Source organism: Corynebacterium amycolatum SK46 (genome assembly GCF_000173655.1).
GTDB lineage: Bacteria > Actinomycetota > Actinomycetes > Mycobacteriales > Mycobacteriaceae > Corynebacterium > Corynebacterium amycolatum_A.
Genome location: NZ_ABZU01000002.1, coordinates 57,672 through 115,342, shown reverse-complemented (window position 1 = coordinate 115,342; position 57,671 = coordinate 57,672). Strand labels below are relative to the sequence as shown.

Genomic DNA, 57,671 nt, shown 5'->3' with positions numbered 1-57,671 from the left:
CGGGTTTCATTGGTTTCCAACTGCTGCGTCCGACTGCGGGAGAGAGCCGCTACTTCGTCTTTACCGAGTGGGAGAGCGAGGAGGCCTACCAGGGGTGGCGTGAGGGCCGTGCCTTCAAGGCTTCGCATGAGGGCGAAAAGCGCAAGCCAGTGTCGTCGTCGGCTGAGCTGCTCGAGTTCGATGTGGTGCTGGATGTGAAGGCGTAAGTAGTACGAAATGTAGTGCTCGGCTGAACTTTAGAGCGTCGTGCGGTGGTGTGCGGCGCTTTTCTCCACACATTAATATCGAACGTACGTGCTATTTACGGTAGTGTTTAATCCGCTTGTTGGGAAAGAATATTCGAGCAGTGTTAGTGGTGGGCAGGGCAGTGGGGATGGCAGTGAGATGGCAGTGGGATGAGGTGGAACAAGAAGTGACAACGGCGGTCAATATTGCTGCGGGGCAGTCTAAGGAACAGACTATTGCGGCATTGCGGCAGGCGATGGCAGCCCAGTCTGGTGGGACTGCAACTGGTGCAACCTTTGGGCTCGGTGAGGCTCTGCCAGTGCCGGAGGCGTTGGAAAATACGTTGGCGGGAGCAGTGCGAAAAGGGGCTGTCAGCGTCATTGAACAGCCCGGTGTGGTATTGGCAGGCCTAATCGCGGAAGTTACGAAGACAGGTCATGTTGCGCTAGTTGGACTCGCTGAACAGGGGTTGCTCTCCGTGGTGGAGTTGGGCGGGAAGCTATCGAACATCGTCTGTGTGCCAGATCCTGGAATGCAGCCGCTTGAAGTAATTGGGCTGTTGGCGGACGGCGTTGACTTGGTGGTGGCTTCGTTGGCGCGCACTCCGCCGCCGTCGCAGGCGCGTCCGCTGCAGGCACGACTGCGCACGAGTGGTTGTGCTCTGGTTTTTGTCGGGCAGCAGTGGCCGGGCGATGCTGCGGAAATTTCCAGCTCTGTTGCTGGTGTTTCCGGGCTTGGTACTGGTTATGGCCGGATTCGAGCAGTGGATTACCAAGTCAGTGTGTCGGGGACGCGGTTTCCGCGGCGGCAGTGCCGTTGGCGGGTGGGTGAACAGGTGGAACAGAACAATGTGGTCGCCTTTCCCACACAGAGGAGGTCCTAATGGCAGCGGCGGAATCGAATCGTGTGGTGGCGCTCTGGCTTCCTGATTGGCCAGTGCAGGCAGCGCATCTAGCATCTGTGACGTCGCAGGCTAATCCGCTCAGTCCAGTTGCGATCGTGGGTGATAGCGGAGTAGCTGCTTGTTCTCCGAGTGCGCGCCGTGCAGGGGTACGGCGCGGGCAAAGTCGTCGCCATGCGGAGGCGTTGTGCCCGGAGCTGGAGGTTGTCGAGGAAAGTGCGGTGCGCGACGCTGCGGAATTCGAGTCCGTGCTGCAACGGTTGGAGGTGGTGGCAGCTGGGGTCGAAGCTCTACGGCCAGGTTTGGCGGTTGTGGCAGCGCGAGGGGTAATGCGTTATTACGGCGGACAGGATGTGGCCTTGGAAAAGCTGCTTGATGCCGCTGCGGTACCGGGCGTGGACTGCAGCTTGGGGCTCGCGGACGATATTGTGACAGCTATTTTGGCAGCGCGCAGGGGAGTGCTGGTAGCTCCCGGGGAAGATGAAGGCAAAAGATTTCGGCAGGGAATCTCTCTGGTGGAGCTGAGGGCGGAAAGTGCACTGGAGATGCCCGCAGAGCTTGCGAAGTCGTGGCAGGAACTCGGCCTGCGCACATTGGGCGATGTCGCTGCGTTGCCGAAGCGGGATATAGCCAACAGGTTTGGGGCGCAGGGGGCTAGATGGCACGATTTGGCCTGCCGTGGGGAAGTGCGGTTGGTGGCGCCGCGATCTTTGCCGCCCGGACTGGCGGTGAGCTACCAGTCCTGGGAGAGTCCACTCCGGAGAGTGGATGAGGCCTCATTCGTGGCGCGCTTTCTAGCTGGGCAACTGCATGAACAACTTTTTAACCATGGGTATTCGTGTTACCGCTTAGCGGTGGTGGCGCAATTTAGTGACGGCTCAGAGGTGCGCAGAGTATGGCGCTGCACTGAGCCACTGGCAGAACAGACTACGGCTGACAGAGTTAGGTGGCAGCTCGATGGCTGGCTGAATAACAGGAATCGGCAGCAGCCACGAGGGGACAGTGGCGCTGTTGCTGGAACTGTTGATGACGCTGAGGAAAATGATGGAGATGACAGCCGCGGAATCGTAGAGCTGCAGTTAGAGCCACTGGATGTGGTCACTGCCGGGGCCGTAAAGCAGGATCTGTGGCACGGTAGTGATGATGCGCGAGCCAAAGCGCGCCGAGCTGCCGAGCGTGTGCAGGGGTTACTGGGGTCAGAGGCAGTACAGCAACCAATCATGCAAGGCGGGCGTGGCCCAGGTGAAAGAGTGGGGTTTGTCGCTTTCGGAGAAAAACCCAAAAACACAAAAACCTCGGAAATTGATCAGCCGTGGCCGGGAGCTGTTCTTTCCCCCAATCCGGCAATTATTCCCGCGACTGCTAATGCAGAGGTGGAAGTGCTCGACGCCAATGGGCAGACTGTGGGCGTAACTGGGCGAGCGACCATGACGGCGGAACCATCTCTGGTGCGGCATGGAGTAACAACGTACCGCGTGTCATCGTGGGCTGGGCCTTGGCCGATTGATGAGCGCTGGTGGGTACCCGATGAGGCTCGCCGAGCGGCAAGAATACAAATCCGTGCGGTAGCGAATGACGGTACCATCGCCGCCTGGTTGCTCATAGGGCATGCCGGCGCATGGAGAATCGAGGGTGCTTACGCGTAGAGGCGCCGGGGTGGGCAACCCGATTACTTCGATTGGAAGTCAATAACCAGACGGTTCGGATTGCTCAACGAGAAAACCTTGAATGGGGTCTTATCTCCCTTGAGCCCGACGACATACTGAGTCTGTCCTTCGAAGGTGCCGGCACCAACGACTTCCTTAATAACGGAAGTCGATGTCGGTTTTACCGGGTCAGAGGGGAAGTCCTCCATCTGGAAATCAAAGGGGTAGCCCATGCCCCGCAAGTCGATTACCAGCTTGGCTGTGCCGTCGACCGAAATCGGTTTGCCGGAACCCTGTTGGGTCGGCACATCCTCGTAACGGACGAAGTATCCCGGAGTGCCCTCGCCCGTGAGTTCAAAGACAATGCGGTCGTAACCGTCGTGGGAACCGACACGGACATCTTCAATACCCAAGTAAGCGCCATCGGAAGGGGCAGCTTCGGCGGAGGAACTATTGAAATCGCCCTCCGGAGCAGCATCATCGTCCATAGTGGTCTGCGCCGCCGCAGACGAGCTAGTGGAGCTGCTAGAGCTGCTCGACAGATCGGAGGTGCCAGCGGTTGAGTCAGTCTTCATAGACATTGCAGCAGCCGAGTCTGAGGATGAGTCAGAGGAGCAAGCGCCGAGAGCCAGGCCCAATGTGAGGCACAGGGATGCCGCGATACGGGTACGGGTGCGCGAAGCATCCAGCGATTTCGTATTCATACGTCTGACGGTATGTGCGCATGTGCGGAATTTCAACAAGCTGAACTACAAAAACCGAGGTCAAAAGTATTTGTTGTCAAAGTGTTGCACAATAGTAATAAAACAGGGGTGAACGCTGCGACCTAAGACCCAAGCGCAGGGGCGCTCAATTACGCTTAGGCGTATGAGCCAGGCCAAATTTGATACCACCTGTTCCGCTCAGATGACTGAGCCGCTTCCCGGTACCGCGAAGACCGGAAAGCTCTTTATCGCGTTGGAGCACCAGCTCGGTTGGTCGCACGATATTTTTGACGGCGGGGTATGGGGAGCAGAGATCACCGGTCAGGTAGAGGCATGGTTGTCTGAACGCGGTGGCGCGTTGCAGCTGATTCGAAAGCCAGGCCGAATCGGCCAGCAGCCGTGTGACGGTGTCAACGTCTATATCGCGCATTGTGAGTCAGTGGATGGCTCTGAGGTTTTTCTCGAGCACCGCATGGTTGTCGATGTCGAAGACCTGATGACTCTGGATATCCGTCTTGGCCAACCCACCGAGGGAGCCACTCGTCTGGACCATCCACTGTTTCTCATCTGTACGCACGGTAAGCGCGATCGTTGCTGTGCGATTAAAGGCCGCCCGCTCGCTGCTGCGATGCACAATCTCTACCCAGAGGTCGTGTGGGAAACCTCGCACTCTAAGGGGCACCGCTTTGCGCCGGCCAGCGTGCTGTTGCCATGGAATTACAGCTTTGGACGTCTGAGTGCGGTGGATGCCAAGGGGGTCATCGAAGACGCTCAACAGGGCACCGTGCATGCGGAGGGCTGCCGCGGCCGTGGTATCTACACTCCGCAGGGGCAAGCGGCCGAGTTGGCTGTCCGTCGTCAAGCAGATGCGTGGGGGGTAGACGACGTCGCACGCGTTGACGTCGACGGCACGACTGCAGTCGTCGCGCTTTACGACGGCCCCAGCGACCGCGACAAGGTCGTGGAATATGAAGTGGCCCTGGAGAAAATCACCACGGAAGGCGTTGTGTCCTCCTGCGGTGATGCTCCAGGGTCAAAGAAGGGCTGGGCTGCAGTCGAAGTAGCTCGCCGCTAGCTAGTGACTAGCTAATGTGCGTGGCTACCTGCGCATAATCTTCTTGGAGAGCCAGTTGCCGAAGATCTGCGCCAACTGGACGATGAAGATGATGACCAGGGTCGTCACCAGGGTGACGTTCCAGTCGAATGCCTGGTAGCCGTAGGTGATTGCGAAGTTGCCCAGTCCGCCGCCGCCGATGTAGCCGGCCATAGCCGACATATCGACCACGGCGATGAATGCGAAGGTGTAGCCCAGTACCAGCGGGCCCAGTGCCTCCGGCACGACGACCGTGCGGATGATGCGCCACGGACTTGCGCCCATCGCACGGGCGGCCTCAATCACGCCGGGGTCGATGGACATCAAGTTCTGCTCCACCAGGCGCGCGATGGCGAAGGTGGCGGCAATCGACATGACGAACACTGCGGCTTCGGTGCCGATCGTGGTGCCGACCACGTTCTTTGTCAGTGGGCCGATGGCTGTAACCAAGATGATGAACGGGATTGGGCGGACAAAGTTAATCAGGACATTGAGGACCTGGTAGACAAACTTGTTGCGCAGTACGCCACCATCGCGGGTGGTGTAGAGCAGCACGCCGATTGCCAGACCTGCGACACCGCCAATCAGCATGGCGACACAGACCATGTAGAGCGTCTGGCCGAATGCCTCGCCCAGCATCGGGCCGAGGCTATCCCAGTCGGTGTCCTTGCCACTCACCGATGGCAGAGAGTTTAAGAGACCGATCATGATGCAAGCTCCTCTACCTGTGTCAGTTCGGAAATAGCAGCAATGGCGGCATCGAAATCAGAGGAATCCGAGGCGGAATCACCTGTCAGCGGAGTCAACCGCAAAGTAAGGCGACCGTAGGACTTCGCCTGCACATTGGCGACTGCGCCGTGTGCCACCGAGGCGGCGACACCGTGGGCACTAGTGGCCTGTGCCAGGGCACCGAGGTCAACACCGTCATTGATAGTGATGGTGACCAGGCGAGCCGCTGCGCTCTCGGCAGACTGATTCACCGAATCGCGTTCACGGCCAATGGGAACATCGCGCAGTGCGGTGGTGGCGAAGCGGCGGCCAACCTCAGTCTTGGGATTGGCAAAGACCTGGTGGACCGTACCGGTTTCGACGATTCGGCCCTGCTCCATGATGGCCATGCGGTCAGCGATACCGCGTACAACCGACATGTCGTGTGTAATCAGCACGATAGTGACACCCATTTCGCGATTGATGCGGCGCAGCAGGTCCAGGACGCCGGAAGTAGTTTCCGGGTCGAGCGCCGAGGTGGCTTCGTCGGCAAGCAAGAGCGTCGGTTCGGTGGCGAGCGCACGGGCGATGCCGACACGCTGCTTCTGTCCACCCGAGAGCTGCTCGGGGAAGGACTCTGCCTTGTCGCCGAGACCGACGAACTCCAGCAGCTCCTGGGCGCGAGCGCGGCGCTTGGCCTTCGGCATGCCGGCCAGTTCCAGCGGGTATTCAACGTTGCGAATCGCGTTGCGCGAATGGAAGAGGTTGAAGTGCTGGAAAATCATGCCGATATTGCGGCGCAGACCCCGTAGCTGGCGCTCGGAGATGCCGACGATGTCGGTGTCATCCAGCAAAACCTGGCCGGAGGTTGGCTTTTCCAGGCCGTTAATCATACGGATGAGCGTTGATTTACCAGCGCCGGAATAACCGATGACGCCGAGGATTTCGCCGGGTTCAACGGTTAGGTTGATGTCGGCGAGCGCGGTGACGTCGCCGAATTGCTTGTTCAGCTCGCGGAATTCGAGCTTCGTTCCCTTATTGGTCACGAGTGAATCAGTGCCCCTTGGTCTGTGTTCCCTGGTGTTGGGCGGTGCTTAGGTGGCAGTGGCGTTAGTTCTGCTCGCGCTGCTGCTTTTCGACGCGAGCCAGAATATCCTGCAGCTCCTTCGCCGGACGGTCGACCGGAACGGAAGTACCCTTGGAGTCCTCCGCGACTGCGTCCTGGACCTCCTTGGAGTGCCAGATCTTGGAGAGCTCCGCGTACTTCGGGTCATCGGCGTTTTCAGCCTTGGTGACAAAGACGTTGATGTACGGCTCTGCCTCCGTGGAGTTCGGGTCATCCTGGAAGATGGCGGTATTCGGGTCGATGCCAGCGCGGTCCAGGAAGGAGTTATTGATAATGGCGGGCTTGCCCTCGCCGTAGGCGGCCGGAGTCTGAGCGGCATCCACCGGCAGAACCTTGACCGTGGAGGCGGCCTCGTCGATGTCGGCCGGAGACGGAGTCAGCAGGTCATCCTGCTTCAGCTTCAGCAGACCAGCTTGAACCAGCACGTTAATCGCGCGTCCCTGGTTGGATGGGTCGTTCGGGATAGCGACCTCGGCGCCCTTCTTCAGCTCATCAACCGACTTGTGGTCCTTCCAGAACAGAGCCAGCGGGACAATCTCGGTCGAACCAATCGGAGTCAGGTCCGACTTCGCGCCGACGTTGTACTCAGCCAGGAACTTGATGTGCTGGAAGAGGTTGACATCGAGCTGGCCCTCATCGAGGGCGCGGTTCGGAGTCTGGTAATCCGAGAAGGGCTGAACATTCAGCTCAATGCCCTGTTCAGAGGCCTTCTGCTCGAAAACGGTCCAGGCCTTTTTGCCGGCATCCGTGGTGCCGATGCGAATGGCATCATCCGAGCTGCCGCAGGCAGTAAGGCCGGTTGCGGCGAACGCAACGGTAAGCACACCGGCGGAAAAACGCTTGAGGTTCATTGAGGGGTCTCCTTAATTTAATGGGATTTGTTAGCTGAAGTTTTAAGACAGAACTAGACCAAGCTGTCTTTAATTCTGGGGTTAAGGCTAGCACTTGCCCAGGTAGTGCCGAAAATTAAACTTCAGCCTAAACGGTCGGCCGTGGCTGAGGTGTGACTTACGGATGCGTCTCGGGGGTGGTTTCCAATGTAGATGCTAATCGAAAATACGTTTGAATGAAGTCCGGAGGGTAGGTTAATGTTCGTGGCATGGAAAACATCTCGGACGGACAGTCGGAGCAGTCCGGCCGGCCACTGAGCTGGTCGCGGATTGAGCGTATTCTATCGGGTAAATTTTCAGGAAAACTACAGCCTAATGGCAGCTTTAATGGCTGGCGGGGGCGGCTGTCAGATTCCATCGTTGGGGCTTTTGGGGCTCCGGAAAGCGGTGCTGGTGGCAGGGGTAGTGTGTCGTTTTCGCCTGCGCACATTAAGGCGGAATTGCACTGTCGTTCGAGCTATTCGTTCCTGCATGGCGCATCAGATCCGGAAGAATTGGTGTCCGAGGCTGCGCGTTTGGGGTTAAACGTGTTGGGGCTGGCAGATCGCGATGGTTTCTATGGAATCGCTCGTTTTGCCGAGGCTGCAGCGGAGGCTGGTATCGCCACCATCATCGGCGCGGAGTTGGGGCTTCCGCAGCGGCCCCTCACAGTGCTGGGGCGGGGGCCCGAGGGCTATCGGCGCCTGAGTCACACGCTGTGTGATGCGCATATGTCGGCAGGGGAGAAGTCCGTCGTCCGCTATCCCTCGCTGCCAGAGTTGGGGGAGGCTGCAGGCGGTTTCTGGCAGGTGCTTGCCGACGTCAGCTGGGTCGGCGACTTGGAAATGCTCATTGCGGCCTTCGGTGCGGAGAACGTGGCGCTCGAGCACCGCGTGAGCCCCACCGCACAGGCGGCCGATGATGCGGAGGAGATTTCGACCGCAGCTGTGAAGTATGGCCTGCGGGAGGTGGTTTCCTCTGCTGCGACGGCGGCCTCGCCTGCGGCAAGCCGGTTGGCCGGGGCGAAGCAGGCCCTTGCTGTGCGGGAGGACCTAGACGGGTTTGAGTCACGGTTGGAGCCCGCAGGCGGAGCTTGGTTGCGGTCGTGGGAGGAGCTATCGGCGGCAACACGGTATCTGGGGGCACAGGTGGTGCAGACAACACAGGACATTGCAGGTGAGTGTGCTTTTACACTTGATCTCATTGCGCCTGAGCTGCCTCGCTGGGAGGTTCCTGCGGGCCACGATGAGGACTCATGGCTGCGGGAAATTGCTCGTGCAGGGGCGCGGCGGAGGTATGGTCCGGTAGATGGAGCGGGGGACGGCTCCGTGCAAGCGCGGGCATGGGCGCAGTTAGAGAATGAGCTGACTGTGATTCGAGAGCTGGGTTTTCCGGGCTACTTCCTCATCGTGCACGACATCTGTGAATTCTGCCGTCGGACGGGAATTCTGGCGCAGGGGCGCGGTTCGGCCGCTAACTCGGTGGTGTGTTTTGCGCTGGGGATCACCAATGTTGACCCCATTAGTGCCGGGCTATTGTTCGAGAGGTTTTTGTCGCCAGAACGGGATGGGCCGCCGGATATCGATGTAGATATTGAATCCGGCCGTAGGGAAGAGGTCATTCAGTACGTCTATGAAAAATATGGTCGTGACAACGCCGCGCAGGTAGCCAACGTTATTACCTACCGGCGGCGCGGCGCATTGCGCGATGCGGCGCGGGTGTTGGGGTACTCGCCGGGCGTTATTGATGCGTGGGTCAGAGACCGGGAAGCGTGTCCGACAGAGCCGGTGCGGCAACTGGCGGAGCAGCTCCGTGGGCAGCCTCGTCATTTAGGCATTCACTCTGGCGGAATGGTGATTTGTGATCGGCCGATTGCGGATGTCGTGCCAGTGGAATGGGCACGCATGGAAGGTCGCTCAGTAGTGCAGTGGGATAAGGATGACTGTGCGGCTGCGGGGCTGGTGAAGTTCGATCTGCTTGGCCTCGGAATGCTGGAGGCCATCCACCATTGCATTGACTTGGTCTATGAACAGCATGGGCGCCGAGTGAACCTGTGGGAGATTGATGTCGCTGAACCGGAGGTTTACGAGATGTTGGCACGCGCGGACGCGGTGGGCGTGTTTCAGGTGGAATCGCGCGCGCAGCTGGCCACCTTGCCCCGACTGAAGCCGAGGGAGTTCTTTGATTTGGTGGTGGAGGTGGCGCTCATTCGCCCAGGCCCCATTCAAGGCGGTAGCGTGCACCCCTACATTCGCCGCCGAAATGGACTTGAACCGGTGACCTATGAGCATCCGGTGTTGGAGAAGTCCCTCGGGAAGACACTGGGCATTCCGCTATTTCAAGAGCAGCTGATGCAAATGGCCGTCGATGCGGCGGGTTTCAGTGGGGCGGAAGCGGACTCGCTGCGCCGCGCTATGGGGTCGAAACGCTCAGTGGCCAAAATGGAAGCGCTCCATGCCCGTTTTCTGGCTGGGCTAGAGCGCACCAGTGGCATTGATGAGGATGTTGGGGAACAACTGTGGAACAAGATAGTGGCCTTTGCCGCCTACGGTTTCCCGGAATCACACGCGCAGTCGTTTGCCTCCTTGGTGTATTTCTCGGCCTGGTTTAAGTACCACTATCCGGCGGAGTTCTGTGTCGCGTTGCTCCGTGCCCAGCCCATGGGGTTTTACTCTCCGCAGTCGTTGATTGCCGATGCCCGCCGGCACGGTATCGGCTGCGATGGTCCGGATATCGCACTTTCGGGCGTGGAAGCCAGCGTCATCGATGGGCGTATTCGTTTGGGGCTCGGCGCCATTGCCGGTGTGGGCAATGACGTGGCGGAACGTATCGTGGCAGCACGGCCATTTGTCAACGCAGCAGATGTCGCCCGCAGAGCTCGGCTGGGTGTTGGGCACATGGAAGCACTGGCGCGCGCAGGAGCACTTGGGTCGCTGGGGATTGACCGTCGTCAAGCACTGTGGGCGGCGGGCGTGGCGGCGACGGAAAGTGAGGGCATGCTGCCGGGGCTCACGCTTGCCGACGCACCTGCGTTGCCCGGCATGACGGAGTTTGAGCTGGCAGCTGCCGATTTGATGGCAACGGGAGTGACCCCGGGGCAGTACCCGGTGGCCGCGTTGCGAGAAGACCTGCAGGAACGTGGAGTGGTGCCTGCGGCGGAACTGAAAGCAGTGCCCGACGGAACACGAGTAGAAGTGGCGGGAGTCGTGACGCATAGGCAACGTCCGGGGACCGCTGGCGGAGTGACATTTTTGGGAATGGAGGACGAAACTGGGCTGGTGAATGTGCTGTGTACACCGGGGCTGTGGAATCGATTTCGGCCGGTAGCGGTGAATTCGCGGGCGATGGTGGTGCGCGGTATCGCGCAGACAGCCTCTGGTGCGGTGACAATCGTGGCCGATCGTCTGGTGGATATGTCCGAGGCTCTGGGGCGGCCGGTGGTGGCAGGTCGAAGTAGAGATTTTCGCTGACTACTAGAATGGATTGTCATGCGCCAGACCTATGAATCCTCGTTAGCACCGGATGGGAGTGCAATCGCCTTTATTGTCCGCGATAGCGGCTACCCGCGTGCGGTACAGCAGGAGATTACTCCGGAGGGGCTAGGGGCGGAGCGCCCCGTGAAACTGCCGGTGGAAGGCCCGGTTACCAGGGTGCTGCACTCCCCGGATGGAAAGTGGATCGCCTGCGAGGTCTCTCCGTACGGTACGGAGCGACTGCAGACCTGGCTGGTATCCACCGATCCGGAGGTCGGCGGTGCCCGCCCCCTGCGTATGGATGCGGATATGCGCGCCACACTGGTGGAATGGGATAATGATCTCCTAGCGATGAACGCGGTCGATGCCCAGGGCATTAACTATGCGCGTTTGGTCAATCCGACGAACTCAAAGTATGAGGTCATTGATAAACGCACCGACAGCCAGCTGGTAGCGGCTGAAGGTGGGTTTGGCCTCGTGCGGGTGGGACCGCGAGGCCACCGTGAGCTACTGCTGGTCGGGCCGGGGCAGCAGTGGCAGCCGTTGTTGCCATCAGACCCCGGCTCCACCACGGATGCCGGTGTCTTATTGGCGCATCCGGGGCAGGAGAAGCTGACCGCATTCGTACTCTCAGATCATGGCGCGGAACAGCGTCGAATCCTGCGTCTGGGTATTACTCCCGATAGCGGTATCAGCACTACTGAGCCGCGCACAGCGGAATCGACCGCAGCGGAGATTTTGGATATGAAGATCGGCATCGAAGTTGATGTCGAGGAGTTCATTGGCAATCCGGATCAAGACGTCGAAGAATTCGTCATTAGTGAGGATTCCTCCACTGCGGCTGTGCTGTGGAATAGCGGTGGGGTCAGCACGCTTGAGGTGCTTACCCTTGGTCTTCACCCGCAGACTGACGACATGCGGGTGATGGTGCGCCGGAATGTCGAATTGCCAGGCATGGTTGCGCGCGAGCTGTCAATCTCCGGTGATGGTGAGCTGATCTCCCTGACAGTAGAAGGACCAGGCCTTGCGCCAACGGTGGAGATTCTGCGCAATATCGGTGGTGTCATTGAGCCATTGGATATGGAACGCACCGAACGGATTTTGGCTCTGGAAGAGAAGAATCTGGAGACCATGCCGGCCCCAGAGCTGGTCTACTTTGTCTCCCGCGATGGGTTGGAACTGTCTGGTTGGCTCTACCTTCCAGAGTCGGTGCGCAATAGTTCTAATGACGTTTTCGGAAACGCACTACCGCCGGCTTTCATCCACATCCACGGCGGACCAGAACTGCAGGCGAAACCCATCCACCACGATGTTCTAGCCAGCATTGTGGAGGCGGGCTTCGTGGTGTTCACCCCTAATGTGCGCGGTTCCTCGGGGTCCGGTAGGTCATTCGAGCACGCGGGCGACCGCTATGGACGCTTTGCCGCTATTGCGGATATCTCAGCGGCGCGTGCCTTCCTAGTCGATGCCGGGTTGGCGGACCCAGAACGCATTGCGCTGGGCGGGCGATCCTACGGTGGCTTTATGTCGCTGTTGGCCTCGGCGTGGTACCCGGATCAGTTTGCGGCCATCGTCGATGCCTGCGGAATGACAAGTTTTGAAACCTACTACCAATCCACCGAGCCCTGGTTGGCGCAGGCCGCGTTCCCCCGATACGGCTACCCGTACCAGGATGCTGAGCTCCTGCGCGATATCTCGCCGCTGCACCGTGCGGAGGAAATGAAGGTTCCAACCCTATTCATCCACGGCGAGTGGGATACCAACGTGCCTCCGCGAGAGTCCGGTCAGATGCGCAACGCCATGGACGCATACGGTGTGCCCACCGATTTTCTGGTGGTCGAGGGAGAGGGCCATAAGTTCTCGAAGCCGAGGAGCCGAGCGCTCATCGGTGAGACCATCATCGCGTTTTTCACCGAGCACGGTGTGTGCGACGCGGTGCCCGCCACGACAGCGGCAGTAGAAACCAACAACGAGCAGTAATAGAAGCAGCGGAAAAGAACTGACGGAAGAAATGAATAGCGTCACGACCGAGCCAACGAACGCCGAGCCAACCAATTCCACAGACTGGATTAAGAGCCACACCTGCCACGTGCTTTTTGACCGGCCTGTCATCCCACCGAACACCGGAAACGCTATCCGCATGTGTGCGGGCTCTGGAGCTATGCTGCATCTGGCCAAGCCACTGGGGTTCAACTTCGATGACAAGAATCTGCGTCGCGCCGGGCTGGATTACCATGACCTGGCCGATGTGCGTATTCACGATTCCATCGATCAAGCGTTGGAGACCTTTGCCAGCCAAGGGTGCCGCATCTTTGCCTTTACCGCTCACGCTGACACTTGGCACACGGATATTGAGTACACGAACACCGATGTACTGCTCTTTGGCCCGGAGCCAACCGGGCTGGAACAGTCAGTGCTCGATGATCCGCGAATTACACAATTAATCCGAATTCCGATGCTGCCAGCTCGTCGCAGCATGAACCTTTCCAACGCCGCAGCAGTGGCTGCTTATGAAGTCTGGCGTCAGCAGGGCTTTATGGGCGGTAAATAGAGTCAAGGCGAGGGCGGTTACGGGGCGTTTCTGGGCATTATTCGCTCCTGTGCCTAAGATAAATGCCATGGCAGCGACAAAGCTTGATGGCAAACTCTACCGAGACGAAATCTTTGAAGACCTGGAAAAGCGCGTTGAGCGTTTGAAGGAAGCCGGCTACACCCCGGGGCTGGCCACCGTGTTGGTTGGTGATGATCCAGGCAGCCACTCTTACGTCAAGATGAAGCATCGCGACTGTGAGCAGATTGGTATCGCCTCTATCCGCCGTGACCTTCCGGCTGACACCACGCAGGAAGAACTCGAGGCAGTAATCACCGAGCTGAACGAAAGCCCGGAGTGCACTGGCTACATTGTTCAGTTGCCACTGCCGAAGCACCTGGATGAAAACCGTATTCTGGGGCTCATCGATCCGGAGAAGGACGCCGATGGCCTTCACCCGGTAAACCTGGGCAAGCTGGTCCTCAACGAGCCAGCACCACTGCCGTGTACCCCAAACGGCTGTATCCACCTGCTGCGACGCTTCGGCGTCGAGCTCAACGGTGCCAAGGTTGTTGTTATCGGCCGCGGTGTTACCGTTGGTCGCCCAATCGGCCTGATGCTCACTCGCCGCAGTGAGAACTCCACCGTGACGCTGTGCCACACTGGCACCAAGGACTTGGCCGCTGAAACTCGTCAGGCTGATGTCATCATCGCAGCCGCTGGTGTCGCTCATATGCTTACTGCAGACATGGTCAAGCCTGGCGCTGCTGTACTCGATGTGGGAGTTTCGCGTGTCGACGGCAAGCTGGCCGGTGACGTTGCTGATGACGTCTGGGACATTGCCGGTTACGTATCCCCGAACCCAGGTGGTGTCGGCCCACTGACTCGCGCTTTCCTCGTACGCAATGTCGTCGAGCGCGCTGAAAAACTCGCTGGCCTGGCCTAGTCAGCCAGGAGGAACAACTCGTGTCGAAAAGGGAAATTGCGCAGCGTGCCCGGCGGGAAGATCTGCCGGATCCAATGCTGAACCCGCACAGCCCGAAGACCCCACCGCCGGGGGCATCGTGGCCAATGTGGGTGCAATATACGATTTACGGCGCGCTCTTTTTCGGCATGTCCGCCTTCGTTGTGTTCTTGGGGCTGGAGCGGTGGCGACGCGCCACATTCATGCTGGGAAGCACAATGATGCTGCTCGGTGTGGCTAGGCAGTACCTGCCGGACAGCATTCTAGGTGTGTTCTCTGTACGATCCCGAGCCTTTGACCTATGGTTTTGCTCCATAATCGGGATGGGAATCGTATTCCTCGCAGTCAGCGTGGATGCGCTGGGAAGCTAGCTGACCTAGCTGACATCGCGAGCGAGGAAACTACGCACAATCGAATCCACTCGCTCGAACTCCGTCAAGAATCCGTCGTGCCCCACGGCGGATTCAATCTTTTCTAGCCCCATGCAGTTGCCCAGATTGCGGGCGAGGTGCTCCTGCTGGTGGAAGGGGTAGAGAATGTCCGTGTCCACACCGGCAACCATGGTCGGAACGGTTGACGAGTGCAGCGCCTCGTTGAGGCCACCGCGATCACGGCCAATATTGTGCCGATTCAAGGTATCGGTGAGCACGACATACGACCCGGCATCGAAACGCTGAGCCAGCTTCTTCGCCTGATGATCCAAGTAGCTTTCTACCTGGAAGCGGTCTTCCGTGCGCATCGAGCCCAGCGGATTCTCACCGGGCTGCGCTGCCGCGCCAAAGCGATCATCCATCTCCAGCTCGCCACGGTACGTCAAATGCGCGACCCTGCGTGCAAACCCCAAACCTCGGGTCGGGGTCACGCCGCGGTCGTAGTAGTCGCCGCCATGCCAATCGGGATCGGACTCAATGAATTGAATCTGCGCAGACTGAATACCAATCTGCCAAGCAGACGCACGTGCACCGACACACATCACCAATGCCTTGCCGACGAAATCCGGGTGCATCAGTGACCACTCAAGCGCGCGGGCCCCACCCAACGAGCCGCCAATGACAGCTTGGAGGCGGGAAATTCCCAGTTCTTGCAGCGCAAGGTGCTCCACTGTCACCGTGTCGCGTACGGAGATAGCGGGGAAGCGAGAGCCCCAGGGCTTGCCGTCGTCCGGATGTGGACTGGAAGGGCCGGTTGTACCGCGACAGCCACCGATGACGTTGGTGCAGATAATGCAGTACTCGTCGGTATCCAGTGCGCGGGCAGAGCCAATCATCCCGTTCCACCAACCCGCAGTCGGGTGGTACTCATCCGAGGGACCAGAAGCGTGGGCGTCGCCGGTTAGAGCGTGCTCGAGGAGGATGACATTCGAGCAGTCGTCGTTAAGCCGGCCCCAGCGTTCGAACTCGACGGTGACGTCGGGGATGACCGCGCCAGCCTCGGTGGTGACATCGCCGATAAAGACACGCCCCGGCTCGCCCTCGGGTGGGAGGGCGGCCGGGGTAGATGGGGAAAAGCTCATGCCTTATAGACTACTTAGTCCGTTCTGTGTCTGTGTACAAACGGTCTACGCGAGTGCTGCGAAGCCGCTCTCGAGATCGGCGATGATGTCATCGATGTTCTCGATACCGACGGAGAGACGCACGGTGGCCTGGGAAATGCCGGCGCGGGTCAGACCCTCCTCATCGGACTGGGAGTGAGTGGTGGTGGCCGGGTGGACAACCAGCGAGCGGACGTCACCGATGTTGGCGACGTTGGAGTGCAGCTTCAGAGCGTCAATGAACTTCCAAGCCTTGGCGGTGTCGGCGTCCTTCAGGTCGAAGGAGAGCACGCCGCTGGCGCCGGAAAGGCCCAGCTTGTTCAGGGTCTCGTACCACGGGGAGCTCGGCAGGCCGGCGTAGTTGACCTTGGCGACCAGCGGGTGGTTCTCGAGGAACTCAGCGACAGCCTTGGCGTTTTCATTGTGGCGCTCGATGCGCAGAGCCAGGGTGTCGAGGCCCTGCGCCAGAACCCAGGCGTTGAACGGAGCCGGGGCGGCGCCGGTGTCGCGGAGAATGCCAGCGCGAGCGCGCAGAGCGAAGGCCGGGGCGCCCAGGTCGGCGAACTTCAGGCCGTGGTAAGCCTCGTCGGCCTCGGTGAAGTTCGGGAAGATGGAACGGCCGTTGCGGGTCTGAGTCCAGTCGAACTTGCCGCCGTCGACGATGACACCGCCAAGGGAGGAGCCGTTACCAGTCAGGAACTTGGTGGTGGAGGAAACCACGACGTCAGCACCGTGCTCGAGCGGGCGCAGCAGGGCAGGGGTCGGAACCGTGTTGTCGACAATCAGCGGAACGTTGTTGCGGTGTGCAACCTCGGCGATAGCCGGGATGTCGAGGACGTCGATCTGCGGGTTGGCGATGGACTCACCGTAGAAACCGACGGTGTTGTCCTGAACTGCTGCCTGCCAGGACTCCGGGTCGTCCGGGTTCTCGACGAAGGTACAGTCGATGCCGAGGCGGGGCAGGGTGACCTTGAACAGGGTCTCAGTGCCGCCGTAGAGGCGTGGCGAAACGACGAAGTGGTCGCCTGCACGGGCCAAGGTAAGGACAGCAGCGGTCTCAGCTGCCTGGCCGGAGGAGAACAGTACGGCGGCGACGCCGCCCTCGAGGCTGGCGATGCGCTGCTCGACAGCATCCACAGTCGGGTTAGTCAGGCGGGAGTAAATCGGGCCTGCATCCGAGAGGTTGAAGCGGTTGGCAGCGTGCTCAGCGGAATCGAACACGTAGGAGGAGGTGTTGTAAATCGGCAGGTTGCGCGCGGAGGTCTGTGCGTCCGGAGCGAAGCCGGCGTGAATAGCGCGAGTGGACAGGCCCCAGTTGGCAGTGTTGCTGTTGTCGTACTTGGTGGTCATTTCAGATACTTCCTTGCGGTTTTTGAGGTTGTTCAGAACGTTGTTTACAAACAATAGTGAACCAAGCTGTCTATTGCAAAGTTTTGGAAAAACCCAAGGTAAGAGGGTGCGTGTATGTGTGTCGGAAGTGCTATAGCCCGCTTAGTACGGATTGGTTTGATTGGTTGTGGGGTCGGGGTGCGTCGGGGTGTCGGAAACTGTCAAGGCCGGGATGGAGGTCAGGGTATAGAAAAAGCCCCACGCACCATGTGCATCAAATGCGACATGAGCGAGGGGCTATCGCCTGAAACCTGCGGTCAGCCTAGGTAAGCTCGGCCGGCCTTAACCAGTCAGGCCAACCAGGGCCAGCTAGGGGCAAGCAGCTAGTCCTACTTCTTCAGACCGTCGATGATCTCGTTGAACTCGGCGGACGGACGCATAACTGCGGAGGTCTTCTCATCGTCCGGCAGGAAGTAGCCACCCAGATCAGCCGGGGAACCCTGAGCATCATTCAGAGTCTTGGTGATGGACTCTTCCTTCTCCGTCAGGGCCTTGGCAACCGGTGCGAAAACTTCCTTCAGCTCGGAGTTCTCGTCCTGCTTGGCCAGCTCCTGTGCCCAGTAAAGAGCCAGGTAGAAGTGGGAGCCGCGGTTGTCGATCTCACCAGCCTTGCGGGACGGCGACTTGCCCTCGTCGAGCAGGGTAGCGGTTGCCTTGTCCAGAGCCTCAGCCAGGACACGCGGACGTGGGTCGTCGTCCTCCTCGGCGGCGTAGCGCAGGGACTCGGCCAGTGCCAGGAACTCACCCAGGGAGTCCCAGCGCAGGTGGTTTTCTTCCTGAACCTGCTGGACGTGCTTCGGTGCGGAACCGCCTGCACCGGTCTCAAACAGGCCGCCGCCGGCCATCAGCGGCACGACCGACAGCATCTTAGCGGAGGTACCCAGCTCCATAATCGGGAACAGGTCGGTGAGGTAGTCACGCAGAACGTTACCGGTTACAGAAATGGTGTTCTCGCCGCGGCGGATGCGCTCGAGGGAGAACTTGGTAGCGGACACCGGATCCATGATGCGGATATCCAAGCCCTCGGTGTCGTGATCTGCCAGGTACTCATTGACCTTGCTAATCAGGTTGTTGTCGTGCGCACGCTGCGGGTCCAGCCAGAACACTGCAGGGTCGCCAGTGATACGAGCGCGGTTAACGGCCAGCTTCACCCAGTCGCGGATTGGGGCGTCCTTGGTCTGGCAGGAGCGCCAGATGTCACCCTCGGCGACGTGGTGCTCAATCAGAACCTCGCCAGCCGAGTTGATGACCTGCAGGACACCGTCAACCGGCATCTGGAAAGTCTTGTCGTGGGAGCCGTACTCCTCAGCCTTCTGGGCCATCAGGCCGACGTTCGGGACAGAGCCCATGGTTGCCGGGTCGAAAGCGCCATTGGCGCGGCAGTCCTCGATAACAGCCTGGTAGACGCCGGCGTAGGAGGAATCCGGGATAACAGCGAGAGTGTCACTCTCTTCGCCGCTCGGGCCCCAGCCCTTGCCGCCGTTGCGGATTAGTGCAGGCATGGAGGCGTCAACGATGACGTCGGACGGAACGTGGAGGTTGGTGATGCCCTTGTCGGAGTTCACCATGTAGAGGGCCGGACCCTCCTTCAGGTCCTTTTCGATCGCGGACTTGACGGCCGCAGCAGTTGCGTCGTCAAGCTTGTGCAGGCCGTCGAGGATGGCGGCGAGGCCGTAGTCCGGAGTGAGGTTGGCAGCAGCCAGCTTGGACTCGAACTTCGGGAAAACAGATGGCAGGAAGGCCTTGACAACCTCGCCGAAAATCAGCGGGTCGGAGACCTTCATCATGGTGGCCTTCAGGTGGACGGAGAACAGGATGTTCTCGCGCTTTGCGCGACGAATCTGAGCGCGGAGGAAGTTGTCCAGGATGTGGACGTTCATGCCCGTGCCGTCAATAATCTCGCCCTTGAGGACCGGCATGTCCTTCTTCAGGGTGATGATCTGGCCGTCGTTGGACTCGAGCTGGTAAGTCAGCTTGTCGTCTTCCGGCATGACAACGGACTTCTCATTGTGCCGGAAGTCGTTGGAGGCCATGGTGGCGACGTTGGTCTTGGAGTCTGCGGACCAAGCGCCCATGCGGTGCGGGTGCTTGCGAGCGTAGTTCTTCACCGGCTCCGGAGCGCGGCGGTCGGAGTTGCCCTCACGCAGTACCGGGTTAACGGCAGATCCCTTGACCTTGTCGAACTTGGCGCGGTCGGCGGTCTCTTCCTCACCTTCCGGCTGCGACTTGTACTTCGGAATGTCATAGCCCTTTTCCTGCAGCTCTGCGACAGCGCGCTTAATCTGCGGGACGGATGCAGAGATATTCGGCAGCTTGATGATGTTGGCGTCCGGCTCCTTGACCAGCTTGCCCAGGGCTGCCAGCGCATCCTCTACCTTCTGCTCGTCCGAAAGACGCTCCGGGAACTGAGCCAGAATGCGGCCTGCGAGGGAGATGTCGCGGGTTTCAACATTGACACCAGCCTGGCTTGCAAATGCCTCCACGATTGGCTTCAGCGAGTAGCTCGCCAGCAGAGGGGCTTCGTCAGTACGGGTCCAAATAATTGTCGCCATAATTCATGTCTCCTATCTGTTTTGTTCCACGATAACCCAGTTTTGAATCTTGGGTTGTGTCGGGGCATAGCGCAAAAACAGTGATAGTGATATGAATAACGCAATTATGTGAGACAAGTCACGAAATGCGTAATTATTTGTCGCTTATTCGCCGCTTTTCATTCCATTTTTCGCTTTACGACGGTCCCCGCGCTCAGGCCCCTCAAATACGAAAAACCGCGCTGGGGTGTCGTGCACGCCGGCGCGGTTGTTCAGGGCAGCCTATTTAGTTCTGCGTATTGTTCGGAGGATTGTTCTGGCCGAACTGGTAGCCCTGAATGTTCTGAGACTGGGGGTACTGCGGAGCGAAACCCTGTGCAGGGGCTGGCTGAGTGGTCTTGACGAAGGCCTGGCCGCGGAACCATGCGCGCATGTCCTTGAGGAGAACCAAAACTGTCACCGCGATAAGAACAAGGCCCGACAGTCCAGCGAAAATAGTGATGGACACGTCCTGGATGAAGTAGCACATGGCAAGGAGCCCCACACCGAGTGGACCGGTGGTGGCTACCAGGAAATAAGGAGCGCGGATGTTGCGTCCCATCAAGACCTTATTGAGCCAGAACATCGAGATCACGGCGATGGCGATACCGAGAGCGAAAAATGCGGCACCTGAGCTAACGTTAATCAACCCGACATAGATATCTCGGATGTCTTCCCCGATACTCGCCAAGGAACTGTCACGTTCTTGGGCTTCTAGGGCGGAGTTCAGATTATTAATCCCGAGAATAATCGCAGCGGCCGCCAGAATGTATCCCAGCACAGAGGCAGCTGCTAGCAGGCCTGCCGTGATTTTGGGGAATCGGGGCAGGCGCTTCCACGCATCCTGAAGGCTTGCGTCTTCCGGTAGCGGAGGTACATCCGTAGTTACCGTGGTGGTTACCGTCATCGGCCCGGCCTGAGCGGGGTTGGGCCACCGCGGCTGACCCTGCTGTGACTGGGCTTGGGATTGTTGGGACTGCTGCTGGAATGAGAACTGTGGGGCCTCGTTCTGTGCGCCGGAATCTGCATTAGTTTCAGGTTGTGCGCTCTGCTGCTGAGCGGCCTGATCTGGCGCCGGAGAAAAAGCGGAAGCAGGGGCAGCAGAGGACGGGCGATTTGCCAGCCCGCGCAGCGTCGCAATGGTGATGGTGGCGTTCTCATCGGCCAGTAGAGCGTCGTATTCGCGACGACGTCGCTCATCGCCAAGCACCTGCAGCGCAGTGAGCTTCTCCTGGAACTCTCCGGAGTACTCTGAGACGCCAGCATCCCGCAGTTCAGAGAGCTGACTGGAAAGGTTTGCATGGAGTTCTTCGGTGCTGGCTGCGCCATCCAGCTTCAGAGACTCGTAGAGGTTATAGCGGTCGCTCATAGTGGATCGAGATCCTATCGGTGTTGCAGTTCGAAACATCTTTTAAAACAATTTACCGGGTAGCTAGTACGGCAGCATCGAAGACCCCGAAAGCTTGGTCGTAGAAACTTAAGGGTGGTCGGGAGGATTGGGGTGCCCTGGCGAATAATGCCGCTTACAGGAGGACTGAGTGAGTTCCTGCCGCTAATGGCCGTAGATGTTATTCCGCGCACAAATGCCCGGGGAACAGGCGGATTAAATAGCGAAATTTTTGTGTTGCGGAGTAGAGTCTCATTTTTCCCTTGCGGCTCCCCTCGTGGTTTTTGTGAGCCCGTCTTAGGTCGAAAATCGAGGGGAACTGAGAGTCCACCAACTGGCGTAAGAAGAGAAAAGGAGACGGTCGCAATGACGTCGTCAAGCGAAGTAACAACCCACAACGACGACCACAATCCGCGTGCACGTCGTGTGGGGGCGATTAGCTCGCATCGCCGTCCTGTTCCGGTGCAGGACGACATCTCTGATCTACGCCGAATCTTGGTGATTGTGGCTCTGTCGGTCGGTGCATTCGGCATCGGCGTTACTGAGTTTGTGGCCATGGGCCTGCTGCCTTACATCGCTGACGCCTTCGGGCGCGATGAGGATGCCGCAGGGCGCATGATTTCGATGTACGCACTCGGTGTTGTCGTGGGCGCACCTCTAATTACCGTGCTGACCGGCTCAATTCCGCGCAGGCGCATGCTCCTGCTGCTGATGGCGGCATTTACCATCGGCAATGGTGCGACGGTTTGGGCAGGCACACTTGGTTCCTTCGAAGCTGTGATGGTCTCGCGCTTCATTGCCGGTCTGCCTCACGGTGCGTATTTCTCGGTGGCGGGCCTCGTGGCGGCCTCCCTGGCTAAGCCGGGGCAGCGCGGCAAGATGGTGGCCCTGTCGGGCGTGGGGCTGTCGGTGGCGACTGTGATTGGTGTGCCGGCCGCGCAGGTGCTGGGACAGATCTACGGTTGGCGCAGCGCCTTCGGGTTTGTCGCGGTCATCGGCCTGATTGCACTTGTTTCGCTGTGGTTCGCCGTGCCGCATATGAACCGCATGCCGAAGACCCGTCCAATCGACGAGCTTTCGGCGCTGGGGAACGCACAGGTATGGCTGACCGTCGCAATCGGCACTGTCGGCTTCGGCGGTATGTTCGCGGTCTATACCTACATCACCTGGACCATGACTCGCGAAGCGGGCATGAGCGAAAACCACATCTGGGTTGTGCTGATGGCCTACGGAATCGGCATGGTGGTCGGCACCTACATCGGTGGTTGGCTATCCGACCGCATCGGGGAGTGGGGCATCATGGTGGCGCTGGTGCTGATGGTAATCATGCTCAGCGCGTTCTACTTCACCTCGCAGAATGCTGTGCTGGGCACGATTAACTTCCTCATTATCGGTCTGCTGGGATCGGTATTGGTGCCGAATCTGCAGACCCGCCTGATGGATGTCGCCGGTCGCGCACAGACGCTGGCTGCCGCTCTCAACCAGGCCGCATTGAACATGGCCAACGCATTCGGGGCCGCGCTCGGTGGTTGGGTCATCGCGTCCGGTTATGGCTACCGCGCACCGGCTTTGGGTGGCGCGACGTTGGCGATGTTGGCTATCTTTATCGCTCTGCCGACCATTGTTCTTTACCGCCGCTCACAGGCGAAGGAGGCCGAGCGCGTCGAACTGCGCTAGGGATCTACAAGGCGTAGTGCACGCATAGGTAACGTATGAGGGCATGAGCCTTACAATCGCGACAATCAATGTCAACGGCATCCGCGCGGCCGTCAAGGAGCGCAGTGAAACCAACCTGGGGTTGCTGGAGTGGCTGAAGCACACCAGTTCCGATGTCGTTTTGCTGCAGGAAGTCCGCGCCACCGACGACCAGGCGTGCAAGGCCCTCGCGCCCGCTTTTGATGCCGGATGGCATTGGGTCGGCGCTGAAAACCTGGGTGCTAAGGGGCGCGCCGGCGTGGGCATTCTCTCGCGCTTTCCGCTTAACGACGTCCAGGTGGGCATCGGCTCGGAGGAGTTCGAAGAATCCGGTCGGTTTATCAGTGGTGTTGCCCCGGCAGCGGACACCGGCCTGGATGCGGATGTCCAGATTGCCAGCCTCTACCTGCCGTCCGGTGCTGCGCTCAGCGAGAAGCAAGATGAGAAATACCGCTTCCTCGATGCCTTCTCCGACTACCTGGCTGATCTGGGTGCCAAGGGGCGCGATGGTCACCACGCAGTTATCGGCGGCGACTGGAACATCTGCCACCGCGAACAGGATTTGAAGAACTGGAAGACCAACCGTCGCAAGAGCGGTTTCCTACCACAGGAGCGTGCCTGGATGGACTCGGTCTTCGGCTGCTGGCCCGATGAGGTTCCCCAGGATTCGCAGGTTCAGGCCAGCGACAAGGAATTGGAATCCGGTACCTTCTCCGACGGTTCTGTGTGGGAGGCCCCGGCGCTCAATGCAGATCCGGTGTGGTTTGATGTCACTCGCCGTCTGCACCCAGAGGCCGACGGCCCCTGGTCCTGGTGGACCTACCGCGGTAAGGCGTTCGATACCGATGCCGGCTGGCGCATCGACTACCAGGCGGCAACCGAACCAATGCTCAAGCGCGCTGTCAGCGCGGTGGTGGACAAGCCTGCCACCTACGATCTTCGCTGGACGGACCACGCGCCAGTGATTGTGGAGTACGCCTAAACTCGGCACGCACCTAGGCCGCGGGCTAGTGTGCTCCGAGCTCAGCGAACTCTGGGCTCAACTCCGGCTCGGGAGCGGTTACGAGATGCCGGTTCTGCCGCAACATGGAGGCGATGCCGTCAACGATGGCGTCGGCCCATTTTTCCTGCATAGCGGGGTCGGCCAAATCGCGGGTGAGTTTTTCAGCGCCCACCGCTCCCAGCGATAGCGCAACTGTCGGCGCATGCGACCGCGAACTCTGGTTCACCGCCACTGCCGGCGCCAGACCGGTGCGAAACTCTGTCGGCACCCCGTTTGTGCTGTAACTGCTGTGCGGATTGAAACCTCGGAACACCATTCCGTCGCGCACACCTGCCGCTAACTGCCAATCAGCAGGAGCATCGTCCTCAGGTTCGAGAGACTCCACCACAGCGGATACCGAAAAACCACGATCGCCGATGTTATCCCCAGAAAGAGTCTGGCCCTCAGATGAGCGACCGACGATTACGGTGGCTGCGCTCACCGTGTCGTCGGCAAGCGAACGCGCGCCAACGATTGCGCCGCGCTGACGGAGCTTGTCGTTAGCGCGTTGCACGATACTGTCGATATGAGCGGAAGTATCCCCACTCAGACGCAGCGCGCGAGGCAGGTCAGCGTTGATAGCCTCGATGGCCTCGCGGCGAGAGTCGACGGTGATGTGCGCGCCGGCGAGCGGATCGACAGCCTCGTCGGGGGAGGGGATGATCGGCTGGCGCGGAGGCATCCACAGCGGATTGGGGCGCGCCGGGCGGTGGGGGGAACTGTTGACAACAGCGTGCAACTCTTTAGGTGAAAACATCTTGTTGACCGCGAAAATCATCACCGAACTGTCGCGATACACAGGCGTGAGCCCCGGCGCGTGCCATGCCCAGGAACGCATCGACAGCGCCTCCGTGCCATCCGTGTTCACACCCGGCGGGGAACTAATGATGTAGTGAACCCCCAGTTTCTTCGCCATGGCATCGAATTCCGGATGTGAGCCCAGCAGGTCAACGTTTGTCGGCAGCTTGTTGCTTGCCTCTGCAGTTTTGTCGGAGAAGGAGAAATGGCGGAACAGCGTCGGCAGCCCAGCGATGGCGTACATCCACGCAGAACCGTCACGACGGTCATTGAGAATATGCCCCTCAAACGCATGCGGCTGTGCGGACAGCCAATCAATAGCTTCCATGTCCGCTGCGGTCACAAACGTGCTTCCGAAACCCTGGCGAATTGCATCGCGCTGAGCAGGCCCACTCACCCAGGTTGCCGGCACAATCGCCAGTGCCGCCACGAGTCCCATCGCCAGCGCAGGATTCCACGACTTGACCGGCTGATTTCGCTTTGCGACGATCCACTGCGCCACAGCCACAATCGCGACAACGGCAGCCGCGACTGCGTAGCCGACCAGCACTGCGCGCAGAATTCCCATAACCGCCTGCATGCGGTACGGCATGTCGTAGAAGAAAGTGCCAATAAACTTCAGATAGGTGCCGAACGGCTCAGCCCAACGGGACTGCGCACTATCAGACACCACAAAGAGCAGCCCGAAAACCAGTGCCGGCCACGGCGCCCATGGACTGTCCGGCAGGCGAGAGACAAGCGCCACCACCAGACCGATGAGCACAAGAACCAGAACAGTATGGGAAAAGATGGGCTCGTCAGCATAGCGGGAAAACCCGATCAGAGTTCGCCACAGCGATTCGGAGCGGGAAATCTCAATTTGGCCGGTAAAGCCCGCAACGGATTCCCCCTGCCCACTCGCGGACAAAGCTGCCGGGAGAGTCATCACCAGGGCGAGCGCTCCGATAATTAGTGTGCGAGCTAGGCCACTGACACTCGGTTGGGTGATCAACCACAAGCCAACAAAGAGCACGGCAGCAATTGCGCCGGCCGGGTGGGTGATAAACGTGCCGACCAGGGCAAGCGTAGCGGGGACAAAATAGCCCCGCATGGTCAAAGCCGCAGCAATCGGCAAAGCGGCCACCGCGAGCAGATACGGCATGGAGGATGTGCGCCAAAGAGCCACCCAAATCTCCGGAAGCATCAGCGTCGCGACGGCAGCTGCGGGACCGGCATAGGTCGCCCACTTAGGACCAACTGCGGTGCGGGCTAGCACCGCAGTTGCTGCGGGCAGAAGCAGCGCCGGGGCCAAAAACGCAAACACGTTGGAATCGAGGAAGACCGAGCCGGGCAGCAGCCCCGCCACAGCATGCCAGCCGGTGGGGTAGAACATTTCGGCACCGGTCTCCTGATTCATCAGGTCACCGGCCGCGGTGGGCGAGGCTATTGCATGCTCGTCAATGAACCGGAGGAAGTTGGTATGCCAGAGCATGTCCCAGGCTTCGCGGATAGCGCCGGGGCCACCGGGGACGTCGTTAAGCATGAGCATGGCGCGCATCGAGCCGACTACCGTGACCCCGGCGACAATCATCGCGGTGACAACGCCGGAATCGAAGCCGTCTTCGGGGGTCGCCCGGGGGATGAATCTGCGCACCAGATAGCCAATGGCGCAGAACCATGCCCACATGCCGGCCACGAAGAGCCAGGTGTAATCCAGCCCAAGTGCGTGAGACAACCATGCGGAAAAACCGGTCACGCCCAGCATTAATGGGCCTGCCGATGCCAACGCGAGAGTGGGGCGTAGCCCACTGACCCAACCGAGAACTGTGCCCGGGACCAGCAGGATGAAGACGGCAACCGCAATGGCAGCGAGCATGGGACTCCTGACGGGTAAACGTGTTGAATTAGTTCAATATTACCTGTGGGTCTGTTCGGCACTAGGGACGCGAGCGCCTAAGATTTGAAGAAGGACAGATGGGACTTCGACTGCTGTAAAGCCCCAGGTGCGAATTTGCGCGGGACTTGAAGCGAGCTCGGTGCAGACCAGGAAAGGAGAGGACATCCCCAGTGAAAAACGGCGAGAGCGATAACAAGCGGCACCAGATGGCCGATTTGGAAGCCATCGCACGGAGTCTGCAGAACGATCCTGGCACTGCTGTCAATGTCCCAGTGGTCGTGACTTCCGGTGTCATTGTTGCGTTTATCGTGCTGTCTTTTGCCTACGCGTGGCCACTGTGGATTTCCCTCGGACTCATTGTTCTGCTGGGAGCCGTGATGGTCGTGTCCTACACCCGCAGGCCACCCGTAGCTCCGCTCGAGTTGACCCAGGGGGAGCGTGAGCGTGTTCGCCGTGTTCTCTCTGAACACGGCATTCGCCCAGCTGTCACGTTGGTGCGCGCACTGTACCCCGAGGAATCGCCAGCCGCTGCGGCGCGCACCGTCAAATTGCTATCCGATCGAATGCTTGTGGAACAAGGGGACCAGGACCGTCGGGGCTAGCGTTTAGTAGTCGGTTTCCTGCAAAAGCTCGTGGTGTTGTCGAAACGGGGTACGTCGTCGACTCTCCGCTGCAGGCCTCGCGCTAGACTTATTGGCTATGAGTGAAAGCAAGGGCCCTGAAGCAACTAATCCTGCACCGAGTGCTCGTAAGCAGCGCGTTCTGTCCGGCATTCAGCCGACCGCAGATTCCTACCACCTGGGCAATTACCTGGGCGCATTGAAAAACTGGATTAATCTGCAGGATGACTTCGACGCTTACTACTTCATTCCAGACCTGCACGCCATCACTGTCGAGCAGAATCCCAAGGAGCTGCGTCAGCGCACTATCGCAGGTGCCGCGCAGCTGATTGCACTCGGTATTGATCCGGAGAAGTCGGTTCTCTTCGTGCAGTCGCATGTGCCCGAGCATGCGGAGCTCGGATGGGTGTTGACCTGCTTGACCGGCTTTGGCGAAGCCAGCCGTATGACGCAGTTCAAGGACAAGTCCTCTCGTCAGGGCGCGGAACACACCTCCGCTGGTTTGTTCGCGTACCCCATGCTGATGGCCGCGGACATCCTGCTCTACCGCCCGCAGCTGGTGCCGGTGGGGGAGGATCAGCGACAGCACCTTGAACTGACGCGTAACTTGGCGCAGCGCTTCAACTCCCGCTACAAGAAGACCTTCGTGGTGCCAGATCCACACATCATGGAAGGCTCCGCGAAGATTTACGATTTGCAGGATCCGACCTCGAAGATGAGCAAGTCGGGTGCAAATCCGAAGGGCATTATTAACCTCTTGGACGACCCAAAGGTCTCCGCCAAGCGCATTCGCTCGGCCGTTACCGACAATGACGGAGAGATTCGCTTCGACCGTGAGAACAAGCCGGGGGTTTCCAACCTGCTGGTCATTCAGTCGGCGTTGACCGACAAGCCTGTCGACGAGCTCGTTGCCGGCTACGAAGGTGCCGGCTACGGCCAGTTGAAGGCTGATACCGCAGATGCGCTGGAGGCATTCACCACGCCACTGCGTGCACGCTATGAGGAGCTCATGGCTGATCGCGGTGAGTTGGAACGGATCCTGGCCGAAGGCGCTGACCACGCCCGTGAAGTTGCCGCCAAGACACTTGCAGATGTGTACGAGCGCGTCGGGTTCCTGAAGGCCGCCAACCGTTAATTCAGCTGTAGACTCTGCGCTTCAGTCTCCGTACCGAAAGCTGGCACGTTAAGGTAGGGGACATGGCAACCTCTACTCAAAAAGATCCGAAGAGAACGGACCGCTATGGCATCGAGCGTGTACACGCCGATGAACCGAGCGCAATCGACCGCCTCCGCGAAAAGTGGGCGTGGTTCGATCACGTTATGCGGATGCAGGAGCGCTACTCCGAACAGGGCGGTAACTTTTTTGCCGCCGCTGTCACGTACTTCTCCGTGCTGTCGATTTTCCCCCTAATTATGACGGCATTTGCCATCCTCGCGCTTGTGTTGCGTGGCAATGATCAGCTGCTTGAGCAAATCCAGTCGGCTATCACCGACTCCATCGATGGGTCGATGGGCGACACCATCAACGCAATTATCGAAGGCGCGATCGATCAGGCCGGTGGCGTCTTCACCGTCGGTTTCATTGCCACCCTGTGGTCGGGTCTTGGTTGGATGGGCAACCTCTCCAACGCAGTGACACAGCTGTGGAAGCGTCCGCTGGGCGCTAGCAACTTCGTGATGGGAAAGGTTCGCGACCTGCTGCGTCTGCTGGGCATGTTGGTCATGATTGTCCTGACCTTCGCTGTCACTGCTGTCGGCAGCTCCGGCCTGACGCAATCCCTGCTGGACAAGGTTGGTCTAGCTGACATTCCGGGAATTACCATCATCGCCGGATTGATTGCCATCGCCGTCGGTCTGCTGGCCAACTGGCTGCTGTTCTTCTGGATGCTCGCTTTTCTGCCACGTGGCGGAGCCCCGCTGCGCTCCGCGGCGAAGGGCGCGATTATCGGCGCCATTGGTTTTGAGGTTGTCAAGCAGCTCGGTAGTGTGTTCTTCTCCAACGCCCTGTCGAACCCGGCCGGTGCAGTTTTCGGTCCGGTCATCGGTCTGATGGTCGTTTTCTACCTCATCTGGCGTATCACCATGTACGCGACCGCCTGGACTGCAACGACCGAAGAGGCGCTTGCCGACGAGAAGCTGGACGCACCTGTTCCTGCCGTCATTAACGTCCGTGCGGAAGCGGCCAATCCGACCGGATTGAACCGCCTGCTTGGTTCGAAATAACTAGCCGCGTTTGCGCTTGCCAGAGCGGTAAGTCACCATCGCAATCAGTGCGACAGTGGCTACCACAGCAGCGCTGACAGTAATTTTCAGCCCGGTTCCTGTTGATTCATCCTCCAGGATATCGGGCAATTTTTCTGCCAAATTATCATCTTTGGTACTAGCCTCGAGAACGCCGACGGAGCTGCCCTCGGGGGCCTTGAAACCTGCGTCGAGAAGCGATGCCGCCTGCTGCCAAGCGCGTGGCGAATCCTCGACAGTGACGTCGAGAACGACAACGCCGAGACGACGGCCGTCGCGCTCAGCCACCCCAGCGAAGGTGTGACGGGCATCGTCGGTAAAACCGGTTTTGCCTCCAAGCGCGCCGGGGTAGTCCTGGGCAATCAGCTGATTGTCGTTGGCGATTTCAAAGTCATCGACCTCGAGAGCCTTGTCTCCGGGGATAGTGGCCAGGCGGGTGGCCGAGAGCTTGCGATAGGTCTCATTGTTGAATGCGTGCTGGAAGAACAGTGACATGTCGTATGCCGACGTCATCTGTCCCGGAGCATCGAGACCAGTCGGGTTGACCACTCGCGTATCCGTCGCCCCCAACTTCTTTGCCAGGGCATTGACCTTCTCGGTGGTCTTGTCCATGCCACCAAGTTCGCGAGCCAAGGCGTGGCCGGTGTCATTGCCAGAGTTGAGCAACAGACCAGTCAGGAGCGTTTCCACCGAGTAGTTCACGTCCTCGACGATGCCGACACGAGAGCCCTCCATGTTCGCGTCCTCGAAAGTCGCCTTAACCGGGGTGTCGAGCTTCAAATCCTCGAGCGCCTCCATCGCTAGCAGCACCTTAATAATCGATGCCGGACGGTAGCGGCCGTGGGGGTCCTTCGCCGCAAGGACATCGCCGGATTTCAAATCGAACACCGTCCATGCAGAGGCGGAGAGGTCCTTCGGAACGTCAAACCCCTCACCGCTGACAATGCCGCAGGTGGACATCTTGCTACCTCCAGCCGGCTTTTGAGGAACCGGAAGTGGAGCGGGAGATGTTTCGCCGGGAGCCGGAACCTCAGAGGAATCCACTGGTGCTGGTGGAAGGGTCTTGTAGGGGCAGCCCTCCGTGTCACGGATGCCAGGTGCGGGACCGACAATCGGGGCGTCGTCGGTAAGCGAGGTACTCTGCGCCATGGCTGCGGGGGCGGTGCTCGGCAGAAGCAGAGCGCTGGTGGCTAGCAGCGTAACGGCAGACGAGAAGCGGCGAGAGGGAAACATGATGAAATAAGGGTAGTAAAACGTCACCCGAAATGACGTATTTCCCGTGTGTGGATGGGGGAAATCGGGGGAGAGGAAGCCTCTGTGCCAAGTAGAATTACGATTCGCCGGCAGTGAAGTAGAAGCGGAGGGCGCAGTACCGATAGTCTGGCCATTATGACTAATTCTTTGCACAGTGATGCTCAGTCTCTGGACACACAGTCTTCGGCATCGAATCTCGATGAGATGCGCAAGGTTGTCGCCAGCCTGCCCAAGGTACTGCTTCACGATCACCTCGATGGCGGCCTGCGCCCGCAGACCGTTATCGACCTGGCAGCGGACTGCGGTTACACCGATCAGTTGCCCACCACCGACGTGGACGAACTGGAGAAGTGGTTCATTGACACCGGCAACTCTGGCTCGTTGCCGAGCTACCTGACCGCCTTTGCGCACACCTGCGCCGTCATGCAGACCGCTGAGTCGCTGACGCGCGTGGCGCGTGAGGCCGTCGAGGATCTGGCTGACGACAACGTTGTCTACGCTGAGCTGCGCCTGGCTCCGGAAAACCACTTGGAAAAGGGCCTGGATATGCAGGCTGTTATCGATGCACTGGTCGAAGGCCTGGCGCAGGGTGAAGCCCATGCCGCCGCTGAGGGAAAGCACATCACCGCACGTCTATTGGTCTGTGCGATGCGCCAGAATAACAATTCCAAGGAAGTCGCACAGCTGGTCATCGACAACTACGGGAAGAACTCCGACGGGTACGTTGTCGGTTTTGACATCGCTGGACCGGAAAACGGCTTTCCGCCGGCTAACCACGCCGAAGCATTCACCATGCTGCGGGAGAACCTCATTCCGGTCACCATTCACGCAGGTGAAGACGCCGGTGTGGATTCGTTGCAGGACGCTGTCGTGCAAGGTGCTCGCCGCCTTGGTCACGGTGTGCGCATCTACGAGGACTTCGGTGCTTCCCTCGAGGGCATCGAATGCCAGGAGGTTGCCTCCGCTATTCGTGACCGCCAGATTCCGCTGGAAATCTGCCCGACCTCCAACGTTCAGACTGGTGTCTGTGACAGTGTTGCGGATCATCCGTTCTCGCTTCTCGACGATATGAGTTTCGCCTGCACGGTCAACACGGATAACCGTCTGATTGGTGCGACTTCCATGACCAGGGAGTGCATGGAGCTGGTGGAGAATTTCGGCTACGGCTACAGCGAGCTGTTCGAACTGACCTCGAATGCGCTTAACAATGCATTCGTGGATCTGCCGACCCGCGAGCACATCATGGACACGATTATTTACCCCGCTTACCTGCAGCTTATCGACAACAGCGATGAGGACATCGAAACTGATGTCAACAGTGCGGGTTTCGGTGCCGAAGATGAGCTGAACCTGACGCTGGACTAGCCAGCGCCGGCCAGCTTTGCTGGGAGGAGCTAGATCTTGGTCGTGAACCGAGCGGCCAAGTCCTTCTCCAACTGCCTCCAGCCCTCGGCCTCATCGTCGTAAGGCGGAACTGGCTCGGACATTTCTCCGGTGTCCAGCAGGAAGTTCAGCAGCCACTGCAGCTGCTGGTTGCCCGCCAGTACTTCGTTCACGGCATCATCGCCAGCCCAGTCAGCGGCGTCTGCGAGTAGCTCGTACGCGCGGGCGAGCTGTGCGGTGTCCACGGCGTTCGGGCCCTTTTCAATATCCTCGGCCAGACCGGTAAACGAGTACTCATTGTCCTCGTGCACCACGGCCTCCAGCTCACCTGCGTTGGCGGCGGTGATGATTTCATCCCACGTCGTCAGCGCCGACATGTCGTGATGCTTGTGCTCCAGCAGCCAACGCACCATCGTGCGGGGCTGGGAGAACGTGTGAATCTCACCGGCGCTGCCCAGGAATAGCGGGCGACGCCCCATGTAACAACGCAAGGTGTAGAGCGTGCGGCCAGCGATGGAGATCTTAATCGGGTCGATGCCAGCGTTGGCCCACACCGTCTGATCGTACGGATCGCCGACGGTCTCCTCTGCAGACTTCTTTTCCTCTTCGCGCTTCTTCTCCGCTGCTTCACGACGCTCACGCTCCGCGGCCTCCGCTTCCTTTAATGCGGCTGCAGCAGCGGTTTCAGACTCTTCATCGATATTCGGAGTATTCGCGCCGATGGCGTCGAAAGCGTCAATGCAGTTGTCCCAGTTGGTCAAGATGACATTGCCGATAGCCGACCACTGAGCGGCACCACTGCCCTGGAAATGATCAGCACCATTTTGCGTGGCAGCCAGGACAGAGTGAGAGGCGAACATCTGGTTGATCGGAGTGAGATCCGCAATCGCACCAATCGAGCGAGTGATGGCAAGAATGCGATCTGCGCGCGAAACATGGTCGTAGTCGGCCCGGCCGGCCAGGATCTCAGGCAGCCCAATCAGGTCATAGCGGTGGCGTGGCGCAGCGATGGCTGCTCCCGGTAGCTGCTGGTTGAAGTTGCGCCAGCTGGGGTGCTGCGTGAAGTCGTGAGGAGCATCCGACTGAAGGAAAGCCAGGAGCTTTGCCGCCGATGAGAACAAATAGATGTCGTCGCCGCGGCCGAGCAGAGCCTGCCACTCGGAGCCACCTTCACGCCAGCTTGGAGCCCACAACGTGTAAAAGGTGCCCGAGGTCAGCTCGAGTTCGATAGGAACGATGCCTTTCCTGGCCATAGTTTTCGTCGCAGCCCTTCTGCTTGTCGGTGATTATTAAAACTCAAAAATTGTCATACCTGCAGCGCCCCCACGGGTGGCAAGTTTGCGTATTCCTATCTTAGAAGTTTTGCGACGCAGATACCCACCGCACTATCCGGTCGGGCGGTAGAACCCCTTAAACGGCATGCCGATGTTGGTCGTACGCACGGGGTTTACCTGTACTGGATCGCCCGCTTCGACCATCTTTCCGTCGCCGATAACCATGGCGACATGGCCGTCCCACACTGCAAGATCGCCAGGCAGCAGTTCGTCCTGGCTCACCTGCCGGCCGACGGCCTGTGCTTCTGCCGTGCGGGGAATATCAACACCAGCTTGCCCGTAGGCCCAGTGCGTCAATCCTGAGCAATCGAGCGCCTGCCCTGGAGTATTTCCGCCCCAGCCATAGGGCGTTCCGACGGCGCTGAGTGCAGCCTTCACCGCAGCTTGGGCTTCTGGAGTGGGCGCGCCAGCCCCCGCATCCGCAGGCACCGGCGCGCTGCCCGAATCGGACGACGCCTCCGAACCATCTGCAGAGTCTGTAGCGCTAGCCGATCCTGGGGTGTTTGTAGACGTAGAAGCGAGGGCGGCTTGAGTGGTACCTGGGGCCTCCAACTGTGCCGGTCGGGGTGGGGTAGGGGTGTCCACTGCGGTGCTTGCCTGCTGTATCAGCGACTGCACCAGAGGTCGCAGTTCTTGCTCTAGTTTCAGTAACCTCGCAATGGCCTGTGAGATCGCGGAACTGGCCGCTGAGGCTAGGCTGGCACCGGTTACCGCGAGACCTGCGGGCCCCGTAGCCGTCGCGGTCAACGACCCCATGGCTGAAGTGACAAAATCCATGGCGATTCGGGCCAAATCAGTGGCCGCTGACATTACTGCAGCTAGACCTGTGGCAATGTCACTGTCAATGGTTCCGGCGCGAGTTTCCAAGTCGGCTGCCGCATTTGCAGCCCGTTTGAGACTTGTTCCCGCAGCCCCTGCTCCGGAACCGGCACCATCGCCCCAGTTGCGGTCAACGGAATCTGCCACTGAGCGCCAGGCAGTACTCGCGGCGGGGATTGCGGCCCCAGCAAGTCCTGCCAGTGCGGGTGCGATGGCAGGACTTAGCTGTTGTGCAATCGCGCTGGGGACCTCCGTAAGTAGATTGGTGGGAAGCATCACGCACCGCCAATCCCGCGAGCTGCAACGGCTCCCATTTTCGGTGAGATGGACTGCAGCGCATGCGCACCGGCATCTTCAGCAGTGGACACCGCAGAGACAAGAGCGTTCAGTGTACGAGCAGCGCTGGTGCCGTACTCGTCCAGCTCAGCCACATGCTCATGCTGGCGCTGTAGAGCAGTGGCTGCAGCGTGACAGAAGGGGCCGGCAAACGGGACGTCGCCAAGCGAGTGCAGTGCACTGATGTTTAAGTCAGTGCCGCTGACCTGCTGCGACAATGCGTCAAGGCGCGCGGCATTGGCAGAAATAAGCTCTGGCACCAGCGTAAAGACTGAGTCATTCCCGCTAGTAGTTGGAGAGAGAAACGATTGGCTGTGGGGGCTGTGCGGTGATGGACGGGACAAGATTTACGGCCTCTCTAGGAATTTCGCGTGTGGTTAAACACTCAGTGCTGTGGCAGAACGGCTAGCGGGTTCGGACGGCGGCTGAGTGGCAAGTGGACTTGGTAGTAGGCGGGCTTACGCAAATGGGATGCAGTAAAAAGCCCTCGTATTGTTAGGCGCGAAAAAGGCCGATTCGGTTCCATCTTTTTTGGGGAACGCGTTTTCAGAAATTTGCGATGCCGACACCAGAGCGGCAAAAGCAAAGCAATGTATTTTGGAAGGCATGGAGATTACCGTTGTCAACCATCCCTTGGCACAGTCACGTTTGACCATTCTGCGCGACGCGCGCACTGATAATGCGGGCTTCCGTGCGGCACTCGCCGATCTGGGCGCAATGCTGATTTACGAGGCAAGCCGGGAGCTGCCCGTCGATAACTTCGATGTTCAGACCCCAATCACCACCGCGCCGGGTTACCGTCTGCAGGATCCGCCGATTATTGTTCCCGTCATTCGTGCGGGGCTTGGCATGATCGATCCGTCGCTGTCGATGATTCCGGATGCGCAGGTGGGCTTTATTGGCTTGGCTCGTAATGAGGAAACCCATGAGCCGGTGCCGTACCTCGAGGCGCTGCCGGAGGATCTGTCCGGGCGCACTGTCTTCCTGGTCGACCCAATGCTGGCAACCGGCGGTTCACTGCTACATGCCCTGAAGCTGTTGGTGGATCGCGGTGCGGACAACATCACGGCCGTGTGCATCATTTCCGCACAGCAGGGTGTCGATGCCTTGAAGGAGTCCGGTCTCCCGGTGCGTCTTGTCACTACTGTGGTGGACCCGGATCTTAACGAGGATGCCTACATCGTGCCGGGGCTGGGAGATGCGGGCGACCGCCTCTACGGTCCCCGCAACATTGATCTTTAAGTTGATCTCTTAGGCAGTGCCCCAGGCTTCTGCGGCGTATTTTTTGACGACCTCGTTGTCTTTGGTCACAAGAACTCCGTCGGGGGACATCTGGTACTTGTACGAGCCGTTTTGTGCAACAACGCGGTCGCCCTCATCGACGATGATGTCCATCGATCCGGAACCCTGTGGTGTATCGGAGCGGTAGTACTTCTCGCCGGAGCGCGTCTCACAAGCAGCAGCCTTAATTCCCTGTTCAGCGGCGATAACAGCAAAGGCGCGATCGCCGCTGTCGCAGCGTGCGGAGCTGCCCACGAAGCCCAGGCCGTCCAGGTCGGAGCGTCCAGTGCCGAAGTCTTGTCCCTCCGGCGCTGATGTCGGCTCGGAGCTCGTCGTCGTGGATGACGAAGACGTGGTGCTTGGCGTCGACGACGAGGACGATGTCGAAGTGCTCGACGTGCTTGACGTGCTTGACGACGTCTCGGAGGACTTCGACGTAGTTGTCGTCGTGGTGGTTGTCTTGCTCGTAGAAGTCGAACTCGTCGAGGACGGCGGTGTCGAACTGGGCGACGTCGGCTGCGAGGAGGAGGGGACCTCTGGACGCTGGGGCTCATCACTATTGTTCAGCGACAGGCCAATGGCGATGCCGATGACGACCACGAGTGCGGTGGCCACGATGATGATGGGGATGCTGAGAGACTTAGGTGTGCCATTGCCGGACATGCCTATTATCATCGCAGACTTCCTCAAAATGTGAAACATCTGATAATTGAAGAGGTCAAAGTGAAGGAAGTGACTCCTGGTCATGCGCACGTCTAGCGCCGACATTCAAGCGCTTGCCGGCCACTGCTGTCGCTGGCGCAGTCGTCGGTAGGCCTCTTGTTACGGCCTGTCGGTGGAGCGCTTACACTGGAGAGTTGTGATTGAGGAGTTTATTAAGCACTGGTGGGCCGAGCACGCGAACGAGATTCTCGAGTGGCGGCGGCATCTTCATGCGCACCCAGAGCTATCTCACATGGAGCACGCCACCACGGCTTTTGTGGAGGAGAAGCTGCGTGCTGCAGGGCTGAAACCAGTGCTGTTTCCCAACACCGGCCTGATGGTTGACATTGGTGAAGATGAACTTGCCGACAGTGAAGTAGGCGGCGAACGCCCAGGGCGTCTCGCCTTTCGTGGGGACATGGACGCCCTTCCGATAACGGAAGCTACGGGACTGGGGTTTGCCAGCACCAACGACGGCGTCATGCATGCCTGCGGGCATGATTTCCACACCGCGATCACGCTCGCGACGGCACTGGCTATGGCCGAGTACCACGAAAAGCACACGTTGCCGACGCCGCTGCGTTTCATTTTCCAACCTGCCGAGGAAGTCATGGTTGGCGGTGCACCCGAGGTTATCGCTGCCGGTGCACTCAATGGCGTTGAGCGTATTTTTGCCGTCCACTGTGAGCCGAAACTGCGCGTCGGTCACGTCGGCGTTCGAACAGGCGCCATCACCTCTGCGGCCGACACGCTGGAGATTCAGGTGCATGGCCCGGGCGGGCATACCTCCCGTCCGCAGATGACAGCCGATGTTGTCTATGCACTGGGCAAATTGATTGTCGATTTGCCCGGCTTGCTGTCGCGACGCGTCGACCCGCGCACTGGCACCGTGCTCACGTTTGGCTCCGTTCACTCCGGGTATGCGCACAACGCGATTCCGTCGGAAGGCAGCGTCAGTGGCACCCTGCGCACCGCGGACATCAAGACCTGGCGCGACATCGATCCACTGGTGCGCGACCTGATTGAACAGGTCCTCGCTCCGACCGGCGCCGATTGCACCATCAACTACGAGCGTGGCGTGCCGCCTGTGCTTAACGACGAATACTGCACCGCCCTGATTGCGGAAGCGGTGCGACGAGTGGACGAGAATGCTGTCATTCAGGCCCCACAGTCGTCCGGCGGCGAGGACTTCGGTTGGTATCTCGAGCACGTCCCGGGTGCGATGGCTCGTTTGGGTTGCTGGTCCGGCCGCGGAGACAAGCACGATTTGCACCGAGATGACCTAATCGTGGACGAGCGTTGCCTGGGCGTTGGTGTGAAACTCTTCGCTGGCATTGTTGCTCGCTACGAGGACGGCGCGCAGTCAACCATGACTGTCCGTTAGACTATGGGGGCAAAGCGGGGAAAATGCCTCCCGCGGTAGTTACATTGTGATATCCACGGCAACTTTGGAGGATTTGTGGCACAGAGGATCGTAATCATTGGCGGCGGCCCAGCCGGCTACGAAGCAGCGCTGGTTGGCGCCAAGTACGGTGCTGAAGTCACTGTGGTTGAGGATGCCGGTATGGGCGGTTCTTCCGTCTTGTGGGATTGCGTTCCCTCTAAGGCCTTCATCGCGGCGACGGGCGTTCGTACCGATATGCGCCGTGCGGACGAGATGGGTCTTCGCCCGGACTTCTCCCAGCGTAAAATCGACTTCACTGCGGTCAACGAGCGCGTTAAGCGCCTGGCACAGCAGCAGTCTGACGATGTTCGCGCACAGATGGAGCGTGAGGGCATCAAGATGCTGCAGGGTCGTGGTCGTCTCGATGACCACGACCCGGGCCGTGTAACTCACTACGTCACCGTCGACTTGCTCGAGGGCGGCGAGGTCACTCTTGAAGGCGACCTGGTGTTGGTCTGCACCGGTGCGTCCCCACGTATTCTGCCGGGTGCGATTCCTGATGGTGACCGTATTTTGACCTGGCGTCAGGTTTACGAACTGGAGGAGCTGCCGGAGCACCTCATTGTGGTCGGTTCTGGTGTTACCGGTGCGGAGTTCGTATCCTCGTTCACCGAGTTGGGTGTGAAGGTCACCATGGTCGCTTCGCGTGACCGCATCCTGCCGCACGAGGATGCTGACGCTGCAGATGCCCTGGAGGAGGTCCTGCTGGAGCGCGGTGTGGACGTTGTGAAGAACGCCCGCTGTGATCTTGTCGAACGCACTGAGGACGGCGGCGTTCGCGTCGTCACTTCCGACGGCCGTGAGGTCTTCGGCTCCCACGCGTTGATGACCGTCGGATCGATTCCGAACACTGCGGATATGGGGCTGGATGCCAGCGGTGTGAAAATGACCCCGTCTGGCCACATTCACGTTGATCGTGTTTCCCGCACCAACGTGCCGGGTATCTACGCTGCCGGTGACTGTACCGATTTGTTCCCGCTGGCTTCCGTTGCAGCTATGCAGGGTCGTATTGCGATGTACCACGCCCTCGGTGAAGGTGTTTCGCCAATTCGCCTGCGCACCGTTTCCTCGGCAGTGTTCACCCGCCCGGAGATTGCGACTGTTGGTGTCTCCCAGGCTCAGATTGAGTCCGGTGAGGTCTCCGCTCGTGTTGAGGTTTTCCCGCTGGCAGGTAACCCGCGTGCGAAGATGCGCTCGCTGCGCCACGGTTTCGTCAAGCTGTTCTGCCGTAAGAACTCCGGCATGATTATCGGTGGTGTGGTGGTCGCTCCGACCGCCTCGGAGCTGATTCTGCCAATTGCGGTGTGTGTTTCCAACCAGCTCACCGTCGATGACCTGGCAAGCTCCTTCTCTGTCTACCCGTCACTGTCTGGTTCGATTACCGAAGCTGCTCGTCAGCTGATGGCACACGACGATCTGGAGTAGTGCTGGTATCGCGACTGGCAGCATGACCGGCCGCACTCGTAATTAAAAAAGCCGAGCCCCGAAAGTGGGGCTCGGCTTTTTGGCTGTGCAATAAGAACGTACCGATGCGCTTATGCTGCGCTTACTTGCTGGAGAGTTCAGTGTACTTAGCGGTGACTTCCTCCACAGACGGATTCGTGGCGTGCTCACCATCGGAGTACAGCACAGTCGGCACAACGCGGTTACCGTCATTGACGGACTCAACCCACTTCGAAAGGTCCTCGTGCTTTTCGACATCCCAAGCCTCAAACGGAGTGCCGTTTTCCTTCAGGCCAGCAATGAGGTTCTGGCAGAAAGGGCACCAGGCCGCGGCGTAAATGGTCACGTGTTCGGTGGTCTGTGGAGTCTTCACATCAGTCATACTTAGGTCAACGCGCGGACCAGAACCGATATTCCATTGCGTAATACTTCCACCGGACAGTAGCCCCACCTCAGAGCCTTGCTAGACAGGCATCAAAGCTAATCCTCTAGACGCTGCCACGTGCAGAAGCGGTAGCGTAGGCCGGTCGTTGACGTCTGCCATGGGCCATCCTCGACGCGAACCCAGTCGTAGAGGTCGGGGGCCATGACCGGTACCGGGACACTGACATCAGTATCAATGTCGGTGACCACGCATTCGTCGGCAAGCGAAAGTGCATCGCGATAGACACGCCCGCCTCCGATAATCCAAGCCGCGGGCTCGTCGGCGACGGCTGCGAGCGCGGCTTCGAGACTGGTTGCGGACTCGGCGCCGGGGAAATCGGACACGGATCGTGAAAGGACGATGTTTCGACGACCGGGGAGTGGTCGGAACTTGGGATTCAGCGAGTCCCACGTGCGACGCCCCATGATGACAGGTGCGCCCATCGTCGTTGTTTTGAAATGCTGAAGATCTTCAGGCAGATGCCAGGGCATAGTCGCACCGTCGCCGATAATGCCGGCTCGAGACTGCGCCCAAATCATCCCTACAAACGGGGGTCGTGCGCTGGTGGAAGCGGTGGACTCGTTCATGTCGACACTCACCTTTCGCTGACTTAGACAGCCACCTGACCGCGAATCAGAGGATGCGGGTCGTAGCCGATGACCTCAATGTCCTCGTAAGCGTAGTCGAAAATGCTGTCGGCCTTCCGAAGCTTAAGCGTGGGGTAGGGGCGTGGCTCACGGGAGACCTGCAGTTCGCACTGTTCAATGTGGTTGTCGTAGATGTGGCAATCACCACCGGTCCAGATGAACTCACCAACATCCAAGCCCGCCTGCTGCGCCATCATGTGCGTCAACAGTGCGTAGGAAGCGATGTTAAACGGCACGCCCAGGAACATGTCCGCGCTGCGCTGGTAGAGCTGGCAGCTGAGCTTGCCATCTGCGACGTAGAACTGGAACAGCAGATGGCACGGCGGCAGCGCCATATTGGAGATTTCGGAGACATTCCAGGCGCTGACGATGTTGCGGCGGCTATCCGGGTTGGACTTCAGAGTCTCCAGCGCCTGTGCAATCTGATCGATGTGGTGCCCATCTGGAGTGGGCCAGGAGCGCCACTGCACGCCATAGACCGGGCCGAGGTCGCCGTCGTCGTCTGCCCACTCGTCCCAAATAGTCACTCCGCGGTCCTGGAGCCACCGGACGTTCGAATCGCCGCGGAGGAACCACAACAGCTCATACACGATGGACTTCAGGTGCACCTTTTTAGTGGTAATCAGTGGGAAGCCCTCGCTCAGATCAAAGCGCAGTTGGCGGCCGAACACCGAGCGAGTGCCCGTGCCCGTGCGGTCTGATTTAGCTGCTCCGTCAGCGAGAATTTCGCGCAGCAAATCCTCATACGGAGTCTTAATGCCCTGATGAGCCTGTGTTGTGATGTCAGTGGAGTCGGTCATAGCCGCCCTAGCTTACCTACTTCTGCTCTTGATCCTTGAATTCCTTCACCGCCGCCAGAATCTCCTCCGACAGGTCCGGTCGGCAGAACAGCATATCCGGCAGGAAAGTATCGACATTATTGTAGGTCGGCGCGGAGCCGTCGAGGCGGCTGGCAAAAAGTCCTGCGGACTTAGCGACACCAACCGGCGCTGCCGAGTCCCACTCGTACTGACCACCGTCGTGGATGTAGGCGTCGAAGTCACCGAGCAGTACGTGCATTGCCTTCGCGCCAGCGGAGCCCATCTCTACCAGCTCCATGCCCAGCTTGTCAGCGACGTACTTCGCCACAGCCGGTGGGCGAGTACGCGAAACGACAATCTTGCCCGCGCGCGGCCCCTGCACGGCCTTTGCTTCACCAGTGTGGAAAACCTGGCCGTGATCCGGCAGACCAACAGCCGCGTGGGTCGGCTGACCGTCCTCTACCAGCGCGACATGAACTGCCCAGTCCTGGCGCCCCGAAGCGAACTCACGCGTGCCATCGAGTGGGTCAATAATCCACACCCGCTTTGAGTCCAGGCGCTCACGGTTATCCGCGGCTTCCTCCGACAGCAGTCCGTCGTCCGGACGGTGCTGCTCCAGTACGCGGGCGATCCACTCCTGTGCCAGTGCGTCGCCGGCATCCCCCAGAATGCGACCACGCAGCAGGCCTACGTTGCGGACACCCTTGAGAATCTCACTGGCGCCCACGGCAAGTCGATAGGCAAGAACATCATCTTCAATGTAGGCAGACATGACTTAGATACTATTCGCTTTTTCCCGACCCCGCTTTACGACGGGATGCCGCGCCCCGTCCTCACCGCAACCGAGTGGCCATATAAATAACAAAAGTCCGCCCGCAGCGAGAATCAGTTCAAGCCGAAGGCGGACTGTTAGCTATCTAGGCCAGTTGGCCAGAAGACGTTAGCGCTTGTCGCGGTACCACGTCAGCAGCGCATCGGTAGAAGCGTCGCCAGAATCAGGCGCCACTTCACCGGTAACTGCAGGCAACAGGTCGCCGGCCTGCTGCTTGCCCAGCTCGACGCCCCACTGGTCGAAGGAGTTCAGGCCCCAGACAATTCCCTCGACGAAGGTGATGTGCTCGTAGAGTGCAATCAGCGCACCGACAGCGTCCGGGGTCAGTTCCTCAGCCATGATGGTCGTGGTCGGGCGGTTACCCGGCATGACCTTGTGCTCCACGAGTTCCTCGGCAACGCCCTCTGCGCGGATTTCTTCTGCAGTCTTACCGAAGGCCAGCACCTTGGTCTGTGCGAAGAAGTTACTCATCAGCAGGTCGTGCATGGAACCTTCGCCGGATGCCGTCGGCAGATCCTGGCGTGGGCGGGCAAAGCCGATGAAGTCAGCTGGAACCAGGCGAGTTCCCTGGTGAAGGAGCTGGAAGAAAGCGTGCTGGCCGTTCGTTCCCGGCTCACCCCAGAAGATTTCTCCGGTGTTGTAGTCCACCCTCTTGCCGTCGGTACGCACGGACTTACCGTTCGATTCCATGGTGAGCTGCTGAAGGTACGCCGGGAAGCGAGAGAGATCCTCGGAGTAGGGCAGCACGGCATGCGACTGGGCGTCGAGGAAGTTTGAGTACCAGACATTCAGCATGCCCATCAGCACCGGCACGTTCTGCTCCAGCGGAGCGTTGAGGAAGTGCTCATCCATTGCGCGGAAGCCCTGCAGGAAGCGCATGAAGTCCATCGGGCCGACGACGGCCATGATGGACAGGCCGATGGCGGAGTCGACGGAGTAGCGGCCGCCGACCCAGTCCCAGAAGCCAAACATGTTTTCAGTGTCGATGCCGAATTCGGCGACCTTTTCGGCATTCGTGGAAACGGCAACGAAGTGCTTGGCGACGGCTTCTTCGCTACCCAGCTGCTGGATAAGCCAGCGGCGAGCTGCGTGAGCGTTGGAGAGCGTCTCCTGTGTGGTGAAGGTTTTGGAAGCGACGATAAACAGCGTGGACTCCGGATCGACCTCATCCAGAACCGCCTGCAGGTCAGATGGGTCAACATTAGAGACAAAGCGGGCATCAATGCCGGCAGTGGCGTAGGTGCGCAGCGCCTTGGTAACCATTGCCGGGCCCAAGTCGGAGCCACCGATGCCGATGTTGACCACAGTCTTAATAGTGTGACCCGTGTATCCCAGCCAGTCTCCACTGCGGAGGCTACGAGCGAAATCGCGCATGCGGCCGAGCACCTCATGCACGTCGGCAGCGACATCCTGGTCACCGACGGTCAGATTTTCCTCTGCTGGCAGGCGCAGCGCGGTGTGCAGCACGGAGCGGTTTTCAGTGGTGTTGATTTTGTCACCGCGGAACATCTTCTCGCGTGCTTCTTCGATGCCAGCTGCACGAGCGAGCTCAACCAGCTCGGCAAAACCGTCGAGGCACATCAAGTTCTTGGAAAGGTCAACGTGGAGAGTGCCCGCATCGAAAGTCAGCTTCTCAGTGCGGCCATCTTCATTGGCGAAAAGCTCACGCAGCGAGGTGGCGCGAACATTGTCCACGCGCTTAGCCAGCTGAGCCCACTGTTCGGTTGCGGTGATATCTACGGTCATTCCTGCTCCCAGGTGATTTTTGACGAAAAGCACTTTATACATCCCCAGACTAGTTGCGTTTTGGCGCTCTCGCCGGGCGGCAGGATGCGACCAGGCGTGACCACAATCTGCCAGTAACTCGATTCCGCTGTGCTTATGCGTCAACTATTCGGGATCTACGACCCCTAGCCTGCTTCGGCAAAGGCACCTACCCTGGAAAATATGACTGATTTCACGTCTGATTACGACAGCATTCTCAAGGACGTCCCTACCGGTCTTCTCCTCGGCGGCGAGTTCCGTCCTGCGTCGAATGGCGAGACCTTCGATGTCATAAATCCCGCCACAGATAATCCGCTGGTCCAGGTTGCTTCTGCCACCGAGGAGGATGCGAAGCAGGCGCTTGACGACGCCGTCGCAGCCCAGAAGGAGTGGAAGGCAACCCCGCCCCGCGAACGCAGCGAGATTCTTTACCGCGCTTTTGAACTCATCCGTCGGGATGCAGACAAGCTGGCCCAGTTGCAGTCCCTGGAGATGGGCCGTGCGTTGCCGGATTCCAAGGCCGAGGTCGGCTACGGTGGCGAGTTTTTCCGTTGGTTCGCCGAGGAGGCCGTGCGAATCTCCGGTGATTACCGAATCTCTCCGGGCGGATCTTCGCGCGTCGCGGTGATTAAGCAGCCGGTCGGCCCGGTTTTGGCTATTACGCCGTGGAATTTCCCGCTGGCTATGGGTACTCGCAAGATCGCCCCGGCACTCGCCGCCGGCTGCCCGGTCATTATTAAGCCCGCGTCCAAAACTCCGCTGACCATGCTCTACCTGGGCAAACTGCTTATTGAGGCCGGTGTCCCCGCAGGCGTGATCTCCGTGCTGCCAACAGGACACTCAGCCAACGTTTCTGACCTGCTTTCCGATGACCGCCTGCGCAAGTTCACCTTCACCGGTTCCACCGAAGTTGGCCAAATGCTCGCTGCGAAGGCCGCGGAAACCTCGATGAAAGTCTCCCTCGAACTCGGCGGAAATGCTCCGTTTGTCATTCTCTCTGATGGCGATGTCGATAAGGCTGTGCAGGCAGTCAATGACGCCAAACTCCGCAATGGCGGCCAGGTGTGTATCGCCCCGAATCGCTTTATTATTCATGAATCCAAGAAGGATGCGTTCGTCGAGGGCGTCGTCAAGCGTTTTGCGGAACTGAAGTTGGGCGAGGGCACCGACCCTGCGACGGATCTGGGGCCACTCGCGCTGCGCGATCAACAGGAAAAGGTTCGTGATCTGGTTGACGATGCGGTCAAGCGTGGTGCGAAGGTCGAGTGCGGCGGCAAGATTCCAGATCTCGGCGGCGCGCTTTCCGACGGCTACTTCTTCGAGCCCACAGTTCTGACAGATGTGCCCGAGGATGCGGATATTGTCCGCGAAGAGATTTTCGGTCCGGTGGTTGCGGTGACGACCTTCACGGACGACGACCGTGCGATTGAGCAGGCAAATGACACCATCTTTGGTCTGGCTGCGTATGTGTTCAGTGAGAACCTGACCAAGGCGCTTAGTGCGGCAGAGGCGTTGGAGTCCGGCATGGTTGCGGTCAATAAGGGCTCGCTGTCGGACCCGTCGGCGCCGTTCGGTGGTGTCAAGCAGTCCGGCCTTGGACGTGAGGGGGGCTTCACCGGTATCGATGAGTTCCTAGAGGAAAAGCTGATTTCCCTGGAAGGCTAGCCGGGCGAGTAGCTCGCGCGAGGGTTAGCCCAGGCGGCCGCGTCCCATGCGCAGCAGCGCTGACGCGATCGCCGGGCCCTCTGGGCCAAGTGCGTCACGGAACTCGTTGATAATCTGCACCTCTCGGCCGTGCACGAGACGCGTGCCGCCAGATCCAAGGCGGGTTTTGCCGACGGCCTTACTGATTGCGGTGCGGCGTTGAATGGCATCGATAATCAGCCCGTCAAGGCGGTTGATTTCCTTGCGGTACTGTTCGATCTCCGCGGAGCTCAACGGGTCATCGGTGCCGGTGGGGGTGCGGACTTCAAAAGGGGATACTGCCGCAGCTTGCTGGCTGTGCTCAGCGCCGTCGGTGTTATCGGTGTGTGCGGCGGGAGTGTCCGCAGGGTTTTCGCTCATAGTTCTTATTGTGCCAAAGGATTCGAACAGTCCAATCCGGGGGCTCGGCTACTGTAGTAGCCATCATGGGAAATGAAACTGGAATGCTGTTCGGGTCCTTCAATGCTGACGATGGCCGTAGTGGCGATAGCCATAGTGGTTCGAACCACGGTGAGTCGGGCGGTGCTACGCCTGGCCGCGGTGGGTTCGGCCACTTCGCCGGCGCTGGTAGCAATAGCGCGCCGAGTGGCGCTGCCAGCTTTGGCGGCGGTTTTGGCGGCGGCTTCGAGCCCAGTTTTGATTCAGAGTCGCTGTTAGAGGGGCTTAATCCGCAGCAGCGCCAAGCAGTGGAACACATTGGTTCACCACTGTTGATTGTGGCTGGAGCGGGTTCGGGAAAGACGTCTGTGCTGACGCGCAGGATTGCATACCTGATCGGTGCGCGTGGAGTCCTGCCAAGCCAAATTTTGGCTATTACTTTTACCAATAAGGCCGCAGCTGAGATGCGCGAGCGTGTGGCTGGTCTGGTCGGTGACCAAGCGCAGCGTATGTGGGTGTCCACGTTCCACTCCATGTGTGTGCGCATCCTGCGCATGCAGCATGCGCTAGTACCGGGGCTTAATTCCAATTTCTCTATTTATGATTCGGACGACTCCCGGCGTTTGCTGTCCATGATCGCTAAGGACATGGATCTGGATGCCAAGAAGTTCACCGGCCGCGTGCTCTCGTCGCGTATCTCCAATCTCAAGAATGAGTTGATTGATCCGGAGAAGGCCATCGCCGATGCCTCGACGACGCGCAATCCTTTTGATGACGTCGTTGCACGGGTTTACCTGGAGTACCAAACCAGGCTGCGGGCGGCTAATGCCGTGGACTTTGACGATCTAATCGGTGAGGTCGTTCGGATCTTCACCAGTCACCCGCAGGTTGCAGAGTACTACCGTCGCCGCTTCCGGCATGTGTTGGTGGACGAGTACCAGGACACCAACCATGCGCAGTATGTTTTGGTCTCGACGCTCGTCGGCAAGCCCGGTGGAGATGTGCCTCCGAGTGAGCTGTGTGTGGTGGGCGATTCGGACCAGTCCATTTATGCCTTCCGTGGTGCGACTATTCGCAATATTGAGGAGTTTGAGAAGGACTATCCGGAGGCCACGTCGATTTTGCTGGAGCAAAACTATCGCTCGACGCAGACGATTCTGTCGGCGGCCAATGCGTTGATTGCGCGCAATGAGAACCGTCGGGAGAAGAAGCTGTGGACCGATCTCGGTGAGGGCGGCAAGATTAAGGGCTACGTGGCGGACAATGAGCACGATGAGGCTCGGTTTATCGCTAACGAGATTGAGCAATTGGTCGACTACGGGCCGTACTCGTATTCGGATGTGGCGATTTTCTACCGCACCAATAATTCCTCCCGTGCGCTAGAAGATGTCTTCATCCGTATGGGCGTGCCGTACACGGTGGTTGGTGGCACCAGGTTCTATGAGCGTAAGGAAGTACGCGATATTGTCGCCTACCTGCGTGTTATTGAGAACTTCGACGATGATGTTTCGCTGCGTCGCATTATCAATACGCCGCGCCGCGGAATCGGTGACCGTGCGGTGGCGCATGTGTCGCTCTATGCCGAGGACGAGAGGTGCTCGTTTGGCACGGCGCTACGTGCCGTAGCTGAGGGCAAGGTGTCGGCAGTGGCGGCGCGGAGCCGAAATGCGATGGCGGCGTTCGTCGAGATGATTGATGGCTTGGCGGCGGATATGGCATCCGGTGAACTGGCTGATATCGGCGACTTGGTCAATGCGATTATTGATCGCAGTGGGTACAAGTCGGAGCTCGAGCGCTCCAATGATCCGCAAGATGCCACACGCCTGGACAACCTCAATGAGCTCGTCAGCGTTGCGCGGGAGTTCTCTGCAGAGGCGCGAATGATGTCGTCGGTGGATATTAGCGCTGATGTAAAAGAAGGCTCTGGCGCTGCAGCTGATGCTGAAAGCGGTGCTGATACCAGTGGCGAGTCCGAGGTGGAATCTGGAATCGCGAATGACCTCGCGCGTGATTTCACGGCCGACTTCGACAACGATGGGGAAGCGGAGCCGGGAAGTCTGCAGGCATTCCTCGAGCGAGTTTCTCTGGTGGCGGATGCGGACCAGATTCCGGATGATGACACCGGTGTAGTGACGTTGATGACGCTACATACGGCAAAGGGCCTGGAGTTTCCGGTGGTATTTCTCATCGGCTGGGAAGACGGACTGTTCCCGCACCTACGCGCCCTGGGCGATCCGAAGGAGCTGGCCGAAGAGCGACGTCTGGCCTATGTGGGTATTACCCGAGCTCGCAAGCAGCTGTATCTCACGCGTGCCGTGACTCGGTCCTCGTGGGGTTCGCCGCAGAATAATCCGCCCTCACGTTTCCTGGGGGAAGTCCCAAGCGACCTGATCGATTGGCTGCGCGAGGCTCCGGCTCGAAGCTGGGGCGCCGGTTCTGGTGGTTTTGGCTCTAGCGGCTACGGCGCGGGCAGCGCGTTTGGTCGTGGCCATGGTACCTCGTCGGGCTTTGGCTCCAGCTCGGGCTTCGGCTCGGGTGGATCCGCCAGCTCTGGTACGTCATCCCGAAAGAAGAATCAGGTCTTGCACCTAGAGCCCGGTGACAAGGTTGTTCACGACAAGTACGGCTTAGGCACTGTGCTTGAAGTCCAAGGGGTCGCGCCTCGGGCAACTGCGATGATTGACTTTGGATCCGCAGGTAAGGTCCGCATGATGCTTATCGGCGGTGTGCCAATGGAGAAACTGTAGAAAACGACCACCGCGTGGAGGCTACTTAGGCTTCTTCGCGGTCACCCAGCAGTTGATGGTGGCATCTTGCACTTCGGTGCCGCCTGCATCGGTCAGCACGATGTGAACGGGAAAATCCACTCCACCAGTCTCTGGCGTGATGGTGGAGAAGTCCGGCAACTCAGCTTTGGCCACAGCCGTCAGCCCACCAACGGAGATGCGCTTGTAGCTCGTCGTCATGCCCTTTGGTACCCAGCGATGCGTTGTTGGCACGCTGGCCTCACAGAGCATGCCCATCGCGAATTCAGCGAGGTTACATGCAGCAATCGCATGCACGGACTTAATGTGATTACGTACGCCCCACCAAGCGGGCATGCGCGCTACCGCCAGTCCAGGCTCCATCGTCTCTAGCTTGGGGCAGATTGTGCGGAAATATGGCGCCGTCAATGCGGCGGCTAAGGAAAATAAACGCTTGCCGACGACTGGAGTCGCAGCCAACTTCTTCCACATGCGGAATGTTTGAGTCTCTGCCATGTGTCAAGAGTAAAGCCCCAGTACTGGCGGCGATGCCGGTTTCTGAAAAATTAATCAGGCGAGGCTTGCAGTCGCGGTCGAACAGGGGGCCGGTGCACCAGTAGAGCCCTCGCAGAGCGACCAGGCCTGCTCGTACCTGTGCCGATACCTGATTAGTTCAGGCTCAGACCACGCTCGATGAACCAGGTCACCGGGTCGACCGGGGTGGTGCCATCCGGGTGGATCTCGAAGTGAAGGTGCGTACCGGTGGAGAAGCCGCGGTTGCCCATACCGGCAATGACCTGACCGGCTCGGACAGCTTCGCCGACAGCAACGTAGATGGACTCAATGTGGCCGTAGACGGAAACAGATCCGTCGTCATGGCGAACGCGAATCCACTGGCCGTAGCCCTGAGCTGGACCTGCATCGATAACAGTGCCGTCCATGACGGACATGATTGGAGTGTTGGTGACGTTAGCCAGGTCGACACCATAGTGGAAAGAGCCCCAGCGAGGACCGAACGGGGAGGTCAGCAGCCCCACGGTCGGGATGGAGAGCTTCGGGGCGCGGGCGGCCTGATCGCGGGCAACGCGCTCCTGGTTGTACTGCAGGGCAGTAGCGAGGTGGTCACTGAGGTTAGTGCTCGGGCTGAAGGAGCTGGAAGCCAGCACCATCGGAGCATTGTTCTTCGGCTGAGCAGCGCGGGTCTGAGTAGAGGCTGAGTTCTCTGGAGCCTTATTCTCGGTCTCAGTTGCGTGGGCGACCGCGTTGGAGGAAGCGATAGTCGATGCGGACAGTGCGACCAGTGCTGCGCGAGAAGTTGCGGAAACTTCTACCTTGCGGTGCTTTCCGCCTCCGCGACGAGCATTGAAAAACGTCACTTCAATCTCCCTGCCAACAAAACTCTTTGTAACCCAACTGTTATCTAACCCTTGCGATAATAACGGTTCGATATAGGGCAAGCAACTCATTTTTAGAGAACTTGTTCACTAACCTGTCAGTTTTAGTTCAATAGAGCCCTGTTGTGACCATGGTGTTGTTGTCTTCTACCGCGGGTCAGTCGAAGCGCGACCGGCTTGTTGCCAGGGGGTTTATGCCGGATGCCCCTTAATCGAGGGGGCGGGCAGGGAAATTGGCAAGGAGTTGCCGCGCGAACTAAAGGTGTGCCAGCGGGGGTGGCAAAAGGTAACCCATCGGCGTTGACAAATGGAAACCAAAGGTGAAGCCACTTTGGGGGGGGGATGGCAAGGGTATCGGACTCGACGGATATCGTCCGTCCTGGGCTCCACACTTTCAAACGAGACTCTGCAATGCCTGAGCAAAGAGGCGTTGTATATATGGCACTATATGGCCATGGCTGTGACGCGCACGTGCGCGCCACCTTATCCATGTAGGTATGGAGTCAGCCGCCAACGATGAGACGCAGGAAGGACGATGCCACTGTGAAAGGCGCGGATTCGCGGAGAGGTTCCTCCGGTAGCGATCGAAATCGGCGAAGCCGCACCGGCGGCGGTAGCAGCGGCAGCTCCCGCGGCGTCCGCAGCGAGCACAGCGAACGCACCACCCGCGCATGGCAGAATACGCAAGCCGGTCAAACAGGGGGCGCGCGCAGCGAAGGGGTTGGCGTAAATCGAGGTACCGCTACGAAGATGAAGGCGGGGGCCTCCGGGACGTCGTCACGCATGGGGCGGTTCTCGGGTTTCCGTCGCCTCATCAACTCGCCTCGTGCACGCCGGTTTGGGCTGTCTGTTGCCGGTTCGTACGGCGTCGTATTGCTGTTCATCATCTCGGTAGCTCTGATTGGCGTCATCGTGAGCGGCGCTGGAATGTCTCCGCTTCCAGCGAGTATCGCGTCGATGTGGATGATTTTTAACCTCGCACCGTTCCGCTTTAACGGCACAACGCTGGGGCTCACGCCAGCACTGCCTGCGGTGCTGATGGTGATGTTCATCGCTTGGCGTGTACGCCGCGAAGTCGCTGACCGCATCAGCATCAAGGACGTGCGCGCGCTGGTCGGCGCGTATCTGGGTACGCCCATTGTGCTCACCATCATCGCGTGGCTCATGCTTTACGACGCGTCGAAGGTGTTTCCCCGCATTCAAACCCCCAGTTTCGGCCTTGCGATTGCAGCCGCGCTGCTCGTAAATCTCGTGGCCTTGGTGCTGGGGATGGGGCAGCGGTTGCTGCGCGCACTACTGCTGCGCCGTAAGCTACCGGAGTGGTTGCTCGGGTCGGCGCGACTGGCGGGCAGCTACGTGGCATGGCTGTGGCTGGTCGGTGTTGTGGTGACCCTCGTTTCGCTGATTTGGCATCGAGGGTTGCTGGCAGAGACATTTGCAATCACGGATACGGCCGGTGAAAGTGTTGCGGTCAGCGGTCTCTCGCTGCTCTACCTGCCAAATGTGGCCTTCGGTGCTGTCGGTGTGCTGGTGGGCGGCAAATCGACCTTTGGGCCTGCGGAGGCTGGGCTGTTCGCAGTGCACCCGGCTCAGCTGCCGCCCCTGCCGATTTTGGCTGCCATGCCTCAGTCGCTTGCGCACTGGGCTTTCGGAGTGCTGATTGTGCTACCGCCAGCCATTGCAGCTTGGCGCGTCGTGGCATTCCTGAAGAAATCTGCACCGAAGCAGCCCTACCTGGTCGTCGTTCTCGCTGCCGTGTGGTCGATCATGTTCCTAATGGGGCTGGCTTGGCTGCTCGGCGGTGAGGTTGGCATCTTTGGGTGGGCCGGTGCCTCCTGGTGGCTGACTGGCCTGCTCGGCTCGATGTGGCTGGTTGTTCCGGGGGCCATCGTGGTGGTTGCGATGACCGGTGTGCCGTCACTTGGTAGGGACAAGGGTGTCTCGGAAGTGGCCGCTGAGAAGTTCCCGCCGAAGCCTGCAGAAGATGGGGACGGTCACGCTGAGGCTGAGGATGCCGGCGACGCCGATAAGTCCGACAATGGCGCGGACGGTTCGGAGGAGTCGGAGGAGTCGGAGGAGATTGTCGACGGGGAAGTCGTAGCGACCTCCGAAGACGAAGCCGAGTCCGGCACAGAGGATGGATCAGAGTCCGGTGCTGAGTCTGAAGAGGATTCGGAAAGCGCCGCGGACGGAGAAGAACCGAGCAAAGTAGATGCGACCGAAGAGGACGAATCCGATGAGGACACCGAAGACTCGGAGGAGGGCGGCGACGGAAAACCGTCGTCAAGCCAAAAGAGCTAAGCCAACTTAGGGGGAGCGGAATTTGGGGTCTCTGTCGGGCTGGGTAAGCTAAACGCCGTGACTGAAGCACAGCCCGTCGCAGAAATTTCGCACAATAATTCCTCCAGCAAGCAGCTCCGCATCGTAGTCCTGGCCTCTGGCCTGGGCTCCCTTTTGCAGTCGATGCTGGAACTGCTGGATGCTGAAAAGGTTCAGATTGTCGCGGTTGGTTCGGACAAGGATTGTCCGGCGCTGGAGAGGGCTCAAAACCTCAATATCCCAACTTTTCGGGTGCCTTTCGATGCTGAGGCAAAGAAGGACCGAGAAGGTTGGGATATTCGTGTTTTAGAGGCCGTGAGCAGTTTTTCGCCGGATATCGTTGTCTCGGCGGGTTTCATGCGCATTCTGGGGCCATCATTTGTGGAGGCCTACAGCAATCGCATCATTAATACGCATCCTGCGCTGCTGCCGTCCTTCCCAGGGGCGCGTGCGGTACCGGATGCACTTGACTACGGGGTGAAGGTCACCGGCACGACCGTGCATATTGTTGATAATGGAGTGGACACCGGGCCGATTCTGGCGCAGCAGTCAGTGGCCGTCGAGGACGACGACACGGTGGAGACCCTGCACGAACGAATCAAGGTTGTCGAACGCCGACTCCTGGTTGATGTATTGCACTCGATTGCCGATCACGGAATTGAGCGTGACGGACGAAAGGCTTATCTGAAATGACCAACGACAACACGCAGCGTAAACCAATCAAGCGCGCTCTGATTAGCGTCTACGACAAGACTGGGCTCGAGGAGCTTGCTCGTGACCTGCACGAGGCTGGCGTGGAAATCGTTTCCACCGGTTCCACGGCTGGCAAGATTGCTGCAGCTGGCGTTCCTGTGACCCCGGTTGAGGATCTCACTGGTTTCCCGGAGTGCCTCGAGGGCCGTGTGAAGACGCTGCACCCGCGTGTTCACGCCGGCATTCTGGCTGATACCCGCAAGGAAGACCACCTGGCTCAGCTGAAGGAGCTCGGTGTGGAGGCTTTCCAGCTCGTTGTCGTTAACCTGTACCCGTTCCGTGAGACCGTTGCCTCGGGAGCTTCCTACGACGAGTGCGTGGAGCAGATCGACATCGGAGGCCCGTCGATGGTTCGCGCCGCGGCGAAGAATCACCCGTCGGTTGCTATCGTGGTCGACCCGGCTCGTTACGGCGATGTCGCTACCGCCGTGAAGGAAGGCGGCTTCACCCTCGAGCAGCGCCGTGAGTTCGCTCGTGACGCATTCCTGCACACAGCTGAATACGACGCGGCTGTGTCCAACTGGTTTGTTGAACAGCTCGGTGGTGCTGAGGGGTCCGCTCCGACTCCACTGCGCTATGGCGAGAACTCTCACCAGTCGGCAACCCTGACCCGCATTGGTGCCAAGGGACTGGCAAACGCCAAGCAGCTGAACGGCAAGGAGATGTCGTACAACAACTACCAGGATGCCGACGCCGCATGGCGTGCCGCCTGGGATCACGAGCGTCCGTGTGTGGCAATCATCAAGCACGCTAACCCGTGCGGTATCGCAGTCTCGGATGAGTCCATCGCCGCAGCTCACCGCGCAGCTCACGCATGTGACCCGATGTCCGCATTCGGTGGTGTCATCGCCGTCAACCGCGAGGTCTCCGTTGAGATGGCCGAGCAGGTCAAGGACATCTTCACCGAGGTCATCGTCGCTCCGTCCTACGAAGATGGTGCTGTTGAGGTGCTGAAGGCCAAGAAGAATCTGCGCATTCTCGTCGCCGAGTACGAGGCGCCGACCGCAGAGAACAAGTTCATCTCGGGCGGTCTGCTTACCCAGGAGCCGGATACCTACCAGGCAGAGGGCGATAAGCCGGAGAACTGGGAGCTGGCCGCCGGCGAGGCATTGAGCGCCGAAGAGCTGGCTGAGCTCGAATTCGCATGGCGCTCCGTCCGCGCTGTGAAGTCCAACGCCATCCTGCTGTCCAAGAACAACGCCACCGTCGGCGTCGGCATGGGCCAGGTCAACCGCGTGGACTCCGCAAAGCTCGCCGTTGAGCGCGCAAATACGCTTGCCGACGGGGAAAACCGTACTCAGGGGGCCTACGCCGCGTCCGATGCCTTCTTCCCGTTCGCTGACGGCCTGCAGGTCCTGATTGATGCTGGTGTGAAGGCAGTTGTCCAGCCAGGGGGCTCCATCCGTGATGAAGAAGTCATCGCTGCTGCCAAGGAAGCTGGCGTCACCATGTACATGACTGGTACTCGCCACTTCTTCCACTAATTCCTTACTGGGTTAAGGGCTAACCGTCGGGGTGCTAACTGTCACCTCGGCGGTTTTCTCTGCCCGGACGTGTGGGGAGCTGGGGGCGAGGATGCGTGTCTGTCGTCGAGCCGTGGTCTATATGAACACACGCCGAGGGCAGGTACTGGTGAAAACTATGCAGACGAAATGGCTCCAATGCGTTTAACATAAGGGCTTATGTCACGTAGAACCGAAGCGCGACGGCGTCGAGAAGCAGAGATTCTTTCCGCTGCTGCTGCGATCCTGGCCGACCGAGGGTTTCATCAGACTCGGTTGGAGGATGTTGGCTCCGCTGTCGGCATTTCTGGCCCAGCTCTTTACCGCTACTTCAGCGGCAAGGAAGAGCTGTTGGCGCAGATCCTCATCGATATTTCTATCCGACTTGTCGATGGTGCGCGAGCAGTTCTCGATCGAGCAAAGAGCAATGATTGGGCTCCAGAGGAGACGCTTCGGGGGCTCCTTGCGCATCACGTGCATTTTGCAGTCACGGAGCCCGATCGCATTCGGGTCCAAGAACGCGAAGGGGGAAATTTGGCGCCAGAGCAGAGCGCAAAAGTGCGTTCCTTGCAGCGTCTTTACATGGTCTTATGGGTGGACGCTCTGTGTGAACTACAGCCCGAACTCACCTCCGATGAGGCGCAGCTTAAAGTCCAGCTCACCGCTGGGTTGATTAACTCCTCCAGGCACGTGCTCAAATGGGCGGGCCCCGAGGCGACAAGGGAAAATGCCTTTGAGATGGCCCTCGCTGCGCTGGGCATTAACAACCAATAATCCGCATTCATTTTTCTGCCGTCTGGCCTTACTACGCGCAGCAGTGTGGGGCCAGGCGGTTTTTTGTGCGGTGCGGTCGGCCTTATCTGAGTGAATTCACCCCCGAAACAGATTTCTAGGAGAAACTTACATCTCTGTTGGAAACATGCCGTGACCTCGGGGAGGGGTGCATACTTCAAACCGCCTGAACGGTTTCCGGGGGTGGAAGTGTGGTCTAGGAAACAAAATTTGTTGTGAGGTGACTGGGGTCACACTAATCTTTCCGTCAAGAAAGTTAATAGTCATTAACGGAAAGTATTTCGCCCATGACTCACGCCTCAGCATTGACCAACCGACAGCGCCACGAAGAGCTCGTTGCAGAGCTCAAAGAGCTGCTCAGCACAACAGCACGCGGTGGTTCCGAACGCGCTCGTGCTCGCCATATCTCCCGAGGCAAGCTACTGCCACGTCAGCGCATCAACCAACTGCTTGACCCCGGCAGCCCTTTCCTTGAGGTCGCACCTTTAGCGGCTCACGAAATGTATGGCGGTAAGGTTCCGGCTGCTGGCGTCATCGCCGGCATTGGCATTATCGAAGGTCGTCGCTGCCTGGTTGTAGCTAATGACGCAACCGTCTCTGGTGGTACCTATTACCCGCTGACTGTTAAGAAGCACCTGCGCGCACAGGAGATCGCCAGTCTCAACCACCTGCCGTGCATCTACCTGGTCGACTCCGGTGGAGCCATGCTGCTCAACCAGGATGAGGTTTTCCCGGATCGCGATCACTTCGGTCGCATTTTCTACAACCAGGCCAACCTCTCCGCTCGCGGCATTCCACAGATTGCCGCCGTGATGGGATCCTGTACCGCCGGTGGTGCATACGTGCCGGCAATGAGCGACGAAGCTGTCATCGTGAAGAACCAGGGCACCATCTTCCTGGCAGGTCCGCCACTGGTTAAGGCTGCAACTGGTGAAGATGTCACGCCGGAGGAACTCGGCGGTGGCGAACTGCACTCTAAGACCTCCGGTGTTACTGACCACCTGGCGGTCAACGACGCCGACGCGCTGCGTCGTGTCCGCGATATCGTCGCAACGCTCCCCAAGGACCCGGAAGTTCCGTGGGACACAGAACCCACCGTCGCGCCGACTCGCAACCAGACCGATCTCTACGATGTCGTCCCCGTCGATGCCAAAGTGCCTTACGACGTCCACGAGGTCATCGAAATCATCGTGGATGGCGGAAAGTACCAGGAGTTCAAGGCCGAGTTTGGTACGACCCTGGTCACTGCTTTCGCCCGCATCCACGGTCACCGCGTCGGCATTATCGCCAACAACGGCATTCTCTTCGCGGAATCGGCGCAGAAGGGCGCGCACTTCATCGAGCTGTGTGACCAGCGCGGCATCCCACTGGTATTCCTGCAGAACACCACGGGCTTCATGGTTGGTCGCGAATACGAGGCCGGCGGTATCGCGAAGCACGGGGCCAAGATGGTCAACGCCGTGGCTACTACCCGCGTGCCAAAGTTCACCGTAGTCATCGGTGGTGCCTTCGGCGCCGGCAACTATTCCATGTGCGGTCGCGCATATTCGCCGCGCTTCCTCTGGATGTGGCCGAATGCTCGCATTTCCGTCATGGGCGGTCCACAGGCGGCGATGACGCTGTCGACGGTTCGTCGTAACCAGATTGAACGCTCAGGTGAGAGCTGGTCGCAGGAAGAGCAGGACGAGTTTGAGGCCCCGATTCGCGAGCAGTTTGAGCGCCAGTCGCACTGCTATTACTCATCGGCTCGCCTGTGGGATGACGGTGTCATCGACCCCGCAGATACCCGCCGAATTCTCGGCATGGCCCTCGATGTGGCAAGTGGCGCACCCCTGGATGAACAGGGCTTCGGCGTCTTCCGCATGTAGTAACCAGCTAAAAACTCTCGACACCGCATTTTCTGGAAAGGAAACACAGGGCACATGACAGCGCACAACACGCAGCCCCACGCAGCTGGAGGCAGCCTGAGTACCGTATTGGTCGCAAACCGCGGGGAGATTGCCTGCCGCATTATCCGAACCCTTCGTGACAACGGAATTCGCTCCGTCGCGGTTTACTCCGATGCCGATGCCGACGCCCCTCACGTCCGCATGGCGGATATGGCCATCCACATTGGCCCATCCCCAGCGCGCGAGTCCTACCTGGTCATCGACAAGATTATCGATGCCGCTCGCCGCTGCGACGCAGACGGAATCCACCCCGGCTACGGCTTTCTGTCTGAAAACGCAGACTTC

General features: G+C 59.4%; 48 protein-coding genes (2 of these 48 cut by a window edge). 26 read left to right on the top strand and 22 right to left on the bottom strand.

Features of this window, described 5'->3' with window-relative positions; translation table 11 throughout:
* The 3 genes from CORAM0001_RS02395 to CORAM0001_RS02385 all read left to right on the top strand — a co-directional run.
* Window positions 1-206: the 3' portion of an antibiotic biosynthesis monooxygenase family protein gene (locus tag CORAM0001_RS02395; protein WP_040360891.1), read on the top strand. 100 nt of this gene lie to the left of the window's left edge; 206 of the gene's 306 nt are visible here — the last part of the coding sequence; its start codon lies beyond the left edge, outside the window; the stop codon is at window positions 204-206.
* A gap of 167 nt (window positions 207-373) precedes the next feature.
* Window positions 374-1,108 (top strand): hypothetical protein, encoded by a 735-nt coding sequence (locus CORAM0001_RS02390; RefSeq protein ID WP_005509817.1) that lies wholly within the window; start codon window positions 374-376, stop codon window positions 1,106-1,108.
* Window positions 1,108-2,772 carry a Y-family DNA polymerase gene (locus CORAM0001_RS02385; RefSeq protein WP_005509782.1) on the top strand — a complete coding sequence of 555 codons (1,665 nt, stop codon included), beginning with the start codon at window positions 1,108-1,110 and terminating at the stop codon, window positions 2,770-2,772. The genes CORAM0001_RS02390 and CORAM0001_RS02385 overlap by 1 nt, the downstream gene beginning before the upstream one ends.
* 23 nt (window positions 2,773-2,795) lie before the next feature.
* Here the strand turns inward: CORAM0001_RS02385 and CORAM0001_RS02380 are convergent, their stop codons facing one another.
* Window positions 2,796-3,476, bottom strand: a complete 681-nt coding sequence (locus CORAM0001_RS02380) for an AMIN-like domain-containing (lipo)protein (protein ID WP_005510028.1) — start codon at window positions 3,474-3,476, stop codon at window positions 2,796-2,798.
* 163 nt (window positions 3,477-3,639) lie between these two features.
* On the opposite strand from CORAM0001_RS02380, the gene CORAM0001_RS02375 reads away from it, so the two are divergent.
* The gene (locus tag CORAM0001_RS02375; protein ID WP_005509990.1) at window positions 3,640-4,551 is read left to right on the top strand and encodes a sucrase ferredoxin; all 912 of its coding nucleotides are present in this window, start codon (window positions 3,640-3,642) and stop codon (window positions 4,549-4,551) included.
* 24 nt (window positions 4,552-4,575) lie between these two features.
* On the opposite strand, the gene CORAM0001_RS02370 is transcribed toward CORAM0001_RS02375, so the two are convergent.
* The 3 genes from CORAM0001_RS02370 to CORAM0001_RS02360 all read right to left on the bottom strand — a co-directional run bounded on the left by CORAM0001_RS02370 (window position 4,576) and on the right by CORAM0001_RS02360 (window position 7,254).
* Window positions 4,576-5,277, bottom strand: a complete 702-nt coding sequence (locus CORAM0001_RS02370) for a methionine ABC transporter permease (protein ID WP_005509899.1) — start codon at window positions 5,275-5,277, stop codon at window positions 4,576-4,578.
* The gene (locus tag CORAM0001_RS02365; protein ID WP_005509771.1) at window positions 5,274-6,323 is read right to left on the bottom strand and encodes a methionine ABC transporter ATP-binding protein; all 1,050 of its coding nucleotides are present in this window, start codon (window positions 6,321-6,323) and stop codon (window positions 5,274-5,276) included. Before CORAM0001_RS02365 ends, CORAM0001_RS02370 begins: the two co-directional genes overlap by 4 nt.
* Before the next feature lie 64 nt (window positions 6,324-6,387).
* On the bottom strand, window positions 6,388-7,254 hold the full coding sequence (locus CORAM0001_RS02360) for a MetQ/NlpA family ABC transporter substrate-binding protein (RefSeq protein WP_005510026.1): 867 nt from the start codon (window positions 7,252-7,254) through the stop codon (window positions 6,388-6,390).
* A gap of 248 nt (window positions 7,255-7,502) precedes the next feature.
* Here CORAM0001_RS02360 and CORAM0001_RS02355 point away from each other — a divergent pair, with 248 nt between their 5' ends.
* From CORAM0001_RS02355 to CORAM0001_RS02335, 5 genes are all read left to right on the top strand, one after another.
* Entirely contained in the window at window positions 7,503-10,742 is a 3,240-nt protein-coding gene (locus tag CORAM0001_RS02355) for an error-prone DNA polymerase (RefSeq protein WP_005510073.1), read from the top strand.
* A gap of 18 nt (window positions 10,743-10,760) precedes the next feature.
* Complete coding sequence (locus CORAM0001_RS02350; protein WP_005509808.1) at window positions 10,761-12,725, top strand: alpha/beta hydrolase family protein; 1,965 nt, start codon at window positions 10,761-10,763, stop codon at window positions 12,723-12,725.
* 31 nt (window positions 12,726-12,756) lie between these two features.
* A complete protein-coding gene (locus tag CORAM0001_RS02345) occupies window positions 12,757-13,296 on the top strand; it encodes a tRNA (cytidine(34)-2'-O)-methyltransferase (RefSeq protein ID WP_005509886.1) in 540 nt (179 codons plus the stop codon).
* A gap of 67 nt (window positions 13,297-13,363) precedes the next feature.
* Window positions 13,364-14,221 carry a bifunctional methylenetetrahydrofolate dehydrogenase/methenyltetrahydrofolate cyclohydrolase gene (locus CORAM0001_RS02340; RefSeq protein WP_005510041.1) on the top strand — a complete coding sequence of 286 codons (858 nt, stop codon included), beginning with the start codon at window positions 13,364-13,366 and terminating at the stop codon, window positions 14,219-14,221.
* A 20-nt stretch (window positions 14,222-14,241) separates the two neighbouring features.
* Complete coding sequence (locus CORAM0001_RS02335) at window positions 14,242-14,610, top strand: DUF3017 domain-containing protein (RefSeq protein WP_005510063.1); 369 nt, start codon at window positions 14,242-14,244, stop codon at window positions 14,608-14,610.
* Between the two features lie 5 nt (window positions 14,611-14,615).
* Here CORAM0001_RS02335 and metX read toward each other — a convergent pair whose 3' ends face one another.
* From metX to CORAM0001_RS11385, 4 genes are all read right to left on the bottom strand, one after another.
* Window positions 14,616-15,752, bottom strand: a complete 1,137-nt coding sequence (gene metX, locus CORAM0001_RS02330) for a homoserine O-acetyltransferase MetX (RefSeq protein ID WP_005509992.1) — start codon at window positions 15,750-15,752, stop codon at window positions 14,616-14,618.
* Between the two features lie 45 nt (window positions 15,753-15,797).
* Window positions 15,798-17,120 carry an O-acetylhomoserine/O-acetylserine sulfhydrylase gene (locus CORAM0001_RS02325; protein ID WP_005509752.1) on the bottom strand — a complete coding sequence of 441 codons (1,323 nt, stop codon included), beginning with the start codon at window positions 17,118-17,120 and terminating at the stop codon, window positions 15,798-15,800.
* A 368-nt stretch (window positions 17,121-17,488) separates the two neighbouring features.
* Window positions 17,489-19,711, bottom strand: a complete 2,223-nt coding sequence (locus CORAM0001_RS02320) for an NADP-dependent isocitrate dehydrogenase (protein WP_005510024.1) — start codon at window positions 19,709-19,711, stop codon at window positions 17,489-17,491.
* Between the two features lie 265 nt (window positions 19,712-19,976).
* Window positions 19,977-21,098: a hypothetical protein gene (locus CORAM0001_RS11385; RefSeq protein ID WP_005509977.1), complete on the bottom strand. Its 1,122-nt coding sequence runs from the start codon at window positions 21,096-21,098 to the stop codon at window positions 19,977-19,979.
* Window positions 21,099-21,482: 384 nt separating this feature from the next.
* On the opposite strand from CORAM0001_RS11385, the gene CORAM0001_RS02310 reads away from it, so the two are divergent.
* Together CORAM0001_RS02310 and CORAM0001_RS02305 are read left to right on the top strand one after the other, a co-directional pair.
* On the top strand, window positions 21,483-22,793 hold the full coding sequence (locus CORAM0001_RS02310) for an MFS transporter (RefSeq protein ID WP_005510058.1): 1,311 nt from the start codon (window positions 21,483-21,485) through the stop codon (window positions 22,791-22,793).
* A 43-nt stretch (window positions 22,794-22,836) separates the two neighbouring features.
* Entirely contained in the window at window positions 22,837-23,793 is a 957-nt protein-coding gene (locus CORAM0001_RS02305) for an exodeoxyribonuclease III (protein ID WP_005509812.1), read from the top strand.
* Between the two features lie 25 nt (window positions 23,794-23,818).
* Here the strand turns inward: CORAM0001_RS02305 and CORAM0001_RS02300 are convergent, their stop codons facing one another.
* Complete coding sequence (locus tag CORAM0001_RS02300) at window positions 23,819-26,506, bottom strand: DUF6541 family protein (protein WP_005509900.1); 2,688 nt, start codon at window positions 26,504-26,506, stop codon at window positions 23,819-23,821.
* A 191-nt stretch (window positions 26,507-26,697) separates the two neighbouring features.
* Between CORAM0001_RS02300 and CORAM0001_RS02295 the strand changes: the two genes are divergently transcribed.
* From CORAM0001_RS02295 to CORAM0001_RS02285, 3 genes are all read left to right on the top strand, one after another.
* Window positions 26,698-27,129, top strand: a complete 432-nt coding sequence (locus CORAM0001_RS02295; protein ID WP_040360889.1) for a hypothetical protein — start codon at window positions 26,698-26,700, stop codon at window positions 27,127-27,129.
* A 97-nt stretch (window positions 27,130-27,226) separates the two neighbouring features.
* On the top strand, window positions 27,227-28,282 hold the full coding sequence (gene trpS / locus CORAM0001_RS02290) for a tryptophan--tRNA ligase (RefSeq protein ID WP_005509776.1): 1,056 nt from the start codon (window positions 27,227-27,229) through the stop codon (window positions 28,280-28,282).
* A gap of 62 nt (window positions 28,283-28,344) precedes the next feature.
* The gene (locus CORAM0001_RS02285) at window positions 28,345-29,370 is read left to right on the top strand and encodes a YhjD/YihY/BrkB family envelope integrity protein (RefSeq protein ID WP_005510005.1); all 1,026 of its coding nucleotides are present in this window, start codon (window positions 28,345-28,347) and stop codon (window positions 29,368-29,370) included.
* Here CORAM0001_RS02285 and CORAM0001_RS02280 read toward each other — a convergent pair whose 3' ends face one another.
* On the bottom strand, window positions 29,371-30,621 hold the full coding sequence (locus CORAM0001_RS02280) for a D-alanyl-D-alanine carboxypeptidase family protein (protein ID WP_208854621.1): 1,251 nt from the start codon (window positions 30,619-30,621) through the stop codon (window positions 29,371-29,373). It abuts the gene before it with no gap.
* Between the two features lie 156 nt (window positions 30,622-30,777).
* Here CORAM0001_RS02280 and CORAM0001_RS02275 point away from each other — a divergent pair, with 156 nt between their 5' ends.
* Entirely contained in the window at window positions 30,778-32,007 is a 1,230-nt protein-coding gene (locus tag CORAM0001_RS02275) for an adenosine deaminase (protein ID WP_005509876.1), read from the top strand.
* 29 nt (window positions 32,008-32,036) lie between these two features.
* Here the strand turns inward: CORAM0001_RS02275 and CORAM0001_RS02270 are convergent, their stop codons facing one another.
* From CORAM0001_RS02270 to CORAM0001_RS02260, 3 genes are all read right to left on the bottom strand, one after another.
* A complete protein-coding gene (locus CORAM0001_RS02270) occupies window positions 32,037-33,278 on the bottom strand; it encodes a hypothetical protein (RefSeq protein ID WP_005509848.1) in 1,242 nt (413 codons plus the stop codon).
* Window positions 33,279-33,410: 132 nt separating this feature from the next.
* Window positions 33,411-34,454 carry a C40 family peptidase gene (locus tag CORAM0001_RS02265; RefSeq protein WP_005510056.1) on the bottom strand — a complete coding sequence of 348 codons (1,044 nt, stop codon included), beginning with the start codon at window positions 34,452-34,454 and terminating at the stop codon, window positions 33,411-33,413.
* Window positions 34,454-34,774, bottom strand: a complete 321-nt coding sequence (locus CORAM0001_RS02260) for a hypothetical protein (protein WP_040360887.1) — start codon at window positions 34,772-34,774, stop codon at window positions 34,454-34,456. The genes CORAM0001_RS02265 and CORAM0001_RS02260 overlap by 1 nt, the downstream gene beginning before the upstream one ends.
* 346 nt (window positions 34,775-35,120) lie before the next feature.
* Between CORAM0001_RS02260 and upp the strand changes: the two genes are divergently transcribed.
* A complete protein-coding gene (gene upp, locus CORAM0001_RS02255; protein ID WP_005509916.1) occupies window positions 35,121-35,756 on the top strand; it encodes a uracil phosphoribosyltransferase in 636 nt (211 codons plus the stop codon).
* Between the two features lie 9 nt (window positions 35,757-35,765).
* Here upp and CORAM0001_RS11250 read toward each other — a convergent pair whose 3' ends face one another.
* Complete coding sequence (locus CORAM0001_RS11250) at window positions 35,766-36,458, bottom strand: hypothetical protein (RefSeq protein ID WP_157752512.1); 693 nt, start codon at window positions 36,456-36,458, stop codon at window positions 35,766-35,768.
* Window positions 36,459-36,654: 196 nt separating this feature from the next.
* On the opposite strand from CORAM0001_RS11250, the gene CORAM0001_RS02245 reads away from it, so the two are divergent.
* Both CORAM0001_RS02245 and CORAM0001_RS02240 read left to right on the top strand, forming a co-directional pair.
* Window positions 36,655-37,881: a M20 family metallopeptidase gene (locus CORAM0001_RS02245; RefSeq protein WP_005510049.1), complete on the top strand. Its 1,227-nt coding sequence runs from the start codon at window positions 36,655-36,657 to the stop codon at window positions 37,879-37,881.
* Window positions 37,882-37,956: 75 nt separating this feature from the next.
* A complete protein-coding gene (locus tag CORAM0001_RS02240) occupies window positions 37,957-39,366 on the top strand; it encodes an NAD(P)H-quinone dehydrogenase (RefSeq protein ID WP_005509786.1) in 1,410 nt (469 codons plus the stop codon).
* Between the two features lie 121 nt (window positions 39,367-39,487).
* Here the strand turns inward: CORAM0001_RS02240 and CORAM0001_RS02235 are convergent, their stop codons facing one another.
* The 5 genes from CORAM0001_RS02235 to pgi form a co-directional block, all read right to left on the bottom strand.
* On the bottom strand, window positions 39,488-39,766 hold the full coding sequence (locus CORAM0001_RS02235) for a mycoredoxin (protein WP_040360882.1): 279 nt from the start codon (window positions 39,764-39,766) through the stop codon (window positions 39,488-39,490).
* A 98-nt stretch (window positions 39,767-39,864) separates the two neighbouring features.
* Window positions 39,865-40,395: a dihydrofolate reductase gene (locus CORAM0001_RS02230; protein ID WP_005509959.1), complete on the bottom strand. Its 531-nt coding sequence runs from the start codon at window positions 40,393-40,395 to the stop codon at window positions 39,865-39,867.
* Window positions 40,396-40,418: 23 nt separating this feature from the next.
* Entirely contained in the window at window positions 40,419-41,255 is an 837-nt protein-coding gene (locus CORAM0001_RS02225; protein ID WP_005509897.1) for a thymidylate synthase, read from the bottom strand.
* A gap of 16 nt (window positions 41,256-41,271) precedes the next feature.
* A complete protein-coding gene (locus tag CORAM0001_RS02220) occupies window positions 41,272-42,027 on the bottom strand; it encodes a 3'(2'),5'-bisphosphate nucleotidase CysQ (protein ID WP_005509828.1) in 756 nt (251 codons plus the stop codon).
* Window positions 42,028-42,195: 168 nt separating this feature from the next.
* Window positions 42,196-43,833: a glucose-6-phosphate isomerase gene (pgi, locus tag CORAM0001_RS02215; RefSeq protein ID WP_005509968.1), complete on the bottom strand. Its 1,638-nt coding sequence runs from the start codon at window positions 43,831-43,833 to the stop codon at window positions 42,196-42,198.
* Between the two features lie 201 nt (window positions 43,834-44,034).
* Here pgi and CORAM0001_RS02210 point away from each other — a divergent pair, with 201 nt between their 5' ends.
* Window positions 44,035-45,516, top strand: coding sequence for an NAD-dependent succinate-semialdehyde dehydrogenase (locus CORAM0001_RS02210; RefSeq protein WP_005510031.1), 1,482 nt, complete (start codon window positions 44,035-44,037; stop codon window positions 45,514-45,516).
* A 24-nt stretch (window positions 45,517-45,540) separates the two neighbouring features.
* On the opposite strand, the gene CORAM0001_RS02205 is transcribed toward CORAM0001_RS02210, so the two are convergent.
* The gene (locus CORAM0001_RS02205; RefSeq protein WP_005509925.1) at window positions 45,541-45,915 is read right to left on the bottom strand and encodes a chorismate mutase; all 375 of its coding nucleotides are present in this window, start codon (window positions 45,913-45,915) and stop codon (window positions 45,541-45,543) included.
* 65 nt (window positions 45,916-45,980) lie between these two features.
* Between CORAM0001_RS02205 and CORAM0001_RS02200 the strand changes: the two genes are divergently transcribed.
* On the top strand, window positions 45,981-48,680 hold the full coding sequence (locus CORAM0001_RS02200) for a UvrD-helicase domain-containing protein (protein WP_005510037.1): 2,700 nt from the start codon (window positions 45,981-45,983) through the stop codon (window positions 48,678-48,680).
* Window positions 48,681-48,701: 21 nt separating this feature from the next.
* Here CORAM0001_RS02200 and CORAM0001_RS02195 read toward each other — a convergent pair whose 3' ends face one another.
* Both CORAM0001_RS02195 and CORAM0001_RS02190 read right to left on the bottom strand, forming a co-directional pair.
* A complete protein-coding gene (locus CORAM0001_RS02195; RefSeq protein WP_005510020.1) occupies window positions 48,702-49,193 on the bottom strand; it encodes a hotdog fold domain-containing protein in 492 nt (163 codons plus the stop codon).
* 152 nt (window positions 49,194-49,345) lie between these two features.
* Entirely contained in the window at window positions 49,346-50,053 is a 708-nt protein-coding gene (locus CORAM0001_RS02190; RefSeq protein WP_005509833.1) for a M23 family metallopeptidase, read from the bottom strand.
* 534 nt (window positions 50,054-50,587) lie between these two features.
* Between CORAM0001_RS02190 and CORAM0001_RS02185 the strand changes: the two genes are divergently transcribed.
* The 6 genes from CORAM0001_RS02185 to CORAM0001_RS02160 form a co-directional block, all read left to right on the top strand.
* On the top strand, window positions 50,588-52,372 hold the full coding sequence (locus CORAM0001_RS02185; protein ID WP_040360879.1) for a cell division protein PerM: 1,785 nt from the start codon (window positions 50,588-50,590) through the stop codon (window positions 52,370-52,372).
* Between the two features lie 57 nt (window positions 52,373-52,429).
* Window positions 52,430-53,083: a phosphoribosylglycinamide formyltransferase gene (gene purN, locus CORAM0001_RS02180; RefSeq protein WP_005510010.1), complete on the top strand. Its 654-nt coding sequence runs from the start codon at window positions 52,430-52,432 to the stop codon at window positions 53,081-53,083.
* On the top strand, window positions 53,080-54,627 hold the full coding sequence (gene purH, locus CORAM0001_RS02175) for a bifunctional phosphoribosylaminoimidazolecarboxamide formyltransferase/IMP cyclohydrolase (protein ID WP_005510025.1): 1,548 nt from the start codon (window positions 53,080-53,082) through the stop codon (window positions 54,625-54,627). The genes purN and purH overlap by 4 nt, the downstream gene beginning before the upstream one ends.
* Window positions 54,628-54,825: 198 nt before the next feature.
* Entirely contained in the window at window positions 54,826-55,419 is a 594-nt protein-coding gene (locus tag CORAM0001_RS02170) for a TetR/AcrR family transcriptional regulator (RefSeq protein WP_005509755.1), read from the top strand.
* A 305-nt stretch (window positions 55,420-55,724) separates the two neighbouring features.
* On the top strand, window positions 55,725-57,305 hold the full coding sequence (locus CORAM0001_RS02165) for a carboxyl transferase domain-containing protein (RefSeq protein WP_005509862.1): 1,581 nt from the start codon (window positions 55,725-55,727) through the stop codon (window positions 57,303-57,305).
* 54 nt (window positions 57,306-57,359) lie between these two features.
* Window positions 57,360-57,671, top strand: the beginning of a protein-coding gene (locus CORAM0001_RS02160) for an acetyl-CoA carboxylase biotin carboxylase subunit (RefSeq protein WP_005509749.1). Its footprint extends 1,776 nt past the window's final position; 312 of the gene's 2,088 nt are visible here — the first part of the coding sequence; it begins with the start codon at window positions 57,360-57,362; the stop codon falls past the right edge of the window.

What these genes read in the sequence shown, in the direction of transcription:
- CORAM0001_RS02340 (WP_005510041.1), top strand. Translation starts at nt 13,364, where the DNA reads ATGGCAGCGACAAAGCTTGATGGCAAACTCTACCGAGACGAAATCTTT.
- CORAM0001_RS02165 (WP_005509862.1), top strand. Translation starts at nt 55,725, where the DNA reads ATGACTCACGCCTCAGCATTGACCAACCGACAGCGCCACGAAGAGCTC.
- CORAM0001_RS02170 (WP_005509755.1), top strand. Translation starts at nt 54,826, where the DNA reads ATGTCACGTAGAACCGAAGCGCGACGGCGTCGAGAAGCAGAGATTCTT.
- metX (WP_005509992.1), bottom strand. Translation starts at nt 15,752, where the DNA reads ATGAGCTTTTCCCCATCTACCCCGGCCGCCCTCCCACCCGAGGGCGAG.
- CORAM0001_RS02380 (WP_005510028.1), bottom strand. Translation starts at nt 3,476, where the DNA reads ATGAATACGAAATCGCTGGATGCTTCGCGCACCCGTACCCGTATCGCG.
- CORAM0001_RS02230 (WP_005509959.1), bottom strand. Translation starts at nt 40,395, where the DNA reads ATGAACGAGTCCACCGCTTCCACCAGCGCACGACCCCCGTTTGTAGGG.
- CORAM0001_RS02185 (WP_040360879.1), top strand. Translation starts at nt 50,588, where the DNA reads ATGAGACGCAGGAAGGACGATGCCACTGTGAAAGGCGCGGATTCGCGG.
- CORAM0001_RS11385 (WP_005509977.1), bottom strand. Translation starts at nt 21,098, where the DNA reads ATGAGCGACCGCTATAACCTCTACGAGTCTCTGAAGCTGGATGGCGCA.
- CORAM0001_RS02300 (WP_005509900.1), bottom strand. Translation starts at nt 26,506, where the DNA reads ATGCTCGCTGCCATTGCGGTTGCCGTCTTCATCCTGCTGGTCCCGGGC.
- CORAM0001_RS02310 (WP_005510058.1), top strand. Translation starts at nt 21,483, where the DNA reads ATGACGTCGTCAAGCGAAGTAACAACCCACAACGACGACCACAATCCG.
- CORAM0001_RS02375 (WP_005509990.1), top strand. Translation starts at nt 3,640, where the DNA reads ATGAGCCAGGCCAAATTTGATACCACCTGTTCCGCTCAGATGACTGAG.
- CORAM0001_RS02195 (WP_005510020.1), bottom strand. Translation starts at nt 49,193, where the DNA reads ATGGCAGAGACTCAAACATTCCGCATGTGGAAGAAGTTGGCTGCGACT.
- CORAM0001_RS02360 (WP_005510026.1), bottom strand. Translation starts at nt 7,254, where the DNA reads ATGAACCTCAAGCGTTTTTCCGCCGGTGTGCTTACCGTTGCGTTCGCC.
- CORAM0001_RS11250 (WP_157752512.1), bottom strand. Translation starts at nt 36,458, where the DNA reads ATGTCCGGCAATGGCACACCTAAGTCTCTCAGCATCCCCATCATCATC.
- CORAM0001_RS02275 (WP_005509876.1), top strand. Translation starts at nt 30,778, where the DNA reads ATGACTAATTCTTTGCACAGTGATGCTCAGTCTCTGGACACACAGTCT.
- CORAM0001_RS02200 (WP_005510037.1), top strand. Translation starts at nt 45,981, where the DNA reads ATGGGAAATGAAACTGGAATGCTGTTCGGGTCCTTCAATGCTGACGAT.
- CORAM0001_RS02220 (WP_005509828.1), bottom strand. Translation starts at nt 42,027, where the DNA reads ATGTCTGCCTACATTGAAGATGATGTTCTTGCCTATCGACTTGCCGTG.
- CORAM0001_RS02385 (WP_005509782.1), top strand. Translation starts at nt 1,108, where the DNA reads ATGGCAGCGGCGGAATCGAATCGTGTGGTGGCGCTCTGGCTTCCTGAT.
- upp (WP_005509916.1), top strand. Translation starts at nt 35,121, where the DNA reads ATGGAGATTACCGTTGTCAACCATCCCTTGGCACAGTCACGTTTGACC.
- CORAM0001_RS02280 (WP_208854621.1), bottom strand. Translation starts at nt 30,621, where the DNA reads ATGTTTCCCTCTCGCCGCTTCTCGTCTGCCGTTACGCTGCTAGCCACC.
- CORAM0001_RS02350 (WP_005509808.1), top strand. Translation starts at nt 10,761, where the DNA reads ATGCGCCAGACCTATGAATCCTCGTTAGCACCGGATGGGAGTGCAATC.
- CORAM0001_RS02225 (WP_005509897.1), bottom strand. Translation starts at nt 41,255, where the DNA reads ATGACCGACTCCACTGACATCACAACACAGGCTCATCAGGGCATTAAG.
- CORAM0001_RS02285 (WP_005510005.1), top strand. Translation starts at nt 28,345, where the DNA reads ATGGCAACCTCTACTCAAAAAGATCCGAAGAGAACGGACCGCTATGGC.
- CORAM0001_RS02270 (WP_005509848.1), bottom strand. Translation starts at nt 33,278, where the DNA reads ATGGCCAGGAAAGGCATCGTTCCTATCGAACTCGAGCTGACCTCGGGC.
- CORAM0001_RS02320 (WP_005510024.1), bottom strand. Translation starts at nt 19,711, where the DNA reads ATGGCGACAATTATTTGGACCCGTACTGACGAAGCCCCTCTGCTGGCG.
- CORAM0001_RS02390 (WP_005509817.1), top strand. Translation starts at nt 374, where the DNA reads ATGGCAGTGAGATGGCAGTGGGATGAGGTGGAACAAGAAGTGACAACG.
- CORAM0001_RS02265 (WP_005510056.1), bottom strand. Translation starts at nt 34,454, where the DNA reads ATGCTTCCCACCAATCTACTTACGGAGGTCCCCAGCGCGATTGCACAA.
- CORAM0001_RS02210 (WP_005510031.1), top strand. Translation starts at nt 44,035, where the DNA reads ATGACTGATTTCACGTCTGATTACGACAGCATTCTCAAGGACGTCCCT.
- CORAM0001_RS02325 (WP_005509752.1), bottom strand. Translation starts at nt 17,120, where the DNA reads ATGACCACCAAGTACGACAACAGCAACACTGCCAACTGGGGCCTGTCC.
- CORAM0001_RS02345 (WP_005509886.1), top strand. Translation starts at nt 12,757, where the DNA reads ATGAATAGCGTCACGACCGAGCCAACGAACGCCGAGCCAACCAATTCC.
- CORAM0001_RS02370 (WP_005509899.1), bottom strand. Translation starts at nt 5,277, where the DNA reads ATGATCGGTCTCTTAAACTCTCTGCCATCGGTGAGTGGCAAGGACACC.
- trpS (WP_005509776.1), top strand. Translation starts at nt 27,227, where the DNA reads ATGAGTGAAAGCAAGGGCCCTGAAGCAACTAATCCTGCACCGAGTGCT.
- CORAM0001_RS02205 (WP_005509925.1), bottom strand. Translation starts at nt 45,915, where the DNA reads ATGAGCGAAAACCCTGCGGACACTCCCGCCGCACACACCGATAACACC.
- pgi (WP_005509968.1), bottom strand. Translation starts at nt 43,833, where the DNA reads ATGACCGTAGATATCACCGCAACCGAACAGTGGGCTCAGCTGGCTAAG.
- purH (WP_005510025.1), top strand. Translation starts at nt 53,080, where the DNA reads ATGACCAACGACAACACGCAGCGTAAACCAATCAAGCGCGCTCTGATT.
- CORAM0001_RS02235 (WP_040360882.1), bottom strand. Translation starts at nt 39,766, where the DNA reads ATGACTGATGTGAAGACTCCACAGACCACCGAACACGTGACCATTTAC.
- CORAM0001_RS02305 (WP_005509812.1), top strand. Translation starts at nt 22,837, where the DNA reads ATGAGCCTTACAATCGCGACAATCAATGTCAACGGCATCCGCGCGGCC.
- CORAM0001_RS02355 (WP_005510073.1), top strand. Translation starts at nt 7,503, where the DNA reads ATGGAAAACATCTCGGACGGACAGTCGGAGCAGTCCGGCCGGCCACTG.